43 protein-coding genes and 1 pseudogene are annotated in these 42,189 nt (G+C 62.0%); 27 read left to right on the forward strand and 17 right to left on the reverse strand.

Features of this window, described 5'->3' with window-relative positions; translation table 11 throughout:
* Window positions 1-99: 99 nt before the first annotated feature.
* From ABWQ00_RS11990 to ABWQ00_RS12000, 3 genes are read left to right on the forward strand one after another with little or no spacing between them, the layout of a single operon-like run.
* Window positions 100-1,071, forward strand: coding sequence for a sugar kinase (locus ABWQ00_RS11990; protein WP_353238910.1), 972 nt, complete (start codon window positions 100-102; stop codon window positions 1,069-1,071).
* Complete coding sequence (locus tag ABWQ00_RS11995) at window positions 1,068-1,979, forward strand: 2-dehydro-3-deoxygalactonokinase (RefSeq protein ID WP_353238911.1); 912 nt, start codon at window positions 1,068-1,070, stop codon at window positions 1,977-1,979. Before ABWQ00_RS11990 ends, ABWQ00_RS11995 begins: the two co-directional genes overlap by 4 nt.
* Window positions 1,976-2,614 (forward strand): 2-dehydro-3-deoxy-6-phosphogalactonate aldolase, encoded by a 639-nt coding sequence (locus tag ABWQ00_RS12000; protein WP_353238912.1) that lies wholly within the window; start codon window positions 1,976-1,978, stop codon window positions 2,612-2,614. The genes ABWQ00_RS11995 and ABWQ00_RS12000 overlap by 4 nt, the downstream gene beginning before the upstream one ends.
* A gap of 5 nt (window positions 2,615-2,619) precedes the next feature.
* On the opposite strand, the gene ABWQ00_RS12005 is transcribed toward ABWQ00_RS12000, so the two are convergent.
* The 4 genes from ABWQ00_RS12005 to ABWQ00_RS12020 all read right to left on the reverse strand — a co-directional run bounded on the left by ABWQ00_RS12005 (window position 2,620) and on the right by ABWQ00_RS12020 (window position 4,962).
* On the reverse strand, window positions 2,620-3,498 hold the full coding sequence (locus ABWQ00_RS12005) for a pirin family protein (RefSeq protein ID WP_353238913.1): 879 nt from the start codon (window positions 3,496-3,498) through the stop codon (window positions 2,620-2,622).
* Between the two features lie 28 nt (window positions 3,499-3,526).
* A complete protein-coding gene (locus ABWQ00_RS12010; protein WP_353238914.1) occupies window positions 3,527-3,904 on the reverse strand; it encodes a VOC family protein in 378 nt (125 codons plus the stop codon).
* Window positions 3,905-3,982: 78 nt separating this feature from the next.
* Window positions 3,983-4,711: a tRNA-uridine aminocarboxypropyltransferase gene (locus tag ABWQ00_RS12015; RefSeq protein WP_353238915.1), complete on the reverse strand. Its 729-nt coding sequence runs from the start codon at window positions 4,709-4,711 to the stop codon at window positions 3,983-3,985.
* On the reverse strand, window positions 4,711-4,962 hold the full coding sequence (locus ABWQ00_RS12020) for a hypothetical protein (protein WP_353238916.1): 252 nt from the start codon (window positions 4,960-4,962) through the stop codon (window positions 4,711-4,713). The genes ABWQ00_RS12015 and ABWQ00_RS12020 overlap by 1 nt, the downstream gene beginning before the upstream one ends.
* Before the next feature lie 134 nt (window positions 4,963-5,096).
* Here ABWQ00_RS12020 and ABWQ00_RS12025 point away from each other — a divergent pair, with 134 nt between their 5' ends.
* Genes ABWQ00_RS12025 through ABWQ00_RS12040 form a run of 4 tightly spaced genes read left to right on the forward strand, consistent with a single transcriptional unit; the run spans window position 5,097 to window position 7,592 of the window.
* Window positions 5,097-5,903, forward strand: coding sequence for an SDR family NAD(P)-dependent oxidoreductase (locus ABWQ00_RS12025; protein WP_353238917.1), 807 nt, complete (start codon window positions 5,097-5,099; stop codon window positions 5,901-5,903).
* Between the two features lie 14 nt (window positions 5,904-5,917).
* Window positions 5,918-6,490: a PaaI family thioesterase gene (locus ABWQ00_RS12030; protein WP_353238918.1), complete on the forward strand. Its 573-nt coding sequence runs from the start codon at window positions 5,918-5,920 to the stop codon at window positions 6,488-6,490.
* Window positions 6,487-6,897: a lactoylglutathione lyase gene (gene gloA, locus ABWQ00_RS12035; RefSeq protein WP_353238919.1), complete on the forward strand. Its 411-nt coding sequence runs from the start codon at window positions 6,487-6,489 to the stop codon at window positions 6,895-6,897. The genes ABWQ00_RS12030 and gloA overlap by 4 nt, the downstream gene beginning before the upstream one ends.
* 17 nt (window positions 6,898-6,914) lie before the next feature.
* A complete protein-coding gene (locus ABWQ00_RS12040; protein ID WP_353238920.1) occupies window positions 6,915-7,592 on the forward strand; it encodes an SDR family oxidoreductase in 678 nt (225 codons plus the stop codon).
* Here the strand turns inward: ABWQ00_RS12040 and eda are convergent, their stop codons facing one another.
* The 3 genes from eda to ABWQ00_RS12055 all read right to left on the reverse strand — a co-directional run bounded on the left by eda (window position 7,593) and on the right by ABWQ00_RS12055 (window position 10,497).
* Entirely contained in the window at window positions 7,593-8,240 is a 648-nt protein-coding gene (eda, locus tag ABWQ00_RS12045; RefSeq protein WP_353238921.1) for a bifunctional 4-hydroxy-2-oxoglutarate aldolase/2-dehydro-3-deoxy-phosphogluconate aldolase, read from the reverse strand. It lies immediately after the preceding gene.
* Entirely contained in the window at window positions 8,231-10,072 is a 1,842-nt protein-coding gene (gene edd / locus ABWQ00_RS12050; RefSeq protein WP_353238922.1) for a phosphogluconate dehydratase, read from the reverse strand. Before edd ends, eda begins: the two co-directional genes overlap by 10 nt.
* A gap of 167 nt (window positions 10,073-10,239) precedes the next feature.
* Window positions 10,240-10,497 (reverse strand): hypothetical protein, encoded by a 258-nt coding sequence (locus ABWQ00_RS12055; RefSeq protein ID WP_353238923.1) that lies wholly within the window; start codon window positions 10,495-10,497, stop codon window positions 10,240-10,242.
* Window positions 10,498-10,548: 51 nt separating this feature from the next.
* On the opposite strand from ABWQ00_RS12055, the gene ABWQ00_RS12060 reads away from it, so the two are divergent.
* Together ABWQ00_RS12060 and pdxH are read left to right on the forward strand one after the other, a co-directional pair.
* Entirely contained in the window at window positions 10,549-11,178 is a 630-nt protein-coding gene (locus ABWQ00_RS12060) for a gamma-glutamylcyclotransferase (protein ID WP_353238924.1), read from the forward strand.
* Window positions 11,179-11,198: 20 nt separating this feature from the next.
* Entirely contained in the window at window positions 11,199-11,831 is a 633-nt protein-coding gene (pdxH, locus tag ABWQ00_RS12065) for a pyridoxamine 5'-phosphate oxidase (protein ID WP_353238925.1), read from the forward strand.
* A 37-nt stretch (window positions 11,832-11,868) separates the two neighbouring features.
* Here the strand turns inward: pdxH and msrA are convergent, their stop codons facing one another.
* Window positions 11,869-12,399: a peptide-methionine (S)-S-oxide reductase MsrA gene (msrA, locus tag ABWQ00_RS12070; protein WP_353238926.1), complete on the reverse strand. Its 531-nt coding sequence runs from the start codon at window positions 12,397-12,399 to the stop codon at window positions 11,869-11,871.
* A gap of 28 nt (window positions 12,400-12,427) precedes the next feature.
* The gene (locus ABWQ00_RS12075; RefSeq protein WP_353238927.1) at window positions 12,428-13,318 is read right to left on the reverse strand and encodes a LysR family transcriptional regulator; all 891 of its coding nucleotides are present in this window, start codon (window positions 13,316-13,318) and stop codon (window positions 12,428-12,430) included.
* A gap of 100 nt (window positions 13,319-13,418) precedes the next feature.
* Here ABWQ00_RS12075 and ABWQ00_RS12080 point away from each other — a divergent pair, with 100 nt between their 5' ends.
* The 7 genes from ABWQ00_RS12080 to ABWQ00_RS12110 all read left to right on the forward strand — a co-directional run bounded on the left by ABWQ00_RS12080 (window position 13,419) and on the right by ABWQ00_RS12110 (window position 22,222).
* Window positions 13,419-14,606, forward strand: coding sequence for an acyl-CoA dehydrogenase (locus ABWQ00_RS12080; RefSeq protein WP_353238928.1), 1,188 nt, complete (start codon window positions 13,419-13,421; stop codon window positions 14,604-14,606).
* Between the two features lie 182 nt (window positions 14,607-14,788).
* Window positions 14,789-15,433 carry a TetR/AcrR family transcriptional regulator gene (locus ABWQ00_RS12085; RefSeq protein WP_353238929.1) on the forward strand — a complete coding sequence of 215 codons (645 nt, stop codon included), beginning with the start codon at window positions 14,789-14,791 and terminating at the stop codon, window positions 15,431-15,433.
* Window positions 15,434-15,461: 28 nt separating this feature from the next.
* On the forward strand, window positions 15,462-16,595 hold the full coding sequence (locus ABWQ00_RS12090) for an efflux RND transporter periplasmic adaptor subunit (protein WP_353238930.1): 1,134 nt from the start codon (window positions 15,462-15,464) through the stop codon (window positions 16,593-16,595).
* A 12-nt stretch (window positions 16,596-16,607) separates the two neighbouring features.
* The gene (locus ABWQ00_RS12095) at window positions 16,608-19,793 is read left to right on the forward strand and encodes an efflux RND transporter permease subunit (RefSeq protein WP_353238931.1); all 3,186 of its coding nucleotides are present in this window, start codon (window positions 16,608-16,610) and stop codon (window positions 19,791-19,793) included.
* A gap of 52 nt (window positions 19,794-19,845) precedes the next feature.
* Window positions 19,846-20,505 carry a protein-L-isoaspartate O-methyltransferase family protein gene (locus ABWQ00_RS12100; RefSeq protein ID WP_353238932.1) on the forward strand — a complete coding sequence of 220 codons (660 nt, stop codon included), beginning with the start codon at window positions 19,846-19,848 and terminating at the stop codon, window positions 20,503-20,505.
* A 7-nt stretch (window positions 20,506-20,512) separates the two neighbouring features.
* The gene (locus tag ABWQ00_RS12105; protein ID WP_353238933.1) at window positions 20,513-20,842 is read left to right on the forward strand and encodes a rhodanese-like domain-containing protein; all 330 of its coding nucleotides are present in this window, start codon (window positions 20,513-20,515) and stop codon (window positions 20,840-20,842) included.
* Between the two features lie 69 nt (window positions 20,843-20,911).
* Window positions 20,912-22,222 carry a TolC family outer membrane protein gene (locus ABWQ00_RS12110; RefSeq protein WP_353238934.1) on the forward strand — a complete coding sequence of 437 codons (1,311 nt, stop codon included), beginning with the start codon at window positions 20,912-20,914 and terminating at the stop codon, window positions 22,220-22,222.
* A gap of 14 nt (window positions 22,223-22,236) precedes the next feature.
* Here the strand turns inward: ABWQ00_RS12110 and ABWQ00_RS12115 are convergent, their stop codons facing one another.
* A complete protein-coding gene (locus tag ABWQ00_RS12115) occupies window positions 22,237-22,608 on the reverse strand; it encodes a Fur family transcriptional regulator (protein WP_353238935.1) in 372 nt (123 codons plus the stop codon).
* An 87-nt stretch (window positions 22,609-22,695) separates the two neighbouring features.
* On the opposite strand from ABWQ00_RS12115, the gene ABWQ00_RS12120 reads away from it, so the two are divergent.
* The 3 genes from ABWQ00_RS12120 to ABWQ00_RS12130 are packed head-to-tail and all read left to right on the forward strand — an operon-like array spanning window position 22,696 to window position 25,542.
* A complete protein-coding gene (locus tag ABWQ00_RS12120; RefSeq protein WP_353238936.1) occupies window positions 22,696-23,895 on the forward strand; it encodes a hypothetical protein in 1,200 nt (399 codons plus the stop codon).
* Window positions 23,876-24,784, forward strand: a complete 909-nt coding sequence (locus tag ABWQ00_RS12125) for a metal ABC transporter solute-binding protein, Zn/Mn family (protein WP_353238937.1) — start codon at window positions 23,876-23,878, stop codon at window positions 24,782-24,784. The genes ABWQ00_RS12120 and ABWQ00_RS12125 overlap by 20 nt, the downstream gene beginning before the upstream one ends.
* Window positions 24,784-25,542, forward strand: coding sequence for a metal ABC transporter permease (locus ABWQ00_RS12130; protein ID WP_353238938.1), 759 nt, complete (start codon window positions 24,784-24,786; stop codon window positions 25,540-25,542). Before ABWQ00_RS12125 ends, ABWQ00_RS12130 begins: the two co-directional genes overlap by 1 nt.
* Here the strand turns inward: ABWQ00_RS12130 and ABWQ00_RS12135 are convergent.
* From ABWQ00_RS12135 to ABWQ00_RS12145, 3 genes are all read right to left on the reverse strand, one after another.
* Window positions 25,487-26,827, reverse strand: a complete 1,341-nt coding sequence (locus ABWQ00_RS12135; RefSeq protein WP_353238939.1) for a 3-deoxy-D-manno-octulosonic acid transferase — start codon at window positions 26,825-26,827, stop codon at window positions 25,487-25,489. The two genes, ABWQ00_RS12130 and ABWQ00_RS12135, sit on opposite strands and share 56 nt — an antisense overlap.
* 87 nt (window positions 26,828-26,914) lie before the next feature.
* On the reverse strand, window positions 26,915-27,988 hold the full coding sequence (locus tag ABWQ00_RS12140) for a glycosyltransferase family 4 protein (protein ID WP_353238940.1): 1,074 nt from the start codon (window positions 27,986-27,988) through the stop codon (window positions 26,915-26,917).
* A gap of 22 nt (window positions 27,989-28,010) precedes the next feature.
* The gene (locus tag ABWQ00_RS12145) at window positions 28,011-29,414 is read right to left on the reverse strand and encodes a phosphomannomutase/phosphoglucomutase (RefSeq protein ID WP_353238941.1); all 1,404 of its coding nucleotides are present in this window, start codon (window positions 29,412-29,414) and stop codon (window positions 28,011-28,013) included.
* An 83-nt stretch (window positions 29,415-29,497) separates the two neighbouring features.
* Between ABWQ00_RS12145 and ABWQ00_RS12150 the strand changes: the two genes are divergently transcribed.
* Together ABWQ00_RS12150 and ABWQ00_RS12155 are read left to right on the forward strand one after the other, a co-directional pair.
* The gene (locus ABWQ00_RS12150; protein ID WP_353238942.1) at window positions 29,498-30,034 is read left to right on the forward strand and encodes a methylated-DNA--[protein]-cysteine S-methyltransferase; all 537 of its coding nucleotides are present in this window, start codon (window positions 29,498-29,500) and stop codon (window positions 30,032-30,034) included.
* Window positions 30,031-30,927 carry a DMT family transporter gene (locus ABWQ00_RS12155; protein ID WP_353238943.1) on the forward strand — a complete coding sequence of 299 codons (897 nt, stop codon included), beginning with the start codon at window positions 30,031-30,033 and terminating at the stop codon, window positions 30,925-30,927. Before ABWQ00_RS12150 ends, ABWQ00_RS12155 begins: the two co-directional genes overlap by 4 nt.
* Here the strand turns inward: ABWQ00_RS12155 and ABWQ00_RS12160 are convergent.
* Window positions 30,908-31,960, reverse strand: a complete 1,053-nt coding sequence (locus tag ABWQ00_RS12160; RefSeq protein WP_353238944.1) for an RNA methyltransferase — start codon at window positions 31,958-31,960, stop codon at window positions 30,908-30,910. The two genes, ABWQ00_RS12155 and ABWQ00_RS12160, sit on opposite strands and share 20 nt — an antisense overlap.
* A 5-nt stretch (window positions 31,961-31,965) precedes the next feature.
* Window positions 31,966-32,187, reverse strand: coding sequence for a SlyX family protein (locus ABWQ00_RS12165; protein ID WP_353238945.1), 222 nt, complete (start codon window positions 32,185-32,187; stop codon window positions 31,966-31,968).
* Between the two features lie 186 nt (window positions 32,188-32,373).
* Between ABWQ00_RS12165 and metK the strand changes: the two genes are divergently transcribed.
* Both metK and ABWQ00_RS12175 read left to right on the forward strand, forming a co-directional pair.
* Complete coding sequence (metK, locus tag ABWQ00_RS12170) at window positions 32,374-33,555, forward strand: methionine adenosyltransferase (RefSeq protein ID WP_353238946.1); 1,182 nt, start codon at window positions 32,374-32,376, stop codon at window positions 33,553-33,555.
* 175 nt (window positions 33,556-33,730) lie between these two features.
* Complete coding sequence (locus tag ABWQ00_RS12175; protein ID WP_353238947.1) at window positions 33,731-34,375, forward strand: phosphoribosyltransferase; 645 nt, start codon at window positions 33,731-33,733, stop codon at window positions 34,373-34,375.
* A gap of 52 nt (window positions 34,376-34,427) precedes the next feature.
* Here ABWQ00_RS12175 and ABWQ00_RS12180 read toward each other — a convergent pair whose 3' ends face one another.
* Window positions 34,428-34,862 carry a host attachment protein gene (locus tag ABWQ00_RS12180; RefSeq protein WP_353238948.1) on the reverse strand — a complete coding sequence of 145 codons (435 nt, stop codon included), beginning with the start codon at window positions 34,860-34,862 and terminating at the stop codon, window positions 34,428-34,430.
* A gap of 163 nt (window positions 34,863-35,025) precedes the next feature.
* Between ABWQ00_RS12180 and ABWQ00_RS12185 the strand changes: the two genes are divergently transcribed.
* Genes ABWQ00_RS12185 through ABWQ00_RS12195 form a run of 3 tightly spaced genes read left to right on the forward strand, consistent with a single transcriptional unit; the run spans window position 35,026 to window position 39,418 of the window.
* Window positions 35,026-35,778 carry an ABC transporter ATP-binding protein gene (locus tag ABWQ00_RS12185; protein ID WP_353238952.1) on the forward strand — a complete coding sequence of 251 codons (753 nt, stop codon included), beginning with the start codon at window positions 35,026-35,028 and terminating at the stop codon, window positions 35,776-35,778.
* Between the two features lie 5 nt (window positions 35,779-35,783).
* Entirely contained in the window at window positions 35,784-38,165 is a 2,382-nt protein-coding gene (locus tag ABWQ00_RS12190) for an ABC transporter permease (protein WP_353238949.1), read from the forward strand.
* The gene (locus ABWQ00_RS12195; RefSeq protein ID WP_353238950.1) at window positions 38,162-39,418 is read left to right on the forward strand and encodes an efflux RND transporter periplasmic adaptor subunit; all 1,257 of its coding nucleotides are present in this window, start codon (window positions 38,162-38,164) and stop codon (window positions 39,416-39,418) included. Before ABWQ00_RS12190 ends, ABWQ00_RS12195 begins: the two co-directional genes overlap by 4 nt.
* A 25-nt stretch (window positions 39,419-39,443) precedes the next feature.
* On the opposite strand, the gene ABWQ00_RS12200 is transcribed toward ABWQ00_RS12195, so the two are convergent.
* Window positions 39,444-40,922 (reverse strand): amidase, encoded by a 1,479-nt coding sequence (locus tag ABWQ00_RS12200; protein WP_353238951.1) that lies wholly within the window; start codon window positions 40,920-40,922, stop codon window positions 39,444-39,446.
* A 309-nt stretch (window positions 40,923-41,231) separates the two neighbouring features.
* On the opposite strand from ABWQ00_RS12200, the pseudogene ABWQ00_RS12205 reads away from it, so the two are divergent.
* Window positions 41,232-42,128, forward strand: a pseudogene (locus ABWQ00_RS12205) (IS256 family transposase); the annotation flags it as partial.
* Window positions 42,129-42,189 lie beyond the last annotated feature (61 nt).

Here is a 42,189-nt window from a genome sequence, read left to right on the forward strand (position 1 = left end):
TACAAAATCGTCTTTCATGTCGCTTTGCTCCATTCACCGCGTGGACCGTTTTGCGCTGATTCTCCCACCGCACACTGAGCCCCGGCTCTTTTTGTTCACATGACACAGCCCTCCAAAACCCTCGACATCGTGGCCTTGGGTGAAGCCATGGTCGAGTTCAACCAACGCCCCCCTTCAGGTGCTCACGATGCCCCGCTGTATGCGCAAGGTTTTGGTGGCGACACCAGCAACGCCGCCATTGCTGCAGCCCGAGCCGGTGCGCGGGTGGGCTACTTGACGCGTCTGGGCACCGACCGCTGGGGCGACCACCTGATGGACCTGTGGCGGCGGGAAAACGTGGACACCACCACCGTGCTGCGCGACGCGCAAGCGCCCACGGGCATGTACTTTGTGAGCCACGATGCGCAAGGCCACCACTTCAGCTATGCGCGCGCCGGATCGGCAGCCAGCCGCATGCAACCGCAAGATCTGACGCACTGGCAAGAGGCCATCGCCCGCAGCCAATGGCTGCACCTGTCGGGCATCTCTTTGGCGATTTCCGCCTCGGCCTGCGACACGGCTTTTGCAGCCATGGCGCATGCCCGCAACGTGGGCACACGGGTGGCGCTCGACTCCAACTTGCGCCTGTCGCTGTGGCCTCTGGCCCGGGCGCAGGCTTGCATCCGCCACGCGGTGAGTCTGTGCGATCTGTTTTTGCCCAGCCTAGAAGACATGACCGCGCTCACCGGCCTCACCCAAGCAGCCGACATCATCGCCTGGAGCCACGCCCAAGGCGCAGCGCAGGTGGTGCTGAAACTCGGTCCCGAGGGCGCTCTGGCCAGTGATGGTCACCACCAAAGTCAGGTGCCGGGCCATGCGGTCACGGCTGTTGACGCCACGGGCGCGGGCGATTGTTTTGCGGGCAACTTGCTGGCGCGTTTGTCGGCCGGCGACGACTTGTGGGCCGCCTCCGCTTATGCCAATGCCGCAGCCAGTTTGTCGGTGCAAGGCTTCGGCGCGGTCGGTCCCTTGCCATCACGCGAGGCCGTGCTGAAGGTTTTGAACGCCCCATCGAAAGGCACACACGCATGAGCAGCACAAGACCTTTGATCGCCATCGACTGGGGCACCTCTTCGCTGCGCGGCGCACGGCTCGGTGCCAGCGGCCAGGTGTTCGAATCCCGCGAATTTCCGCGCGGCATCCTCACTGTGCCGCCTGGGCAGTTTGAAACGGTGTTCCACGAACTCTTTGGCGACTGGATGCAAGCGCCGGGTGCCTTGTGCCTGATCTCGGGCATGGCCGGCAGCCGCCAAGGCTGGCAAGAAGCGCCCTACTGCCCCTGCCCCGCAGGCTTTGCCGAGCTGGGCCAGCACCTGCTGTGGCTGCAGCCCGATCGCATCGCCTTGGTGCCGGGCCTGAGCTGCCTGGGCCAAGACGGCCTGCACACGCCCGACGTGATGCGCGGCGAAGAAGTGCAAATCTTTGGCGCACTGCAACGGGCTGGACGCGACAGTGCCACCCTGGTGCTGCCAGGCACGCACAGCAAATGGGTGCACGTTCACAGCGGTCGCGTCATGCAGTTCCAGACCTTCATGACCGGCGAGGTGTTTGCGCTGATGAGCCAGCACTCGATTTTGGGCAAGACCCTGGACCTGAACGGGGCCTTCGACGAAGCGACATTTTTGCAAGGCGTGGACCAAAGCCAGCAGAGCGGCAGTGTGTTGCACCACCTGTTTGCGGTGCGCACCCTGGGCTTGTTTGACCGCCTGAGCGCGGCCCAATTGCCCAGTTACCTGTCGGGCCTGCTGATCGGCGAAGAGCTGCGCACCCAGACGGTCAACGCCGATTCAGGCTCCGTGATCCTGATCGGCAGCGACACCCTGACCCGGCGCTACAGTCTGGCCCTGCAACAATTGGGCATCGCCTGCCAAAGCCATGGCGCCGAAGCCACCTGGGCGGGCCTGCACGCCCTGGCCTCCAAATTGACGAGCACGCCATGAACACCTCAACCGATCCCCAACAAGCACTGGCCCAAGCCCTGGCCCAACTGCCCTTGATCGCCATCTTGCGTGGTCTCACGCCTGCCGAAGCACCTGCCATCGGCCACGCATTGGTCGGCAGCGGCTTTGCCATCATCGAGGTGCCACTCAACTCGCCCGAGCCCTTGCAAAGCATCGCTGCATTGACTGAGCAATTTCCGCAAACCCTGATCGGCGCAGGCACCGTGCTGAACGCGCAGCAGGTCAAGGACGTGCACGCTGCGGGCGGCCGCTTGGTCGTGGCCCCCAACTTCAACCCCGCCGTGGTAGCGCAGGCCTTGGCCCTGAACATGGTGGTGCTGCCCGGTGTGGCCACACCTACCGAAGCCTTTGCTGCGCTTGACGCGGGCGCGCACGGGCTCAAGCTGTTCCCCGCCGAGATGATCTCGCCTGCCACCGTCAAAGCCCTGCGCGCCGTGCTGCCCAAATCGGCTGCCCTCATGCCCGTGGGCGGCATCACGCCCGACAACATGGCGGCATACCGCACGGCAGGCGCTTCAGGTTTTGGTTTGGGATCGGCCTTGTATGCGCCGGGACGCAGTGCCGAGCAAGTGCGGTCGGCAGCGCAAAACTTTGTCAACGCCTTCAGGGGCTGAAGGCATCAAGCCCGCTCGCCCAGCCGCCCATCCCTGAAATCCGCCAGCGCCTGGTAAATCTCTTCCTTGGTGTTCATCACAAACGGGCCGTACTGCACGATCGGTTCTTTGAGCGGTTGGCCTGCGACCAGAATCAATTTCGCATCGGCACTGGCTTCGATCACCACACCGTCAGATTGCGGTGTGTTTTTCAAAATGGCCATGCGCTGCACGGGCACAGTCTGGCCTGCGATATGCACCTCGCCCCGGTACAAGTACACAAACGCGTTGTGGCCTGGAGGCAGCGTTTGCTCAAACCGTGCGCCCTGCGGCATGTGCACGTCCAGATAAATAGGCTGGGTGATCTCGCGGCTCACCGCGCCTTGCACACCATGGCTGGCCCCGGCTATCAGCGTGACGGCCACGCCTTCGGAAGTCTGGAACTGCGGCAGCTGATCGTTTTGAAAATCGCGGTACCAAGGCGCGTTCATCTTCTCGGAGCTGTGCAGGTTCAGCCAGAGCTGAAAGCCCTCCATCACGCCATCGGCTTGCTGCGGGATTTCGGAATGGATCACGCCACGGGCTGCGGTCATCCATTGCACACCGCCGTTTTGCAACAGGCCTTCGTTGCCCGCGCTGTCGCGGTGCAGCATGCGCCCGGCGATCATGTAGGTCACGGTTTCAAAACCCCGGTGCGGGTGGTCCGGAAATCCGGCGATGTAGTCGTCCGGCTTGTCGCTGCCAAAGGCGTCCAGCATCAAAAACGGGTCGAGCCGGTGCTGCAGGTCTTGCGTGAGGATGCGGCTGAGCTTGACGCCCGCGCCATCCGAGGTGGCCTGACCAGTGACCAGGCGTTCGATGGTGCGCGAGACATTCACGGCGTGGGGGTTGGCAACGTGCGGCACATCCGTTCCTTTTCAAAAAACCCAACGATCAACTGGGACGGTACAAGGCGCAGATTTTGTTGCCATCGGGGTCGCGCAGGTAGGCCAGGTAGAGCTTGCCTGCGGGGCCTTCGCGAAAGCCGGGTGGGTTTTCGCAAGTGACACCGCCGTTGGCCACACCCGCTGCGTGAAAGGCATCGCCCTGTTCAGGGGATTTGACAGCGAAGCCAATGGTGCTGCCATTGCCGTGACAAGCGGGCTCGCCGTTGATGGGGGTGGTGATGCCAAAAGTGCCCGTGGGGCTGCGGTAGAAATAACGGTTGTTGTTGGCCACGCCCGGGCCATAGCCCAAGGTGCCCAACACGGCGTCGTAAAACTTTTTAGACACTTCCAAATCTTTCACACCCACCATCACATGACTGAACATAGCGCTCTCCTGATAGACCCGTTGCCGGGCGAAAAAATTGACGGGCCATGGTAGCGGATACCCGCCAGCTTGGCCGAATCAAGACTTCTTCAAGCCCTGCCAGCGTGTGTGCGCTGGCCCTTGCAGGTTGGGCGGCAACTGGTGTTTGGCCTGCAGGTAGTGGTGGGTGTAGACGTCCAGATAAGCCTGCAGGGTCTCGGCCGCTCGCACTTCGCCCGCCAGCTCCAGACAGAGCGAAGCCACTTCGCTGGTGCAAAAGTGGTCATCGCGCTTGGAGCGGCGCAGTTGGTAGCGCGAGACCTGTTGAGGGTTCAGGCTGAGCACGGGCAATCGGTTCAGGTAGGGGCTTTTGCGGAACATCTTGCGGGCTTCGGGCCAGGTGGCGTCGAGCAGGATGAACAGCGGGCGCTGGCCTGTGGGCATGTCAGGCACGACGCTGACCAGCCGCTCGGGTTCTACAAACTCCCCCGGAAACACCACAAAGGCCTGCCACTGTGGATCGGCCAGCAGCGCCAGCAAGGCCGGGTCCACCTCGGTGCGGGCCCAGCCAAAGGCGAAAGTGTCGGGCACCACATCGGCGATCAACCAACCGGTGTTGCTGGGTTTGAGGGGTTCGATGTCGGCCATGAGCAAACACATGCCCACTGGCGTGGACACCTCCGGGCGCAATGCGCAGATGCAGTGGCTGGGAACCAGGCGGCAACCCGGGCAGCGCTCGCCCTTGATACCGCCACGGGCCATGAAGGGCTTGGCGCTGCGGGCCAGGCGCTCGGTGCGCAGGCGCGAGACAGCGTGGGGAAAGCCCATCAAAGGGCCAGCAAAGCCCAGCCTGCGTGTTGCTTGGCCTTGTTGTTTTCGTATTCCCAAGCCGCGCCGCAGCGGTCGCAGCGGTAACGGGTGAAGCTGGCCTGGCCGTTGCCGCGGTCTTCGCGGCTGTGCTTGCCTTGCACCAGTTCAGCGTGGCCAGGGGCTTTGCGCCAGTGGCGCTGAATGCCAGAGCAGGGTTCGCACAAGGCCGTAGCGGTCGGTTTTTGGGGTGCTTGAGCGTTCGTGGTCATGGCTGAGTTATTGGAAAATGCAGTGTTTAGCGATGCTGGCATTGTCGCCGTACCGGCCTGCATTCTGGCGACAGGCATTTTGGGGTCGCTGTGGCAGCATGTCGCACCCCCAACCCCAACTTGGAGAACGGACCATGACCTCCCCCCTTTTGCCCTCCCAACAGCTCTCCTTTGGCTTGCAAGGCCGTGTCGTCATCGTCACCGGCGCGGCCAACGGCATTGGTGAGGCCTGCGCACGCCGCTTTGCGGCCGAGTCGGCCCATGTCATCTTGTCTGACGTGAACAGCGAGCGCGGCGCGGCCGTGGCGGCCGAGTTGCGCAGCCAAGGCCACAGCGCCGGCTTCATGGCCTGCGACGTCTCGCGCAAGGCCGATGTGGATGCCCTGGTGGACCATGTGCTGCAGGCCTTTGGCCGCATCGACGTGCTGGTCAACAACGCGGGCATCTTCAGGGCCGCCGACTTTTTGGACGTGACCGAAGAAGAGTTTGATGCGGTGATCAACGTGAACATCAAGGGCTCCTTCCTGATGGGCCAGGCCGCAGCCCGTGCCATGAAAAGCACCGGGGGCGGCGCGATTGTCAACATGAGCTCGGTCAACGCGGTGTTGGCCATCCCCAACATCGCCAGCTACAACGTGAGCAAAGGCGGTATCAACCAACTCACGCGCGCCATGTCTTTGGCTCTGGCCGACTTTGGCATTCGGGTGAACGCCGTGGCCCCCGGCACGATTGCCACCGAACTGGCCCGCCAGGCGGTGCTGACCAGCGAGGCCGCTGAAAAGAAAATCATGATGCGCACGCCCATGAAGCGCCTGGGCGAGCCCGACGAGGTGGCCAAGGTGGTGGCGTTTTTGGCCAGCGATGCGGCCAGCTACATCACGGGCGAGATCGTCACCGTGGACGGCGGCCGCATGGCGCTCAACTACACCGTGCCGGTTTGAAAGTGTCCGTTTCGATGAGCACCACAACCTATACACGCCCCAACGATTTAGAGGCCTGGCTGACCCAGGAGCGCGATGTGCGCGCACGCCTGGATGCTGGGGTCGGCCCCGGTGTGGCCCGCTCCGAACAGGTGACTGGCAAAACCGGGCTGCAGGTCATGCAAGGTCTGCTGGCCGGCGAGCTGCCTTATGCGCACATGGCCAAGACGCTGGACTTCATGATGATCGAGGTCAGCCCGGGCCTGGCCATTTTTCAAGGCACGCCGGGTGTGCAACACTTGAACCCTCTGGGCACGGTGCATGGCGGCTGGTTTGCCAGCTTGCTCGACTCGGCGCTGGGCTGCGCGGTGCACACCATGATGCCGCCCGGGCGCGGCTACACCACAGCCGATTTGAGCGTGAAGCTGGTCAAAGCCATCACGCCCAAAGTGCAGCGTGTGCGGGCCATTGCCAAAGTGCTGCACTGCGGCCGCCAACTGGCCACCGCCGAAGCCCAGCTGGTCGGGCCCGATGGCACGCTGTATGCCCATGCCAGCACGGCCTGCCTTGTTTTTGAAATGCCTTCACCCACAGGAAATCAACCATGAGACTCCTTCATACCATGCTGCGCGTGGGCGACCTGCAACGCTCTATCGACTTCTACACCAACGTCATGGGCATGAAGCTGCTGCGCACCTCGGAAAACCCCGAGTACAAGTATTCGCTGGCCTTTGTGGGCTACGGCAACAACCCCGACCACGCCGAGTTGGAGCTGACCTACAACTGGGGCGTTGAAAGCTACGAGATGGGAACCGCCTACGGCCACATCGCCTTGGGCGTGCCCGATGCCTATGCCGCTTGCGAAAAAATCAAAGCCGCTGGCGGCAAAGTCACCCGCGAAGCCGGCCCGGTGAAAGGCGGCACAACGGTGATCGCCTTCGTGACCGACCCCGATGGCTACAAGGTCGAGCTGATCCAGCGGGCCGAATACGCTGGCGCACAAGGTTTGCGCTGAACCAACGGAGGATGAACATGATCGACCTGAGCGGACAACGCATCCTGGTCACCCAGGCCAAGGACTTCATGGGGCCGGCCCTGTGCCAGGAGCTGAGGGCTTGCGGCGCCGAAGTGATCGCTGACGATCGCGTGCTGACGGCCCCGCAAGATGCGCAGGCCATGATCGATGCGGCTGGGCCACTCAACGCTTTGGTGATCAATCTGGCGCTGCCTGCGCCGTCTACCCCCGTCACGCAGATTGACGAAGCCGAATGGCGGCAGGTGTTTGAGGTCATGGTCGACCCCCTGCCCCGCTTGGTGCGGGCGGTGGTGCCCGGCATGAAGGCACGGGGCGGCGGCAAGATCGTGGTGATGGGCAGCGCCTCGGCCTTGCGCGGCATGAAGCGGGCCGCCAGCTACAGCGCAGCGCGCGGTGCGCAGCTGGCCTATGTACAAGCCGCTGGCGTGGAACTGGCCCCCGACAACATCCAGCTCAATGCCGTGGCGCAAAACTTTGTCGACAACCCCACCTACTTTCCGCCCGAAGTGCAGGCCAACCCGCGTTTTCAGGAACGCTTGAAACGCGAAGTACCGCTGGGCCGACTGGTCAAGGCCGAAGAAGACGCCCGCTTTGTGGCCTACCTGTGCAGCCATGCGGCCAGCTGCTTTGTCGGGCAGGTGTTTCCGATGTCGGGCGGGTGGGCGGTGCGCTGATCAGCGCGGCAACTGGCTGGCTTCGCGCGCCAGCGCTTCGATGCGCGTCCAGTCACCCTTGGCCAATGCGTCGGCGGGCACCAGCCACGAACCGCCCACGCAGGCCACGTTGGGCAGGCTCAAAAAGTCGAAGGCATTGCTGGGCGTCACGCCGCCCGTGGGGCAAAACTTCACATCAAAAAACGGACCGCTCCAGGCCTTGAGCATGGCAGGGCCGCCGGCCTGCATGGCCGGGAAGAACTTGAGCTCGGTGTAGCCGTCTTCTTGCGCCATCATGATTTCGCTGCCGGTGGCGACGCCGGGCAAGAGCGACAAACCATGATCGCGGCAAGCCTGGCCCACCGCCCGGGTGTAGCCGGGGCTGACCGCAAAACGGGCACCGGCTTTGGCGGCTGCGGCCGCATCGGCGGCGCTGCGCACCGTGCCTGCACCCACCACTGCACCGGGCACCGCCTTGGCAATCGCTTCCATGCAGGCCAGCGCCTGCGGCGTGCGCAGCGTCACCTCCAGCATGCGGATGCCGCCCGCCACCAAGGCGCGGGCCATGGGCACGGCGTGCGCCACATCGTTCAAGACGATCACGGGGATCACCGGGGCGTCCTGCATGACTTGCAGGGCGGTCAAAGGGGCATTTGAATTCACAGCCATGAGCAGGCTCCTTCTTCGGCTTTGAGGGCGTGACGGCGCATGTTGGCAAACAGTTCACGGCCCATGCCCACGCCATTGGCGGCGCGCAGCTCGGTGGGCATGGGGGCCAGCGGACGGGCAGCCCATTCGGCCTCGCTCACCAGCACTTGCAGGGTGCCCGCGATGCCGTCCAGGCGTATCAAGTCGCCGTCTTGCACCTTGGCCAGCGGGCCACCGGCTGCGGCTTCGGGCGAGACGTGGATGGCGGCAGGAACTTTGCCCGACGCGCCGCTCATGCGGCCATCGGTGACCAAAGCCACCTTGAAGCCCTTGCCTTGCAGCACCGCCAGAGGCGGGGTGAGTTTGTGCAACTCGGGCATGCCATTGGCTTGTGGACCTTGCCAGCGCACCACACACACCACATCACGGTCCAGCGCGCCGGCCTTGAAGGCTTGCTGCAATTCATCTTGCGAATTGAACACGCACGCCGGCGCTTCGATCACATGCAAAGCCTCGGGCACGGCAGAGACCTTGATCACACTTCGCCCCAGATTGCCTTGCAACAGCCTGAGCCCACCAGTGGCGCTGAACGGCTGGCTGGCCGGACGCACCACGGTGTCGTCTTGGCTGGCTCCAATCTCACGCCAGACCAATTGCCCATCGGCTGTGCCGGGCTTGCGCGTGAACTCGCGCAAGCCACCGGGGCGAACGGTCAGCACATCGGCGTGCATGAAGCCCGCGTCGAGCAACTCGCGGATGACGAAGCCAGGACCGCCAGCGACCTGGAACTGGTTCACATCGGCCGTGCCATTGGGGTACACGCGGCTGAGCAGCGGCACCACGTCGGACAGGGCCGAGAAGTCGTCCCAGTCGATCACGATGCCCGCCGCACGCGCCACCGCCACCCAGTGGATCAAATGGTTGGTGGAGCCGCCCGTGGCCAACAGCGCCACCATGGCGTTGACGATGCTGCGCTCATCGACCAAGCGGCCGATGGGCGTGAAGTTTTTGTCTTTGACCAGCGCCAACACGGTGCGCGCGGCCTCACGGGTCAGGTCTTGGCGCAAGCCTTGGGCCGGGTGAATGAAGGCCGTGCCCGGCACATGCAGGCCCATGGCTTCGAGCAACATCTGGTTGCTGTTGGCTGTGCCATAAAAAGTGCAGGTGCCTTCGCCGTGGTAGGCCTTGGACTCAGCCTCCAACAATTCGGGGCGCCCCACCAAGCCCAGTGCGGCTTGCTCTCGGACCTTGGATTTGTCGGTGTTGGACAGCCCGCTGCCCATCGGGCCTGCGGGCACAAACACGGTAGGCAGATGGCCAAAATGCAAAGCACCAATCAGCAGACCCGGCACGATCTTGTCGCACACACCCAGCATCAGGGCGGCGTCAAACACATCGTGGCTCAGCGACACCGCCGTGGCCATGGCAATCACATCTCGGCTGAACAGGCTCAGCTCCATGCCGGGTGTGCCTTGTGTCACGCCATCGCACATGGCGGGCACGCCACCAGCGACCTGGGCGGTAGCGCCCTGCTTGCGGGCCTCGTCTTTGATGAGATCGGGGTAGTGCTGCAGCGGAGCATGGGCCGAGAGCAAGTCGTTGTAGGCGTTGACGATGCCAATGTTGGGCGCGCGCGGGGCCACCACTTGGATTTTGTCCAAAGCGGTGGCGCGGTCTTTGTCGCCTTGGGGCATGGCGGCAAAGGCATGGGCGACGTTGGCGCAGCCCAAGCGCTGGGCACCTGGGTCTTGGTTGGCCGCAGCGTCCAGCTGCTGCAAATAGGCCTGGCGTGTCGGACGACTGCGCTCGCTGATGCGGGCCGTGACCGCGGCCACGGTGGGGTGAAGTGCCATGTCTAGTCTCCTGGCTTTGTCTGGTAACTAAATTACATCAACGATGGTAACCGTGTTCCAGCCTTGGCATGCAATGGCCAAGTTACCAAAAGGGTACGTGCCGCGGTGGGGATCCGCAGGTGTAAAAAAACCCGCCGAAGCGGGTTCATTCGTGGGCACAAGGTGTCTCACTTGGCGGCGGGGGCAGCCGTGTTGGCTGCAGGGGCGTCCGCCGCGGCGGGGGAAGCCACTGGAGCTGGGGCTGCAGCATCGGCTGCCGCTGCCGGCGCTGGATCCGCAGGCGCGGTCACGGCGGCTGGGGCAGCAGGCGCTGCTTTTTTGCTCTTGGCGATGCCGATACCCACGGCCAGCCCAATGACCAGCACGATCACGCCGACCAAAATGGCCAAGACCACGGGTTGATTCTCATCTTCATTGTTTGACATGCTTGTTTTCTCCGAAAATAGTGGGCAGATTGTAATGGGACCCGATTGCACATGACCGACAACCCCGACAGCGCCCGGGCATTCAGCACACCCAGCCCAACGGCCGATGCGGCACGCGTGGCCTTCAGGGGGGACTTGCTGGAGCGCTTCAGAGCGCAAACCGCGGGTCAAGACCTGTGGGTGTTCGGCTATGCGTCTTTGCTTTGGCGGCCTGAATTTGAGGCACAAGAGCAGCACCCCAGCCGGGTGTGGGGCTGGCACCGCGCCCTGAAAATGTGGAGCCGTCTGAACCGAGGCACCCCAGAATGCCCGGGCTTGGTGTTTGCCTTGTTGCCTGGTGGCAGTTGCCAAGGCGTGGTGTACCGCGTGGCCCAAAGCGAAGCCGATGAGGTCTTGCAGCGGCTGTGGGCACGCGAAATGCCCATGGATGTCTACACCCCCGTTTGGCTGCCTTGCCAAACCCCCCAGGGCCTTGTCCAAGCACTCGCGTTCACTTTGCCGCGCAGCAGCCCCAGCTTCACCGGTCAGTTGGCCCCCGAGACTTACCGGCAAATTTTTCAGCAGGCCTGCGGTCGCTTTGGTACCACGCTGGACTATGCCCGCCAAACCTACGACAGCCTGCGCGCCCACGGCATCGAAGACCGGGCCTTGGCCGCCTTGCTGCGCCACGCCGCAGACTGAAGCCTGCCTATACTTGCTGCATGAACATCGCCGACCTGCGCAAGAGCTACGAAAAAGCCGAGCTCAATGAAAACGCCTCCCACGCCGACCCTTTGAAGCAATTTGAGCATTGGCTGCAAGAGGCCATCGCCGCCGAAGTGCCCGAGCCCAACGCCATGACACTGGCCACCGTGAGCAGCCAGCTGCGGCCCAGCACCCGGGTGGTGTTGATCAAAGGCTGCGACGCGCGCGGCATTGTTTGGTACACCAATTACGACAGCCAAAAGGGCCAAGAGTTGGCGGGCAACCCTTTTGCCGCCTTGCAATTCCATTGGGTGGAGCTCGAGCGTGTGGTGCGCATCGAAGGCCGGGTGGACAAGGTCAGCGCCGAGGAAAGCGACGCCTACTTTCACAGCCGCCCTCTGGACTCGCGCATCGGCGCTTGGGCCTCCCCCCAAAGCCAGGTGATCGACGGGCGCACGGTGCTGGTGACGAACGCCGCCAAATACGCCGCGCAATTCATGCTCAACCCGCCTCGGCCGCCGCACTGGGGCGGCTTTCGCTTGGTGCCCGAGCGCTGGGAGTTTTGGCAAGGCCGCAAAAGCCGTCTGCACGACCGGCTGCGTTACACGCCCGATGCCAGCGGCTGGCTGCGCGAGCGCTTGGCACCTTGAGTCCAGCGCGCCCAACCATGGCCGCCCCGGTCAGGCCTCAGCGGACCCAGTGGGCGAAAGTTTTTTTGAACTTGGCCACCTTGGGCGCCGCCACCGCCATGCAATAGCCCTGGTAGGGGTTGCGCTCAAAAAAGTCCTGGTGGTAGTCCTCGGCCGCGCTGTAGTTGGCCAGCGCCAACACCTCGGTCACGATGGGCTGGCCAAAGGCATTGGCTGATGTCAACTCGGCGATCAGCGCCCGCGCCTCTTGGGCTTGCTCAGGCGTGGTGAAGTAAATGCCGCTGCGGTACTGCGTGCCCACATCGTTGCCCTGGCGGTTCAAGGTGGTCGGGTCGTGGATGACAAAGAAAATCTCGAGCAAATCGCGGGTGCTGATCTGCGCCGGGTCGTATTCGAGCTTGACCACTTCGTTGTGTCCCGTGCGGCCGGTACAGACTTCTTCGTAGCTGGGGGCCACGGTCTGGCCGTTGCAGTAGCCCGACTCCACATCGGTCACGCCGCGCACTTTGACGAAAACCGCTTCGGTGCACCAAAAGCAACCACCGCCCAAGACCAACGTTTCAGCCATTTTGATTCCTTGTGAAAGAAGCACTCGATTATCCGTGGCCCGCAAGCCCCACCGACACGGCTTGGACAAAGTCCCCCAAGGCCGTTTGGTCTCGGTCACTGCGCCACAAGCACCGGGTGTCGTAGCGCACATCCACATCGTTCAGCGGCACAAACACCGCCCCCGCCAAGGCAGATGGCGCCAGCGCTTCGGGCACCAGCGCCACACCCAAACCTTGGGACACCAAAGACACCACGCTCAGCCAATGGCGCAGCTCGTGCACCACGGGGGGCATCCAGCCGGAATGTTCACACAGCTGCAAAATGCGTTCATGGTAATCGGGCGATACCGTGCGGGACACCACCACCAGGTCTTGCCCCACGAGCGCCGCCAAACCCAGATGGGTCTCACCTGCCAAGGGGTGGCTGGCTGGTAAACACGCCACCAAAGCTTGACTGGCCACCAAAATCTGTTCGAACCCCGGGGGCACCCGGGGCGTGTGTACAAAGCCCACATCGAGCCGGTCGCGCAGCAACTCGGACAACTGCTCGGACGAACTCAGCTCGCGCAGCACCAAGCGCAAACGCGGATGGCTGTCCTGAAAGCGGCTGAGGATCTGGGGCAAACCGCAATACAACATGGTGCCTGCAAAGCCAATTTGCAGCTGGCCCGATTGGCCCTCGGCCACATCGCGGGCCTCGCGCGCAGCTGCGCTGGCCTGCGCCAGCAAGGCCCGGGCGGCCGGCACAAAAGCCTGGCCTGCCGCCGTGAGCTGCACGCCCCGACTGTTGCGGGTGAACAGCTGTGCGCCCACCGAAGCTTCGAGCTGCTGGATGTTCAGGCTCAGCGGCGGCTGCGAGATGGACAGGCGCTGAGCGGCACGCCCAAAGTGCAGCTCTTCGGCCAGCATGAGGAAATAGCGCAGATGACGGAATTCCATGAATTAAAATTATGTATTGATGAATAGGCAATCAATATTAGACAACTATTCTTCTCGGCTTGAAAATCGGTTACAAGATTTTTTCATGGAGACACCCCACATGGCCACCACCAAAAACACCTTCAATTGGGAAGACCCCTTCAAGCTCAGCGCCCAGCTCACCGACGACGAGCGCCAGGTGCAAGAAGCCGCCCGCGCCTACTGCCAGGAACGCCTGCTGCCCCGCGTGAAAGACGCGTTCTTGAACGAGTCCACCGACGTGGCCATCTTCCGCGAGATGGGCGAGCTGGGCCTTTTGGGGGCCACCATCCCCGAGCAATACGGCGGTGCGGGCCTGAACTACGTTTGCTACGGCCTGGTCGCCCGCGAAGTCGAGCGCGTGGACTCGGGCTACCGCTCCATGATGAGCGTGCAGTCTTCTTTGGTGATGTTGCCCATCAACGACTTTGGCTCTGAAGCCCAAAAGCAGAAATACCTGCCCAAGCTGGCGCGTGGTGAGTGGATCGGCTGCTTTGGCCTGACCGAACCCAACCACGGCTCGGATCCCGGCAGCATGATCACCCGCGCCAAAAAGGTGGACGGTGGCTACAGCTTGAGCGGCGCCAAGATGTGGATCACCAACAGTCCGATCGCCGACGTGTTCGTCGTCTGGGCCAAGGACGACGGCGGCCAAATCCGTGGCTTCATTCTCGAAAAAGGCTGGAAAGGCCTCTCCGCCCCCGCCGTGCACGGCAAGGTCGGCCTGCGCGCCTCGATCACCGGCGAGATCGTCATGGACGAGGTGTTCTGCCCCGAGGAAAACGCCTTCCCTGAAGTGCGTGGTTTGAAAGGGCCCTTCACCTGCCTGAACAGCGCCCGTTACGGCATCGCTTGGGGCGCACTGGGCGCCGCCGAAGACTGCTACGCCCGCGCCCGCCAGTATGTGATGGACCGCCAGCAGTTTGGCCGACCCTTGGCCGCCAACCAGCTGATCCAGAAGAAACTCGCCGACATGCTGACCGAGATCAGCCTGGGCCTGCAAGGCTGCCTGCGCCTGGGCCGAATGAAGGACGAAGGCACTGCTTCGGTGGACCTGACCTCCATCCTCAAGCGCAACAGCTGCGGCAAGGCCTTGGACATCGCCCGCATGGCGCGCGACATGATGGGCGGCAACGGCATCAGCGCCGAATACGGCGTGGCCCGCCACCTGGTGAACTTGGAAGTGGTCAACACCTACGAAGGCACGCACGATGTGCACGCTTTGATTTTGGGCCGCGCCATCACCGGGATTCCTGCCTTTTCAAATTGAGTCTAAGCGCCCAACACGACACAGCCTGCGGCTCATCCGCATGGCCAATGGGTTGTTGGTCACCTTTGTCAAAGGGGCTTCGGCCCCTTTTTTGCGCCCTTTGTTTGCTTGTGTGCACCAACGCCTTGACGACCGAGCCGCCCAAAGCTTACATTACTAACCAGTCAGTCATTAAATAAAGCGTGAACACCGCCGAGACCCTCGCCCCCCCTAAACGCGAACGCCGCAAACAAGACCGCCCGGGCGAGCTGCTCGAAGCGGCTTTGGATTTGTTCGTGGAAAAAGGCTATGCCGCCACCCGCGTTGAAGAAGTGGCGGCGCGGGCAGGCGTGTCCAAGGGCACACTGTTTTTGTACTTTCCGAGCAAGGAAGATCTGTTCAAGGCCGTGGTGCGTGAGAACATCGTCGCGTCCGTGGCCCAAGGCGCGGCCGAGGTGGCGCAGTTTCAGGGCAGCAGCAGCGAATTGATCGAATGGATGATGCTCCAGTGGTGGCGGCGCTATGGCGCGACCAAGGCCTCCGGCATTTCCAAGCTGGTGATGAGCGAGGCCAGCAACTTTCCGGACCTGGCGGATTTTTTCCGAAACGAAGTCATCACGCCCGCCCATGCGCTGGTGCGCAGCGCCTTGCAGCGCGGCATCGACCGTCAAGAATTCCGCGCCATCCATGTCGAGCTGGCCCTGCACTCGGTCATGTCACCGCTGCTGTTCTTGGTCATGTGGAAACATTCCATGGGCCCTTGCTGCCCCAGCCACGAACAAATCGACCCCGAAGCCTTCATTTCACAACACGCCCAATTGTTGGCAAGAGGCCTGTCGCAGGCCTGAACCACGCTGAAACGCCCTTTTTGACGACATGAAAAAATCGACCCTCTGGATCCTCTCTGCCGTGGCTTTGGCCACTTTGGTCGCAGGTGCTGCCCGCTGGGCCCAACAGCGCCAAGCGGCCAAAGCGCCTGCCCCCGCCGTGACCGCCAGCGCGCCCCGCATCGAACTGGCCAGCACCGACGTGTTCACAGCCCAAGTCCAAACCCTGAACATGGGCATCGCGGTAACGGGCCCCCTCAAAGCCAGCGACAGCGCCTTCATCAAGGCGCGTGTCGCAGGCGAGTTGCAAGACATGTCGGTGCGCGAAGGCGACACGGTGCAGGTCGGCCAGGTGGTCGCCCGCATCGACCCCAGCGAATTCCAAGCCCGCGTCAGGCAAGCCCAACAACAGGCCGATGCGGCCAAAGCCCAAGTGGACATCGCACAACGCCAGTTTGACAACAACCAAGCGCTGGTGAACCAAGGCTTCATCTCGCAAACCGCTCTGCTCGCCTCGCAGGCCAGCTTGAATGGCGCCAAGGCCACCCACATGGCGGCGCTGGCGGCGCTGGATCTGGCCAACAAGTCACTGGCCGACGCCACGCTGCGCTCACCCTTGTCGGGTGTGGTGGCTCAGCGCTTGGCCCAACCCGGTGAGCGGGTGGCCATCGAAGCGCGCTTGATCGAAGTGATCAACCTCTCGCGGCTGGAACTGGAAGCGGCGCTGAGCGCCGAAGACGCCAGCCGCGTCAAGGTGGGCATGACCGCACAACTGCGCATCGAAGGCATCGCTGAAGCTGTGACCGCCAAGGTCTTGCGCATCAACCCCAGCGCCCAGATGGGCAGCCGCAGCATTGTGGTGTACCTGGGCATCCAAGGCCGTGAGGGCTTGCGCCAAGGCCTGTTTGCGCAAGGCAGTTTGGGCACACAAAGCTTGCAGGTGCTGGCCGTACCCGTCAGCAGCGTGCGCACCGACAAACCCCAGCCCTATGTGCAGGTGGTGCAAGACGGCAAGATCGCGCACATCACGGTTCAGCCTGGTGCGCGCAGCGAAGGCGGCCGCGAAAGCCTGGTGGCCGTCAGCGGCTTGAGCGCGGGTGCACAGGTCTTGGCGGGCAGTGTCGGCGCTGTGCGCGAAGGCGTTGCCGTGGTGTTCACGGCAAGTGCCAAGTCCACACCGTGAGGAATTGAACGCATGTGGTTCACCCGCGTCAGCCTGCAAAACCCTGTTTTTGCCACCATGGTCATGTTGGCCATTGTGGTCATGGGCCTGTTCTCTTACCAACGCCTGAAGGTCGATCAGTTTCCCAACATCGATTTCCCGGTGGTGGTGATCAGCACCGAGTACCCCGGCGCGTCCCCTGAGATCGTCGAGAGTGAAGTCTCCAAAAAGATCGAAGAAGGCGTCAACTCGATTGCGGGCATCAGCGCCCTGACCTCGCGCAGCTATGAAAACCAATCTTTGGTGATCATCGAGTTTCAGTTGCACATCGATGGCCGCAAAGCCGCCGAAGATGTGCGCGAAAAAGTCGCCTCGCTGCGTCCATTGCTGCGCACCGAAGTCAAAGAACCCCGGGTGCTCCGATTTGACCCGGCCAGCCGCGCGGTGTGGTCACTGGCAGTCATCCCAGAAGGCAACAAGCTCAACGCGGTAGAGCTGACCAACTGGTCCGAACAGGTGCTGAAAAAGCGCCTGGAAAACGTGCGCGGTGTGGGCTCGGTCACCATGGTGGGCGGCAGCAAACGCGAGATCAACCTTTACCTGCAACCGGCCAACATGGAGGCCCAGGGCATCACCGCCGAGCAAGTGGTGGCCGCGGTGCGCAACGAAAACCAGGACTTGCCGGTCGGCGCCATCCGATCAGTGCAGCAAGAACGTGCGGTGCAAATCAGCTCGCGCATGGCCAGGCCCGAAGACTTTGGGCGCATCATCGTGGCGCGCAAAAACGGCACACCCATTCGCCTGTCGCAAGTGGCCACCGTGCAAGATGGTGCACAAGAGCTGGAAAACTTGGCGCTGTACAACGGCCAGCGCACCCTCTTGATGTCGGTGCAAAAATCACAAGACGAGAACACCATCCAAGTGGTCGATGGCCTGGTCAAGGCCGTGGCCGACATGCAGGCCCAACTGCCGCCTGGCCTCAGGCTCGAGCCCATCACCGACAACTCACGCCCCATCCGTTTGTCGGTCAACAACGTGCGCCAAACCCTGATCGAGGGTGCGGTCCTCACGGTGTTGATTGTGTTTTTGTTCCTCAACTCTTGGCGCTCCACCGTCATCACGGGTCTGACGCTGCCGATCTCGATCATCGGCACCTTCATGTTCATGCAGATGTTTGGCTTCACCATCAACATGATCACGCTGATGGCGCTGAGTCTGTGCGTGGGCCTGCTGATCGACGATGCGATTGTGGTGCGAGAAAACATCGTGCGCCATGTGCAGATGGGCAAAAGTGCCTACCGCGCCTCGATGGACGGGACGCAAGAAATTGGCTTGGCCGTGCTGGCCACCACCTTGTCGATCGTGGCGGTTTTTTTGCCCATTGGCTTCATGGAAGGCATCATCGGCAAGTTCTTCCACGAGTTCGGCATCACCATCGTGGCGGCGGTGATGATCTCCATGTTCGTCAGCTTCACGCTGGACCCGATGCTGTCCAGCATCTGGCACGACCCGGCCATAGACACCCACGGCAAACACCACGCCCCTGCGAGCTGGTACGACAAAAGCATTGGCCGAGTGACCGGCTGGTTTGACCAAGGCACCGAGCGCCTGGCCGATGGCTACCAAGCCCTGTTGCGATGGGCCTTGGTGTACAAAAAATCCACCGTCTTTTTGGCGCTGACTATTTTTGTGGCCAGTCTGTTCATGATCCGTCTGCTGGGCACCGAGTTCGTCCCCAAAGCTGACTTTTCAGAGACCTCGCTCAAGTTTGAAACCCCGGTGGGCACATCGCTGGAAGCCACCGAAGCCAAAGCCCGGCAGGTTGAGGCCATCTTGCGCGAGTTCCCCGAGGTGGTTTACACCCTGAGCACCATCAACACTGCCAACGCCCAAGGCAAAAACAACGTCAACCTCTACATCCGCTTGGTGGAGCGCAAAAAACGAGACCGCAATGCCGACCAAATGTCTGCTCTGCTGCGCGATCGTTTGAAGCAAGTGCCCGGCGTGGCCGTGACACATGCGGGCTTGCTTGACGCAGTGGGTGGCAACAAGCAGATCGAGTTTTCCCTCAAAGGGCCCGACCAACAAGAGCTCGAACGCCTGGCTTTGTTGGCGCTGGACAAGGTGCGCGCCATTCCCGGCTTGGTCGATTTGGACTCCAGCGTGAAACCTTTCAAGCCCATGGTCAAGATTGAGATCCAACGGGACGCCGCATCCGACTTGGGTCTGGGCACAGCGCAGCTGGGAGGGCCCTTGCGCACGCTGGTGGCTGGGCAAACCGTGGGCAATTGGCGCGCCCCCGACGACCAAACCTACGACGTGAATGTGCGCCTCTCGCCCGAAGCCCGCAACAGCCCGCAAGATCTGGCGCGGCTGCCCTTTGTGGTGGGCAGCGCAGCCGATGGCAGCCCCCGCATCGTGCGCTTGGGACAGGTCGCCCAAGTCACTGAAACCACCGGCTCCAACCAGATCAACCGACGCGACATGTCGCGCGAAGTCGCCATCAATGCCAACGTGTTCGGTCGCTCGGCCGGCGAAGTGTCTGCCGACGTGCGTGCCGCCATGGACAGCCTGAACCTGCCCCCCGGCTACCACTACAGTTTTGGCGGTTCCACCAAAAACATGGCCGAGTCTTTTGGCTACGCCTTGTCGGCCCTGCTGATGGCCGTGATCTTCATTTACATGATCCTGGCCAGCCAGTTCAAGAGCTTTTTCCAGCCACTGGCCCTCATGACTTCCCTGCCCCTGACCCTGATCGGTGTGGTGTTGGCGCTGATGGTGTTCGGCTCCACCTTGTCGATGTTCTCCATCATTGGCGTGATCATGCTGATGGGCTTGGCCACCAAAAATGCGATTTTGCTGGTCGATTTCGCCATCCGCGCCCGCGCCGACCAAACCGATGACCAGGGCCACACCGTCCCTGGCCTGCTGCGCAACGAAGCCTTGCTCATGGCGGCGAAGGTGCGGCTCAGACCCATTTTGATGACCACTTTGGCCATGATTTTTGGCATGGTGCCCTTGGCCTTTGCTCTGAGCGAGGGCTCAGAGCAACGCGCACCCATGGGGCAAGCGGTCATTGGCGGGGTGATCACTTCCTCGCTGCTGACCTTGGTGGTGGTGCCCGTGGTCTACTGCTACATGGACGACTTGGCGCAATGGTTGCGGCGCCAAGCAGGCTTGGCCCCTGAGCGTCAGAGTCAAGACACCCACGCCGCTTAAAATCACTTTTTTGAACCCGATACCCGATCAAGCCCCGCAGGAGTTACCGCACATGGATCTGAACCAAGCCCGCTTCAACATGATTGAACAGCAAATCCGCCCCTGGGAGGTGTTGGACCCGAATGTGTTGGCCCTGCTGTCCACCGTTCGGCGCGAAGACTTTGCCCCCTTAGCGCACAAAGCCTTGGCCTTTGTGGACATGGAAATCCCTCTGGGCAGCGCCCCCAACCAAGTCATGCTGGCGCCGCGCGTGCAAGCCCGCCTGCTGCAAGACCTGGCCGTGCGTGCCACCGACAAAGTGCTGGACATTGGCACGGGCTCTGGCTTCATGGCCGCCTTGCTGGGCCACCAGGCCACCAGCGTGTTGAGCCTGGAAATCGACCCCGCCTTGGCCGCCCAGGCCCAGTCCAACTTGCAAAAAGCGGGCGTGACCAACGTCACCGTGCGCCAAGCCGATGGCAGCCAGGGCGCAGCCGCAGACGGCCCCTTTGACGCGATTTTGCTCAGCGGCTCGGTGGCCGAGGTGCCTGCGGTTTTGCTGCAACAACTGAGCATCGGCGGCCGTCTGGTCGCCATCGTGGGCGATGAGCCCATGATGCGCACCACCTTGATCACCCGCAGCGGCGAAAACAGCTGGAGCACCACCGAGCCTTGGGACTGCAACGCCCCACGCTTGTCGGGCTTTGCAGAGCCTTCTCGCTTCAAATTCTGAGGTCAGCATGGAACAGATCTACCCCGCCCAAGTTGCCGAATGGGCCAGCCAGCAAACCCAGCGGCCCATCCTGCTGGATGTCCGCGAAGCCTGGGAAGTGCAGACGGCCTGCGCCAAACCCGAAGCGCTGGACCTGGTTCACATGCCCATGCAGTCCATCCCGGCCCGCCTGGACGAACTCGACAAAACACGCCCGATCGCTTGTTTTTGCCACCACGGTGGCCGCAGCATGCAGGTGGCCAGCTTCTTGTTGCAACATGGCTTTCAGGTCGTGAATGTGGCGGGTGGTATCCACGCATGGTCGGCGCAAGTCGACTCCAGCATCCCGGTTTATTGAGCCCGCTGTGGGCCGTGTAACGGTCCACCCTCGACCCTTGATGGGCCGCTTTTGATGAAGATGAACGCCATGACCCTTTGCAACCTGCCCCTGACTTTGGCCCTGATGGCCGCCTTCACTGGACACGCCTCGGCCCAAAGCTTGTCCCAATTGCTCGAGGCGGCCAAAGGGCACGACGCCACGTACAAATCGGCCCGTTCGCAGTTTGACGCCAGCTTGGCCCGTGCCGAGCAAGCCAAGGCGCTGCTTCGACCTACCGCCAACTTGGGTGCTGGTTTGTCCAAGAGCGACATCAACCTCACGGGCCCGTTGCCCAGCCGTCAACAGGAATCACGCAACTTGACCTTCAGCGGCAGCCAGCCCTTGTTTCGCCCCAGCAACAAAGCCAGTTATGAGCAAGGCATGAAACAAGTGGCGCTGGGCGAGGCCCAACTCAAGATCGCCGAACAAGACCTGATCGTGCGCTTGAGCCAGGCTTACTTTGATGTATTGACGGCCCAAGAAAGCCTGAACTTTGTGAAGGCCCAAAAATCGGCGGTGTCTGAACAGCTGGCCGCGGCCAAACGCAATTTTGAAGTTGGTACCTCCACCATCACCGACACCCGCGAAGCCCAAGCCCGCTTTGACCTGGTCACCGCGCAAGAGATTGCTGCCGAAAACGATTTGCGCGTCAAACAAGGCATCTTGGCCGACACCGTGGGGCAGCCTCAGGTCAAACCCCAACCCTTGATGGCGGCCGCCAACATCGACCGCTTGCAAACCGGCACAGTGCAATCTTGGGTGGCGCAATCGAGCCAAAATAACGGCAATCTTGCAGCGGCCCAGATCGCCCTGGAGGTGGCTCGCCTGGAGATCGAGAAAGCCAAAGCGGCGGAAAAGCCCACTCTGGACCTCAATGCCAGCTATGGCATGAACCGGTTCCAAAATGTCACCTCAGTTCAATTCAACAACAACAACGCCACCATCGGCTTGGCTTTCAACATGCCGCTGTACACCGGGCAAGCCAGCCAAAACCGCATCCGCGAAACAGTGGCCTTGGAAGAAAAAGCGCGCAACGACCTGGAAGCTGCGCAGCGCAATGTGGCCCAGTCCACACGCACCGCGTTTTTTGGCGTCGAATCGGGTTTAAGCCAGATCAAAGCCCTGCAAGCCGCCGAGGCCTCCAGCCAAAGCGCTTTGGATGCCAACAAGCTGGGATACCAAGTGGGTGTGCGCATCAACATCGATGTGCTCAACAGCCAAAGCCAGTTGTTCCAGACCAAACGCGATCTGGCCAAGGCCCGGCACGATGTGCTGGTGGGCCAACTGCGCCTGCGCCAAGCGGCTGGCGTTCTCAAAGCGGACGATGTGAAGAATTTGGACGGCTTGCTGCGCCCCTGATCGGCCTCAGCGGTTCAAGCTGCGCAGCCAGCGCAGCGGCCGTAAAAAGTGAGCTCGTGGGAGGCCAAGACATAACCCTTGGGCAACAAATGGCCCAGATCGCCGGGGCAGGCATCGATGTCAAACACCTTTTGACAACTGCTGCAATGGAAATGGTGGTGGTGGTGGTGCCGGTGTGACTCATAACGGGTGGCTTCGCCCGGCAAAGCCACCACATCCACCACACCGTCTTCCACCAAACCTTTGAGGTTCCGGTACACCGTGGCCAAGCTCAGGCTGGGCACACTTTTTTGCGCCTCCAACAACAGTTCTTGGGGCAGCAGCGGTTGCCCCACAGCGGCCAGGGCTTGCGCAATCGCGGTTCGTTGACGGGTTGATCTTTCCACGCCGCGAGCTTACTGCAAAAAAATTTGATTTTGCTACTGATAAACCATTATCATTAGAGCATTGCAACTTTTGATGAGCTCCAATCCATGACCGCTAAAAACCCACTGATCGCCCTGTCAGCCCTCGCTGGGGCGCTGAGCGCTGCGCCCATGAGCACCTGGGCCCAAAACACCCCACCCACTGAGCGCTGGCAAGCCGGCGTGGTCTTGGACGCCGCCAGCACCTCACGGGGTTTGGAATTGGGCGCGCGCGACCAAGGTGTGGGCCTGGGCCACAGCGACGTGCTCTTGCGCGGTGCCTTCAATGAGCACCTGAGTGGCGAGGCGATCCTGGGCTTTCACACGGCAGACCGCAAACTGGAGCACCACCTTGAAAACGCCTGGGTGCAAACCCGCAGCCTGCCCCAAGGGCTGCAGGTCCGGGCCGGTCGGTTTGCCTCACAGATCGGTTACCTGAACGAGCTGCATCCGCACACCGATGACTTCGCCGAGCGGCCTTTGCTGTACCGGGCTTTTTTGGGAGGGCACTGGTACGACGATGGCCTGCGCATGAACTGGACTGCACCCACGCCTTTTTACTTGCGCTTGGGCGCCGAGGTGTTTGGGGGTAAAAAACTGGTGCCTCAACCAACGGCCGAGTCGGGCAACCGCGTCACCACCTTGAACCTGAAAGTCGGCAATGACATTGGTCGCAACAGCAGCTGGCAATGGGGCTTGTCACAGCTGAACAACCAACGTGTCAGCGCATTAGCCGAAGAGGGTGGTGACCATGCCGATGACCTCGGCCATGGCCACGGCCACGGCCACGCGGCCCGATTCACCGGCCAAAGAATGCAGGTCAGCGATTTGGTCTGGAAATGGTCGCCCCAAGGCAACAACCGCAACCAGCAAGTGCGCGTGAACTGGGAATACGCCCAAGTCAGCCGAATCCACCCCATGCTGGACCCATCACTCAAGCACTCTGCATCGTCCGTCGGCGCAGTGTGGCGCTTTCACCCCGCGTGGGAAGCGGGGGTGCGCACCGACTTGGCACGGGTGAACCAAGCCGAAGTTCACCACGAAGACGGTCACGGCGATGAAGCGAAAGCCTATCAGGGCCGTTTGAAAGAAAATGCCATCATGTTGGCCTACAAACCCTCGCACAAACAAACCCTGCGCCTGCAACTGACCCAGCAAAGCGCCCGAAATGGCGAAGCGGACCATGCCGTTTTTGCCAACCCGGCCAAACGCAGCATCCAGTTGCAGTATGTGGTGGCTTTCGGTGCCCATGGTGCGCACGCTTACTAAGCTGGCCCTGTCCCTGGCCATCACGCTGGCTCAGGGACATGCGCTGGCGCTCACGGTATTCGCTTGCGAACCCGAGTGGGCATCTTTGACGCAAGCGCTGTTGCCGGGTGCCAAGGTGTACAGCGCCACCCACCACCTGCAAGACCCTCACCACATCGAGGCCCGGCCCTCGCTGATCGCCCAATTGCGCAATGCCGACATGGCGGTGTGCACCGGGGCCGAACTCGAAGCGGGTTGGCTGCCCATGCTGCAGGCCAAGGCGGGCAACGCCAAGATCCAGAACGGACAACCGGGCATGTTTTATGCCGCCGACCACGTCAGCTTGGTTCATCCTTTCAAAGGCACGGTCACGCCTTTTTCGGGCGATGTGCATGTGCTGGGCAACCCGCATGTGCACGCCGATCCCCGGCGTTTGCTGTTGGTGGCGCGGGCCCTGGCCCCCAGACTCGCAGCCATCGTCCCGGCAGAAAAAGCGCGCATCGATCGGCAGCTCCAGCAATTTGAAACGACCTTGACCGACAAAATCCAAGCCTGGGAGCAATTGGCCAAACCCTTGCGGGGACGGTCTGTGGTCACGCAACACGCCAACTTTGGTTACCTGTGGCTGTGGTTGGGCCTGAACCCCGTGGCCGACCTTGAACCCAAACCCGGGGTCCCACCCACGCCCGCGCACCTGACACGAACGCTGGACCAAAGCCGAACGGCGCCGCCCATGGCCATCGTGATTGCCCAACACCACGACCCCCGGCCCGCCCAGTGGCTGAGCAGCCAGTTGGGTTCACCCCAAAAGATGGTCGTTCTACCGGCCACGGTCACCAGCGACGGCCCCGACGCCTTGTTCCGCTGGTTTGACCTGATGGTCAACCGCTTGGTGCAGGTGGCACCGTGATGGCGATGCAGGCCTGGCTCGCCCTGCCGATGCTGGCCCTGTTGGGCGGCCTGTTGGCGCTGTCGCCGCTGGGCAGCCAAGTGCTGCGCCGCGGTGTGGTGTTCATTGATTTGGCCGTGGCGCAAGCCGCTGCCGCAGCGGTGATCGGCGTCCATTTTGTGCTCGACTTGGAGTCGCTTGGGCTGGACCAACTGGCCGCCAGCGCGGGTGCACTGGGGGTGAGCCTGGCCATTGCGGGCATCACCCGGCGCTGGCCCGCCCAGCGTGAAGCGCTGATCGGCTTGCTGTATGTGGCCGGTGCGTGCCTGGCCATGTTGGGGGCGAGTGCACACCCCCATGGCAAAGAAAAACTCATGCAACTGCTGGCCGCCGATGTGCTGTGGGTCAACAGCTCTAGCGTGCTGGCCCTGATGCTGTGTGCGGTCGTCATGGCCGTGGTGCGCCAGACCCGCTGGCTGGCCAAGGACACCGCGTTTTATGTCCTGTTTGCCTTGGTGACGAGTTTGGCCGTCCCTGCACTGGGTTTGTTTTTGGTGTTCAGCTGCTTGATCGCACCGGCTTTGTGGGTGGAAAGAGGCATGCGACATGTGACCGCCGTGCTGGCGGCCTGGGCCGCCGCCTTGACGGGTTTGCTCTTGTCGTGGTGGCTCGACACCCCCAGCGGCCCCACCATCGCCCTCAGCCTGACGCTGTGGGGCGTGGTCAGTTTGTGGATGGCGCCAAAGTCCCTTCAGCAAGCTGATCCCCCAAAGCCATGATCGCCTGCGCGTAACGGTCGGCCGCACCCCGGCTTTGCGCCACCATCTGCAGGCCTCGTTGCTGGGCCTGGGCCAAATCTGCAGGATGCTTCAACCAAACCAACACCTGGTCCAATGCGGCGTCCATGTTGGCGACGCGCCGGGCAGCGCCCAAGGCTTCGGCCTCCTCGGCCGCCTGCGCAAAGTTGAAGGTGTGTGGGCCCATGATGACTGGGCACCCGAATGCGGCTGCCTCGATCAGGTTTTGCCCGCCCAAGGGTTTGAAACTGCCGCCCAGCAAAGCCATATCGGCCGCATGAAAGTACACCGGCATCTCGCCCACACTGTCGCCCAAAAAAACCTGTGCCTGCACCTGGGGATGCACCTGCGCCTGGGCAGCCGCCACAGGCCCATCGCCGTCGTCAGGCGGCAAGGCGCTTCGCCTGAACACCACCATGCTGCGCGACTGCAGGGCCGAATGCACCTCGTCAAAGCGCTGCGGGTGACGAGGCACCAAGAGCCACAGCACGCCCGCATCGCGCAAGGCTTGTTCGCGCTCGGGCTTGGCCGCCAGCGCGTCCAGCCACTCGGCTTCTTCGCCCTCGCGAGTGCTGGCCAACATGACCACCGGTCGCGGGCCTGAACCCGTGGTCCAACGCGACCGCCAAGACTGCGCCAGCGCCAGCGCTCGGGGCTGGTCTTGCACATCGAACTTGAGGTTGCCCAACACACCCTCGACCCGCGCGCCCAAAGACCTCAGGCGCTCAGCGTCGGCCTCTGTCTGCGCCCACACCGCCCGCAAACCCCGATAAGCCGGCCCGGACAGCCAAGACCCGCGCAGCGCCGAAAGCTGCGAGGCAGCGTTCAGTCGCGCATTGACCAAAAACAAAGGCACCCGAGCTTGCAGGCAAGCTTGCAACATGACCGGCCAGACCTCGGTTTCCAGAAGCACTCCGAACACGGGTTGGTGCTGTTGCAAAAACCGCCGCGTGGCCTGCCGTGTGTCCCACGGGAACCACACCTGCACATCGCCCTCTCGCAACAGGCTTTGGCCTTGCGCCCAGCCTGTGGCCGTGCTGTGCGTCAAGATCAAGCGCATGTCTGGCCAGCGCTGGCGCAAGGCCTCGATCAGCAAGCCGGCTGCGCGGGTCTCACCCAAAGACACCGCATGCACCCACACGGCACCAGGCAACACAGCAGGGGTGTCATAGCGGCCCAAGCGCTGCGGCATTTGGTGCAAATAGCCAGGCTCTTGCTGACCTCGCCGCCTTAACTTGCGCCACAAAAAAGGCTGTAACAATCGCATCAGGCCACCATACAGCCACAGCGTACAGCGCTCTACAAGGCGAAGGGGCATTGGAAAACCAAGCATTGAAAAACCAGACGCCTCAGCTCAAGGCTGGACGAACAACTGCGTGTACACGCGGCCAATTCCCTCGGCCTCTTGGGCCAAAGAAAACAGGTCCAGCACGCGCTGACGCGCTGCCTGCCCCATGCGCAGGGCTTGCTCGCGGTCAGACAAAACCCGCAACACCGCTTGCGCCAGACCGGGGGCATCGCCCGTGTCGACCATCTCGCCCGTCAAGCCCGGGATGCTGAGCTGGTCAAACGCGCCCGTGCGCGAACACACCAGCGCGCACTCGGTGGCCGCCGCCTCGAAGGGTGTGAGGCCAAAGGGTTCGTAACGCGGGCAGGCCACGCACAACAAACAGCGCTGGTACCAGAGGTGTACCTGCCCCGCAGGCACTTCGCCCAAAAAGACAATGCGCTCTGACAAGCCTGCTGCCGCAATCTTGGCCTTGAGCGCGTCTTGGTAAGTCTGGTGTTTGGGCTGGGCCAAACCGGCAATCACCGCCGTGGCCCCGGGCAGTTGGGGCAAGGCTTCGATCATCGCGTCCACAAACACATCGCTGCCTCTGTCGGGCCGGACCCGGCCAAACACCCCAATGCCGTACTCGCCCGGCAAACCGGATGCTTTCCAGGCCGTGCGCTTGTCGGGCGGCGGTGAAAACCGCGACAAATCAATGCCGTGCGGCACCACCGCCGTGGTGTTGGGAACAAAAGAAGCGGCCAATGGCGTGGTCGAGATGACCGCGTCCATTTTGGAAATCAACCAACGTGGAAACGCGCCGTGCAAATGCTGTGCGGCAGAGGTGAACACCAGTTTGATGGGCAAGCGCAGCACATCACGCGCAAAAATCGCGGCCATCATTTCCGGGTCGCGACGCACATGCCAGATCCGAAATGCACGGCCCTCGGGCGGCTTGCACGACAGGCGAATGGCCTCGCGCAAACCCATGCCATCGATGCCGTTGGACATGCGCATGCCGCAAAACCCCAAGCGCCACTGGTGCGCCTGTAAGGGCACCAAGGCGTTGATGGTGGCCGACACCCCGGTGTAACGCTCTTTGAGGTTGAAGACGATGACCTCTGGGTCTGGGCTGAGCACAGCGTTGGCGGGATTCATGTCGGGCTTTCGCTGCAAGCGTTCAATGCGCAGAGGCTTGAATCTGCGCATCGGGCTTGACCGAGCGCAGCAGCGCCAACATGTCGCCTTCGATGCGGTGCAGTGCCTCGGGGGTCTGCCCCTCAAAGCGCAGCACCAGAACTGGCGTGGTGTTGGACGCGCGGATCAGGCCAAAACCATCGGGCCAGTCCACACGCAGGCCGTCGATGTCGCACACCTGGGCCGGCGCACTGAAGGCGCTGGCGGCCCGGGCTTGCAAGGCGCGGGTCACGCTGTGCGGCTCGCCTTCGGCGCAGGCCACGTTCAGCTCGGGCGTGCTGAAGCTGGTGGGCAAGGCATTGAGCACCGCGTTGGCATCGGGTGCTTTGCTCACAATCTCCAGCAAACGGCAACCGGCGTAGGTGCCGTCGTCAAAACCGTACCAGCGCTCCTTGAAGAAGATGTGCCCGCTCATCTCGCCGCCCAAAGGCGCTTGACCGCCTGCGGCCTCAATCGCCCGCATTTGGGCCTTGATGAGCGAGTGGCCGGTTTTGTACATCAGGGCTTTGCCGCCAGCCGCTTCGATGGCCGGGGCCAGTCGCTGCGAGCACTTCACATCAAACAAGATGGTGCCGCCGGGCACGCGGCTGAGCACGTCTTGCGCAAACAACTGCATCTGGCGGTCGGGGTAAATGTTGTGGCCGTCTTTCGTAACGATGCCCAAACGATCGCCGTCGCCGTCAAAGGCCAGGCCCAACTCGGCACCTGAAGTTTTCAGAGCCTTGATCAAGTCTTGCAGGTTTTCCGGTTTGCTCGGGTCAGGGTGGTGGTTGGGGAAGTTGCCATCCACTTCGCTGAACAGCTCGATCACCTCGCAACCCAAGGCACGGAAGATGCCTGGCGCCGAAGCGCCCGCGATGCCGTTGCCCGAATCGATCACGATCTTCATGGGACGAGACAAACGGATGTCCCCCACGATGCGCTGGGTGTAGTCGGTCAGCACCTCTTGGTGCTTCACGCCTCCGCCGCCCTTCAGCTGCCAGGTTTCGGCTTCCATCATTTGGCGCAGCAGCTGAATTTCGTCGCCATAAATGGCGCGACCGCCCAGCACCATCTTGAAGCCGTTGTAGTCCTTGGGGTTGTGGCTGCCCGTGACCTGGATGCCGCTTTGGCACAAAGTGCTGGCCGCAAAATACAGCATGGGCGTGGTGGCCAAGCCGATGTCGATCACTTGGATGCCTGCGGCCACCAAACCGCGAATCAGCGCCGCCGACAAAGAAGGGCCGCTCAGGCGGCCATCGCGCCCCACAGCCACTGTGGCTTGGCCTTGGGCCAAGGCGTGCGTGCCAAAAGCCTTGCCCAAGCCCTCTGCCACAGCTTCGTTCAAGGTGGAGGGCACCACGCCACGGATGTCATAGGCTTTGAAAATGGTGGGGGTGATTTGCATGCGTTGTGCCTCACTGAGAGCCGCTGTGGCCCGTTTGATTCGCTAAGATGAGATTGTAGGCGGACCACGCTAACATCCACCCCATGAAGCCCTTGAGCACACTGCACACACTGCGCACAGACAGCCCCTTGGGGCCGATCACTTTGGCAGCCAGCGCCACAGGTTTATGCGGCCTCTGGTTTGACGACCAAAAACACGGCCCTACCGAGGACCAACGCCAGCCCTGGCGCCCAGATAAAGACCACCCAGTGCTCCAAAGCGCCGCTGTCCATTTGCAGGCTTTTTGGGCAGGACAGGCCCTGCCATGGTCAGGTCCACTCGATTTGTCGGTCGGCACGGCCTTCCAACAATCGGTCTGGCGGGCATTGCTGCGCATTCCCGCTGGAGAAAGCCAAAGCTACGGCGAATTGGCGCGACAACTGGACAAGCCCCTGGCGGTCAGGGCGGTCGGGGCGGCTGTGGGGCGCAACCCGGTGAGCATTTTGGTGCCCTGCCATCGTGTCTTGGGTGCTGGAGGTCAACTCACGGGCTATGCGGGTGGACTGTTGCGTAAGCAGGCTCTTTTGAAGCTCGAAGGCCATCCCATTGGTCAACTTACACCAGCCCTGTTTTCTGAATGAACACCACGCCACAGCGCGGCTGGCTGCCCGACTTCTTGATGCTGGCCGCCATCTGGGGGGCTTCTTTCATGTTCATGCGCTTGGCCGCGCTGGAACTGGGCGCCCTGCCCACGGCCGCCATGCGCGTGGCCATTGCCACCTTGTTTTTGCTGCCCCTGTTGGTGGCCAAAGGCCATTGGCATGTGTTGCGTCACCATTGGCGGCCCGTGTTTTTGGTGGGACTGTTCAACAGCGCCATTCCATTTGCCTTGTTTGCCTTTGCGGTCATGCACATCAGCACCGGGCTGTCGGCCATCTTGAACGCCACGGTGCCGCTGTTTGGCGCGCTGGTGGCTTGGCTCTGGTTGCATGACAGGCCGGGTTTGTCCCGCACGGTGGGACTGGCGATTGGTTTTGGCGGGGTGGTTTTGCTGGTCGGTGAGCAAGCCAGCTTCAAGCCCAATGCATCAGGCGTGGCCCCAGTGTGGGCCGTACTGGCGTGTTTGGCGGCCACCACCTGCTATGCCTTGTCGGCCAGTTTCACCAAAAAACACCTGCCCAGCATGCCGCCCTTGGTGGCGGCCACCGGCAGCCAAATCGGGGCTACGCTTGCGCTGGCTGGGCCCGCGCTGTGGTTTCTGCCTGAGCACATGCCCTCGGCCCCAGCTTGGGGTGCCTTGCTGGTCTTGGGTGTGGTGTGCACCGGTATCGCCTACGTGGTTTATTTTCGGCTGATCGAACGCGCCGGTCCCGCACGCGCTTTGACGGTGACTTTTTTGATCCCGGTGTTCGCCCTGGTTTACGGCGTGATCTTGTTGGGTGAACACATCACCCCATGGATGCTCGGCTGCGGCGCCGTGGTTTTATTGGGCACCGCCCTGTCGAGTGGCTTGCTCAAGCTGCCGGAGCGTTGATGCGGCGGTGGATGTGCACGCGTTGGTCCCGCTGCAACACATCCCTGGCCCTCAGTTGCCCACAGCCCCCGTCCACATCTTGGCCCGCTGACTGGCGCAATTTGGTCAGCACACCGCGCTGGTGCAGCGTGCGGGCAATGGCCGCCGCCTTCTCCCAAGTGGGGCGAGCAAAGGGCAAGTCGGGCACCGCGTTGTAAGGGATCATGTTCATCAGCGCGTATTTGCCCTTGAGCAGACGCACGATGCCGTCGATTTCTTCTGCGCTGTCGTTGACGCCTTCTATCAAGGTCCACTGGTACTGGATCGGATAACCCGTGGCACGGGCATACACCTCACCCGCCTCCACCAGATCGTGTGGGTCAAAGCGTGGCGCACGCGGCAGCAGTTGCGCCCGTAAGTCGGCCCGGGTGCTGTGCAGCGACAAGGCCAGCGCAGGCTTGACGCGACCTTGCGGCAAACGCTCAAACACCCGCGCATCGCCCACAGTAGAAAACACCAAATTCTTGTGACCGATATTGCCCACGGTGCCCAGCAGGTCCATCGCCTCCATCACCGCGTCGAGGTTGTGCGAAGGCTCGCCCATGCCCATGAACACCACCTTTTTCACCGGCCTGAGCGTGCGGGCCAGCGCCACTTGCGCCACGATCTCGGCGCTGCCCACCTGCCGGATCAGGCCTTCGCGTCCGGTCATGCAAAACACACAGCCGACTGCGCAGCCCACCTGGCTAGAGACACACAGGCCATCGCGTGGCAGCAGCACGCTCTCCAACGTCTGGCCGTCTTGCAGCCCGACCAACAAGCGGGCCGAGCCGTCTTGCCCCGGGTGCTGCTCGCGCAAAGTAGCCAAGCCGGCCAGCGTTTGGCTGAGCGCAGGCAAAGCCTCGCGCACCGCAGTGGGCATGAAGCTGTGCAGTGGCCTGCGTCCGCTGTCTTGGGCTTTGGCTTGGGCCCACAAACGCAGCACCCGCTGCTCATGCAGCGCATGGGCACCCAAGGCGCGCAAGTGGTTGCGGACGTCCTGAACGCTGTGCATGGGGCTCAGTAATGGGGCGGGATCTCGTCACGCGGGTTGCGCGTCTCGGCGCCGCCGCCCGATTCAGGCAAGCGCTCACGCAACTGGCGCAGCTCTTGAATGAGTGCGTCGATGTGTTGCTGTTGGCGGTACACCTGGGCGTTGAGCTGATCCAGAAGGTCTTCGGCAAAGCCGGCCTTGATCTCCAGCTCGACCAAACGGTTTTCAATGGGGGTTGGGATATCCATGATGCTTATTGGACATGATTATTGGTCGTGATTTCAAAGGGGTTTGATCATCTTTTATAATTCACCGTCGCCGAGTTATCTGAACTACTTGCAGGGCGACTCATAAATTCTGCTAAAGCGTTCGCCAGGCTCCAAAGTTAAAGGGTCGGCAACGCCGAAATCCACTTTAACCAAGGAGCTTTTTTCATGTCTCAGAACTTCCTCTTCACCTCGGAATCCGTCTCTGAAGGCCACCCCGACAAGGTCGCCGACCAGATCTCTGACGCGATCCTCGACGCTATTTTTGCGCAAGACCCCCGCAGCCGCGTGGCCGCCGAGACCCTGACCAACACCGGCTTGGTCGTGCTGGCCGGTGAAATCACCACCAACGCCCACGTCGACTACATCCAGGTGGCCCGCGACACCATCAAGCGCATCGGCTACGACAACACCGACTACGGCATCGACTACAAAGGCTGCGCCGTCATGGTGTGCTACGACAAGCAGTCCAACGACATCGCCCAAGGCGTGGACCACGCGTCTGACGACCACCTCAACATCGGCGCTGGCGACCAAGGCCTGATGTTCGGCTACGCCTGCTCGGAAACCCCTGAGCTGATGCCTGCCCCTATTTATTACGCCCACCGCCTGGTCGAGCGCCAAGCCCAGTTGCGCAAAGACGGCCGCCTTCCCTTCTTGCGCCCCGACGCCAAGAGCCAGGTCACCATGCGCTATGTGGACGGCAAGCCCCACAGCATCGACACCGTGGTGCTGTCCACCCAGCACAGCCCTGACCAGTCCGAAACCTCGACCAAGATGAAGGCCAGCTTCACCGAAGCCATCATCGAAGAGATCATCAAGCCTGTGCTGCCCAAAGAATGGCTGCAAGACACCAAGTACCTGATCAACCCCACAGGCCGTTTCGTCATTGGCGGCCCCCAGGGTGATTGCGGTTTGACTGGCCGCAAGATCATCGTCGACACCTACGGCGGCGCTTGCCCCCACGGCGGTGGCGCCTTCTCGGGCAAAGACCCCTCCAAGGTTGACCGCTCGGCCGCTTACGCCGCACGCTATGTAGCCAAAAACATCGTGGCTGCAGGCTTGGCCACGAAGTGCCAAATTCAAGTGGCTTACGCCATCGGCGTGGCACGCCCGATGAACATCACGGTGAACACCGAAGGCACAGGCGTGATCTCAGACGACAAGTTGGCCGCTTTGGTGGCCGAGCACTTTGACCTGCGCCCCAAAGGCATCATCCAGATGCTGGACCTGCTGCGCCCCATCTACAGCAAGACCGCAGCGTATGGCCACTTTGGCCGCGATGAGCCCGACTTCACCTGGGAGCGCACCGACCGCGCGGCCGCACTGAAAGCGGCTGCAGGCCTTTAATCCAGCGCCCAGTCCAAACCCCACAAGGCTTGCTTCGGCAAGCCTTTTTTATTCCGCGCTGAAACACAAAGCCATCGCCCAAAGGGGAGGCTCCTACACATGTGTGGCCCCTGACACAGACCCGGGCAGGGCTTTATTTTGACAATGCAAGCCCACTCCTCTGTCAAAAACCGCCATGTTCCAGGACCGCCTCGACGCTGCTCGCCAACTGAGCCAAGCCCTGCGCCAGTACAGGGGCCAAAACCCCTTGGTGCTGGCCATACCCCGGGGTGCAGTGCCCATGGGCGAGGTGATGGCCAAAGCTTTGAATGGGCAACTCGATGTGGTGCTGGTGCACAAACTGCGCGCACCGTTTCAACCCGAAGTGGCCATCGGCGCGGTGGATGAAGCGGGTCGGACCAGCCTGTCAACCCACGCAGCGTCCATGGACCTTAACCCTGTCCATGTGAACGAAGAAATCAGTTTGCAACTCAAGACCCTGAAAACCAGACGCCAGCAATACAACGACATTCAGGCACCCATTCCAGTTCAGGGCCGCGTGGTGATTGTGGTGGACGATGGACTGGCCACAGGGGCCACCATGGTGTCGGCCCTCCAAGCCTTGCGCCAGCAACAACCGGCGCGGCTGGTTTGCGCGATACCCGTGGCCAGCGCCGATGCACTGCTGAAGGTCCAGACTTTGGCCGATGACACTGTTTGCCTGTCAAGCCCAAAAGATTTCTTGGCCGTAGCCCAGTTTTACCGCGATTTTCCGCAGGTCAGCGATATGCAGGTCTTGGCGATTTTGCGGGAACAAGCGGATACCGTCCCCCGTCACTGAATCCCCCGTCAAGCGGGTGAGTAGACCGATAGCCGCAGGCCTGCATGACCCTTCACAAACGGAAATAGGTCCGCAAACGCTGGTCCAGATCGGTCAGTCTCAAAGACGTCAGATCGAGCGAATGCTTGACACAAACAGCTTTTTGCACCGACGCATCCAGGTGCCTGAGCAGCTCACCCATGAAAGGCTTGGACACAATCAGCGCCAGCGATTTCAGACGAAGGCCCATGACGGCCTCGCGCAAATCATGGGCCAGTTCCTCCGCAAACGCGCTGCGGTGTGCATGTTTGAGGTCAAGCCGAGGGGCCAAACCGGCACGCCCCGCCAGCGACTGCCCCAGCGGGGCTCGTTCGGTATCGCGAGCGGGCATGCGGCTGGCTGGGTGGACCCAATCGGCCAACTGCAGCAAGGGCTCGGAGAATGATGAGCGCTCGAACAAACGTGCCTGCGAGGCGTTGGCCACCAAAATTCCATGCTGCTGTGTCATGTCTGTCCTTGAACGGTTGCATCTTGGCGTTGATTTTTTGGCAAGAGCCCCTACCGGTCAATTCACCCAAAGACATAGATCGATCGACCAAGGCTTGCAACCGTCAGCGTGAGGCTTGATGCGCATCAAGCTGTTCGCACGGCCCCTGTGCGTCAATGACCGCATGACCACCCACGCCACGACTTCACCGCCCGAGGCTGAGCCTTGCGTTTTTCGAGCTCAAGGTCTGAGCAAGGTTTATGGCGAAGGCCCTGCCGCTGTGCATGCGCTGCGCGGGGTGGACCTTTGCATCGTTCCAGGCGAGTTTGTGGTGTTGCTGGGGGCGTCGGGCAGCGGCAAATCGACCTTGCTGAACATTCTGGGAGGACTGGACAGCGCCACATCGGGCACTGCGCAATGGACACACCAGGGCCGCACGCACGAGTTGACCGGAGCCAGCGATGCCGAGCTCACGCGCTACCGGCGCGAGCATGTGGGTTTTGTGTTCCAGTTTTACAACCTGATCCCCAGCCTCACGGCCCGCGAAAACGTCAGCTTGGTCACTGACCTGGCCCATGAGCCGATGACACCCGAGGTCTCACTGGCTCTGGTGGGGCTGGCCGACCGCATGGATCACTTTGCGGCGCAGCTGTCAGGCGGCGAACAACAACGTGTAGCGATTGCCCGTGCAATTGCCAAACGCCCGCAGGTCTTGCTGTGCGATGAACCCACAGGGGCCCTGGACTGTGCCACCGGCATCGTGGTGCTGCAGGCCATCGAAAAAGTCAACCGCGAGCTGGGTACCACCACCTTGGTCATCACGCACAACGCACCCATTGCCGACATGGCCGACCGGGTCATGCGCATGGCCGATGGCCGCATCGTGGAGACCCGTGTGAATGCACACAAAGTGGCAGCAGCCACTTTGCACTGGTAAGCCCCATGAAGGCACTGGACACCAAGCTTTGGCGAGATCTGCAAAGCCTGTGGGCGCAGGTGCTCACCATTGCATTGGTCGTGGGCATTGGGGTGGCAGGTTTTGTGGGCATGTTTTCGGTGCACGAGTCGCTCAAAAATGCGCGCGACAACTTCTATCGAGACAAGCGCATGGCCGATGTGTACATCCGCATCCAGCGCGCGCCCCTACCACTGCAAGCGCGCTTGCTGGCCTTGCCGGGCGTGGCCGACATCCAGCTGAATGTGGTGCACGATGCGCAATTGGCCCTGCCCCATGCCCAAGCCCCGGTGACAGGTCGCTTTGTCGGTTTGGATCTGTCGCGCTTGCAGACACCAAGGCAAGGCATCAACACCCTGACGCTGCGCAGCGGTCGCTGGCCCGAGCCTGGCCGGACCCTTGAGGCGGTTGTCAATGAGCGCTTTGCCCAAGTGCGTCATTTGAAACCGGGCGACCAGGTCCAGGCCATCTTGAACGGGCAGCTGCAGACCGTGAAGCTGGTGGGCACGGTCATCACACCGGAGTATGTCTTTGCCTCACGCGGGGGGGAACCTGACGACAAAAGTTTTGGCGTTTTGTGGATCGATCAGCATCGCATGGCCGAAGTGTTTGACATGCAAGGCGCCTTCAATCAGGCTGCATTCCGGGTGTACGACAGCACCGACAAAAAGCAAGTCACGGCGCAGCTCATCACACAAGTTGACGCCTTGCTCGCACCCTACGGCACGCGCGGCGCCATGGGTCAAGACCAGCAAATATCTGCACGCATCGTGAACGATGAACTCTCGCAAATGCAAGTCATGGGCACGGTGCTGCCAGCCATTTTTCTGACCGTGTCCGTGTTCATCCTGAACGGGGTCATCGGTCGGCAAGTGGCCACTCAGCGCCAGCAAATGGCATCCCTCAAGGCGCTGGGCTACCCGGATCGGCGCATCGCGGGTCACTACATGGGCCTGGCCCTAGGCATCGCCGGTCTTGGCTTGCTGACAGGCTTACTGCTGAGCCAGTGGATCGGGCGCACCATGCTGGGTCTGTACGGCGAGGTCTTTCGCCTAGAGCACCTGGACTACGCCACCACGCCCTGGCTGGTGGCCACCGCTGTGGGCTTGGTGCTGGCAGCAGCCATGGCAGGCACCTGGCGCGCCATCCGGGCGGTGGTCCGCCTGCGCCCTGCGGTGGCCATGCAAGCGCCCGCGCCCTATCGGTATCGGCTCAGCCTGATCGAACGCGTAGGGCTGGGCCGGCATGTGGACGCCTCGGCCCTGATGGCCATCCGGCATGTCGAGCGCCGCCCCTGGCGAGCCCTGTTCACGGTCACGGGCATCGCGATGGCGGTGGCCTTACAAATTTCAGGGGCCTTCTGGCTGGACGCCATCGACCACATCGTGGACGTGCAGTACCGCCAGGTGTTGCGGGGCGATGTGGTGGTGAATTTTCAACAAGCGCTGGCCCCCTCGGTGCAGCAAGACCTGCTGCGCTTGCCTGGTGTGATGCATGCCGAAGTCCAGCGCAGCGAAGCTGTGCGCTTTCACGCAGGCTCCCGCAACGAAGAAGGCATGCTGCTCGGGCTGGCCCAGGGCGCAAGCTTGACACGCGTGATCGATGCCGAACAAGGGCCTGTGACCCTGCCAACGCACGGGCTGGTGTTATCGGCCCTGTTGGCGCATCAACTGGGGGTACAACAGGGTGAGCAGGTCGAGGTGGAATTTTTGATGGGTCGACAACACCGAGCCCGGATCCAGGTCATGGCCATCGTGCACACCATGATCGGCAAACAGGCCTTCATGGACCTGGAGGCCTTGCACCGCCTGACCCGCGAAGGTGCAGGCGTGACCGCGGCCAGCTTGCAGGTGGACCCCATGGCCATGCCGGCCTTTTGGCAAGCGGTCAAACAGGCCCCAGCCATCGTGTCGGTGCTCGACAAGGCTTCATCGCTGGCCGGGTTTCAGGAAACCACCTCGCGCAACATGGGCGTCTTCAGCACCGTGCTGACTTTGTTTGCCGTAGCCATGGCCGTGGGCATTGTGTACAACGCGGCGCGCATCAGTCTGTCAGAGCACGCCTGGGAACTGGCCAGTTTGCGTGTACTGGGCATGACGCGGGCCGAGGTGTCGGTTCTGCTGCTGGCCCCCTTGACTGCCGAGTTGCTGCTGGCGCTGCCGCTGGGCGCGGTATGCGGTTGGGTTCTGGCCGCGTGGCTGATGCACCTGATGTCTTCCGACAACATCGATTTTCCAGTGGTCATCGCACCCGACACCTATGGCTGGGCTGCCTTGATCGTGTTGACCGCAGGCTTGGTGAGCGCATTGCTGGTGCGCCGAGAGATTGACCGGCTCGATCTGGTCGCCGTTTTGAAGGTCAGAGAATGAACCGCATCGACGACACCTCCACCTTGAACGTCAAGCCTCCAGGGCGTTGGCACCCGTGGCGCTGGCTGGCATGGAGCGCTGCGGGCTTGCTGGGTCTTGGCGCGCTGGGGTGGTCATTTGCACCTCGCCCGCTGGTTGTGGAGGTGGCTTCGGTCACGCAAGGGCCTTTTGAACAAAGCATTGAAGAAGATGGTCAGCTGCGCCTGAAAGCGCGCTTCGGGGTCGCCGCCCCCATGGCCGGGCAACTGCTAAGGCCCAGTCTGCAAGTGGGTGACCGGGTGGAAAAAAACCAGGTGTTGGCCTGGCTGGCCCCCATGGCCTCGCCTCTGATCGACCCGCGCAACCAAAACGTATTGCGTCAACGTGTGGGTCGAGATGAAGCCACACAACAGGCCGCCCGCGCCCGCGTGGCGCAACTGCAAGCTGCGCTGGAGCAAGCCCGCCTGCAAACCAGACGAGCCGAACAACTCGCGCAACAAGACTTCATCGCCATCGCCGCACTGGACCAGGCCTTGAACGCCGAAAGCACCGCAGCGCAAGCGCTGGAGGCCGGGCACGCCGAGTGGCGTGCGGCCCAATTCAGCCTGGCCGAATCGCAAGCCGCATTGGGCCATACCATGACAACGGCAACCGCAGCTGCTGCCCCGCAAGGGCTGGTGCCCATCTCAAGCCCCATCAGTGGTCAAGTCGTCAAGCTGCACCTGAACAGCGCCGGGCCGGTGACAGCGGGACAAGCCTTGATCGACATCGGTGACGTCGCTGCACTGGAAGCAGTGATCGACGTGTTGTCTTCGGATGCCCGCCACATTCCTGTGGGTGCACCAGTGACCTTGTTACTCGATGGACGCCAAGACCGGCTGGATGGAAGGGTCAGGCGCGTTGAACCCAGCGCCTTCACCCGGGTGTCTGCTCTGGGCATCGAGGAGCAACGTGTGAACGTGCTGGTGGACCTGTTGCCCGTCACCCCAGCAGATGCGCAGGGCCTGGGCGATGGTTTTCGGGTCGAGGCACGCATCGTCCTGTCCCGCGTTGACCAAGCCCTGCGTGTCCCCAGCGCCGCCTTGGTGCGCAGCGGCGAGGACTGGCGTGTGTGGATCATGCGAAAGGAACGCGTGCAATCACGCAAGGTGCTGGTGAAAGACCGCAATGCCGAATTCGGCGCCATCGAGCCCGGCCCACTACAAGCTGGAGACCTGGTTGTCCTGTACCCAGCTGCACTGCGTGAAGGTCAGCGCGTCAAGGCCATGCCATAAAAGCGCAGGGCCCGCCCACCTTGGATCAGGCATCGTGGCTGACATGCACCTGGGGCACACGCCCCGCATGCCACTGACCACCCAAGGCGCGTTCGATTTGCGCGGCCAGTTGCAACAACAAGCCATCGTTGGCTTGGCGTGCCTGCGCATGAATGCCCAAGGGTAAGCCGTTTTCTTGCCAAGCCATGGGCAGTGAGATGCCCGGCATCCCGCACAGATTGGTCAAGGGGGTATAGGCAAAGTTGCACCACAGGTGCCCGAACCAATCGAGCACACTGGGGTTGTCACTGGTGGTCAGGTATTCAGTGGTGCCCAACTTGGGCGTGGGCAAAGCGGTGATCGGCGTGAGGATGATGTCCCAATCTTCAAAGAATTGAGCAAACGCACGCGAAGTGGTGTTGAACACCGCCTGCATGCGGGCCCGCTCGGTGAAACTGGTGTTCAGGCCCATCTCCCAAATCTTGATGTTGATCGGTTCCACCAGATCGGGCGAGGGCCTGTCCCAATCGCTGGGGGTCAACAAATTGGAGATGGTCTGCGCAAAATTGCTGATGTAGCACGTGGTTTGCGCATCGAACGCCGCCCGAAAATCCACTTGGGGCAAAGCCCAATCCACCCGATGACCCAGATTCTCCAAAAAGCGTCCTACCCGCTCCAACTCGGCCACAAAATGCGGCACGGCCCGAAAGTCGCCCCACTCGTGCGACAAGGCAATTCGAAGGCGTCCCGGATCTCGCCCGATCAGCTGGCTGTAGGGCTCGGGCGGCATCCAGTAGGGCATGAATTCGCCTGGCGCACCACCCCGGCAATGGTCCACAAATGCGGCCGTGTCGCGCACCGTGCGGCTTTGGCAGCCCTGGGTCGAGACCAAACCGGTCAAATCTGAGGCTGCAGGCGCAATTGAAAAAACACCCCGCGAAGGCTTGAGGCCGATGTTGCCGTTGCTGCCTGCCGGGATGCGGATCGAGCCACCGCCATCGGTGGCGTGCGACAGCGGCAGCACGCCCGCGGCCAGCGCCACCGCTGTGCCCGCTGAAGAGCCATAACTGGTGTACTCGGGGTTCCAGGGGTTGCGCGTGACATACACCGCCGGGTTTTCGGCCGAGCTGCACACGCCAAACTCAGGCGTGGTGGTGCGGCCCATGAGGTTCAGGCCCGCCTGGCGCATCTTGCCCGTGAGGAAAGTGTCAGCACTGGCCCTGTGGCCGCGCATCATCAAAGACCCCATCTCTTGCAAGCGCCCCTTCATCGTGGGCCCCAAGTCTTTCATGAAAAACGGCACGCCTGCAAACGGGCCGTCCAGGTTCAAGCCGTCCTTGAGCGGATCGGCCACCACGTCGTCAAACACCTCGACCACCGCGTGCACCGCCGGGTTGATTTTGGTCACCCCCGCCGCGGCCTGAGCGGCCAATTCAGCGGGCGTCACATCGCCACGACGCACCCGCGCGGCTAAAGCCACCGCATCGTGCTGCACCCACTCTTGCCAAGTCATTGCCAAAGTCATCGCTGTGCTCCATGTTTGATGGGCCTATTTGGCCAAAAAAAAAGCCAACCCATGAAGGTTGGCTTTTTAGCGGTTTGGTGGTGCAGAGGCGACTAGTTTCGAACCAACTCTCTCAACACCTGGGTACTGCTGAGGATCAGTGAGTATCGTTTGGGATGATTGTCCACTTTTCAGCAGCGCCGCGCATGCGGACTTGGGGTAGTGTGCAGACCTATGTGCAAAAGTCTTCTGCCTGAAACAAGGGGAAGGGTGGTCATGGTAAGAGGTTGATTGTCGAGATCGACCTTGAACCCCTGAGGAGGGCAAACCATGACCACGAGGAAGAGTAAAACGAAGTTGCCGGCGGTGGAAGCGTTGGTAGCGAGTGACCGCGACCTGATGAAGTCTTTGATGAAAGAAGCGCTGCAGGAAGTTCTGGAGAGCGAGATGACCGAGCATCTGGGCGCGGCGCCGGGCGAGCGAACAGAAGGACGAAATGGCTACCGATCAGGCTACTACAGCCGAGGACTGGTGACGCGCATCGGCAAACTGGAACTGCGGGTACCGAGGGATCGGAACGGCGAATTTTCCACCGCCCTGTTCGAGCGCTATGCGCGAAGCGAGAAAGCACTCGTTGCGGCCTTGGCCGAAATGTACGTGCAAGGCGTCTCGACGCGGAAGGTCAATGCGATCACCGAAGAGTTGTGCGGACACGGCTTCTCGGCCAGCAGCATCAGCCAGATCAACAAGAGCCTGGATGCCACCTTGGCCAAATTCGCCGGTCGGCGGCTGACAGAACCCTATCCCTACCTGATCCTCGATGCCCGTTACGAGAAAGTACGCGACGCCGGCGTAATCGAATCGCGTGCCGTACAGATCGCCATCGGCATCAACTGGGAAGGTCAGCGACAAGTCCTGGCCGTTGAATTGGCAAATCGGGAATCCGAGACCAGCTGGAAAGACTTTCTCGCCAAGCTCAAGGCCAGAGGCCTCTCGGGAGTGGAGTTCGTCGTATCCGACGACCACGCCGGGCTCAAGAAAGCGATCCGGGAAGCGCTGACGGATGCCGCATGGCAGCGCTGCTACGTGCATTTTCTGCGCAACGCCCTGGACTACCTGCCGAGGAAGGCCGACGACGATTGTCTGCAGGAACTGCGCTGGATCTACGACCGGCGGGACATTCAGGAAGCCAATCGGGATCTGGCGGCCTGGATCGGCAAATGGGCGGGCAAATAGTCGCCCCTGCAAAATTCATTTCAAGCCAGCGCCCAGCGTTGATCTGAGTTTT

This window comes from Limnohabitans sp. (genome assembly GCF_040400975.1).
In the GTDB taxonomy this organism is placed as follows: domain Bacteria; phylum Pseudomonadota; class Gammaproteobacteria; order Burkholderiales; family Burkholderiaceae_C; genus Limnohabitans_A.

Bases quoted from the DNA above. Each gene is read 5' to 3' on its own strand.
- ABWQ00_RS11990 (WP_353238910.1), top strand. From the start codon at position 100: ATGACACAGCCCTCCAAAACCCTCGACATCGTGGCCTTGGGTGAAGCC.
- ABWQ00_RS11995 (WP_353238911.1), top strand. From the start codon at position 1,068: ATGAGCAGCACAAGACCTTTGATCGCCATCGACTGGGGCACCTCTTCG.
- ABWQ00_RS12000 (WP_353238912.1), top strand. From the start codon at position 1,976: ATGAACACCTCAACCGATCCCCAACAAGCACTGGCCCAAGCCCTGGCC.
- ABWQ00_RS12010 (WP_353238914.1), bottom strand. From the start codon at position 3,904: ATGTTCAGTCATGTGATGGTGGGTGTGAAAGATTTGGAAGTGTCTAAA.
- ABWQ00_RS12015 (WP_353238915.1), bottom strand. From the start codon at position 4,711: ATGGGCTTTCCCCACGCTGTCTCGCGCCTGCGCACCGAGCGCCTGGCC.
- ABWQ00_RS12020 (WP_353238916.1), bottom strand. From the start codon at position 4,962: ATGACCACGAACGCTCAAGCACCCCAAAAACCGACCGCTACGGCCTTG.
- ABWQ00_RS12025 (WP_353238917.1), top strand. From the start codon at position 5,097: ATGACCTCCCCCCTTTTGCCCTCCCAACAGCTCTCCTTTGGCTTGCAA.
- ABWQ00_RS12030 (WP_353238918.1), top strand. From the start codon at position 5,918: ATGAGCACCACAACCTATACACGCCCCAACGATTTAGAGGCCTGGCTG.
- gloA (WP_353238919.1), top strand. From the start codon at position 6,487: ATGAGACTCCTTCATACCATGCTGCGCGTGGGCGACCTGCAACGCTCT.
- ABWQ00_RS12040 (WP_353238920.1), top strand. From the start codon at position 6,915: ATGATCGACCTGAGCGGACAACGCATCCTGGTCACCCAGGCCAAGGAC.
- eda (WP_353238921.1), bottom strand. From the start codon at position 8,240: ATGGCTGTGAATTCAAATGCCCCTTTGACCGCCCTGCAAGTCATGCAG.
- edd (WP_353238922.1), bottom strand. From the start codon at position 10,072: ATGGCACTTCACCCCACCGTGGCCGCGGTCACGGCCCGCATCAGCGAG.
- ABWQ00_RS12055 (WP_353238923.1), bottom strand. From the start codon at position 10,497: ATGTCAAACAATGAAGATGAGAATCAACCCGTGGTCTTGGCCATTTTG.
- ABWQ00_RS12060 (WP_353238924.1), top strand. From the start codon at position 10,549: ATGACCGACAACCCCGACAGCGCCCGGGCATTCAGCACACCCAGCCCA.
- pdxH (WP_353238925.1), top strand. From the start codon at position 11,199: ATGAACATCGCCGACCTGCGCAAGAGCTACGAAAAAGCCGAGCTCAAT.
- msrA (WP_353238926.1), bottom strand. From the start codon at position 12,399: ATGGCTGAAACGTTGGTCTTGGGCGGTGGTTGCTTTTGGTGCACCGAA.
- ABWQ00_RS12075 (WP_353238927.1), bottom strand. From the start codon at position 13,318: ATGGAATTCCGTCATCTGCGCTATTTCCTCATGCTGGCCGAAGAGCTG.
- ABWQ00_RS12080 (WP_353238928.1), top strand. From the start codon at position 13,419: ATGGCCACCACCAAAAACACCTTCAATTGGGAAGACCCCTTCAAGCTC.
- ABWQ00_RS12090 (WP_353238930.1), top strand. From the start codon at position 15,462: ATGAAAAAATCGACCCTCTGGATCCTCTCTGCCGTGGCTTTGGCCACT.
- ABWQ00_RS12095 (WP_353238931.1), top strand. From the start codon at position 16,608: ATGTGGTTCACCCGCGTCAGCCTGCAAAACCCTGTTTTTGCCACCATG.
- ABWQ00_RS12100 (WP_353238932.1), top strand. From the start codon at position 19,846: ATGGATCTGAACCAAGCCCGCTTCAACATGATTGAACAGCAAATCCGC.
- ABWQ00_RS12105 (WP_353238933.1), top strand. From the start codon at position 20,513: ATGGAACAGATCTACCCCGCCCAAGTTGCCGAATGGGCCAGCCAGCAA.
- ABWQ00_RS12110 (WP_353238934.1), top strand. From the start codon at position 20,912: ATGACCCTTTGCAACCTGCCCCTGACTTTGGCCCTGATGGCCGCCTTC.
- ABWQ00_RS12120 (WP_353238936.1), top strand. From the start codon at position 22,696: ATGACCGCTAAAAACCCACTGATCGCCCTGTCAGCCCTCGCTGGGGCG.
- ABWQ00_RS12125 (WP_353238937.1), top strand. From the start codon at position 23,876: ATGGTGCGCACGCTTACTAAGCTGGCCCTGTCCCTGGCCATCACGCTG.
- ABWQ00_RS12130 (WP_353238938.1), top strand. From the start codon at position 24,784: ATGGCGATGCAGGCCTGGCTCGCCCTGCCGATGCTGGCCCTGTTGGGC.
- ABWQ00_RS12135 (WP_353238939.1), bottom strand. From the start codon at position 26,827: ATGCGATTGTTACAGCCTTTTTTGTGGCGCAAGTTAAGGCGGCGAGGT.
- ABWQ00_RS12140 (WP_353238940.1), bottom strand. From the start codon at position 27,988: ATGAATCCCGCCAACGCTGTGCTCAGCCCAGACCCAGAGGTCATCGTC.
- ABWQ00_RS12145 (WP_353238941.1), bottom strand. From the start codon at position 29,414: ATGCAAATCACCCCCACCATTTTCAAAGCCTATGACATCCGTGGCGTG.
- ABWQ00_RS12150 (WP_353238942.1), top strand. From the start codon at position 29,498: ATGAAGCCCTTGAGCACACTGCACACACTGCGCACAGACAGCCCCTTG.
- ABWQ00_RS12155 (WP_353238943.1), top strand. From the start codon at position 30,031: ATGAACACCACGCCACAGCGCGGCTGGCTGCCCGACTTCTTGATGCTG.
- ABWQ00_RS12160 (WP_353238944.1), bottom strand. From the start codon at position 31,960: ATGCACAGCGTTCAGGACGTCCGCAACCACTTGCGCGCCTTGGGTGCC.
- ABWQ00_RS12165 (WP_353238945.1), bottom strand. From the start codon at position 32,187: ATGGATATCCCAACCCCCATTGAAAACCGTTTGGTCGAGCTGGAGATC.
- metK (WP_353238946.1), top strand. From the start codon at position 32,374: ATGTCTCAGAACTTCCTCTTCACCTCGGAATCCGTCTCTGAAGGCCAC.
- ABWQ00_RS12175 (WP_353238947.1), top strand. From the start codon at position 33,731: ATGTTCCAGGACCGCCTCGACGCTGCTCGCCAACTGAGCCAAGCCCTG.
- ABWQ00_RS12180 (WP_353238948.1), bottom strand. From the start codon at position 34,862: ATGACACAGCAGCATGGAATTTTGGTGGCCAACGCCTCGCAGGCACGT.
- ABWQ00_RS12185 (WP_353238952.1), top strand. From the start codon at position 35,026: ATGACCACCCACGCCACGACTTCACCGCCCGAGGCTGAGCCTTGCGTT.
- ABWQ00_RS12190 (WP_353238949.1), top strand. From the start codon at position 35,784: ATGAAGGCACTGGACACCAAGCTTTGGCGAGATCTGCAAAGCCTGTGG.
- ABWQ00_RS12195 (WP_353238950.1), top strand. From the start codon at position 38,162: ATGAACCGCATCGACGACACCTCCACCTTGAACGTCAAGCCTCCAGGG.
- ABWQ00_RS12200 (WP_353238951.1), bottom strand. From the start codon at position 40,922: ATGACTTTGGCAATGACTTGGCAAGAGTGGGTGCAGCACGATGCGGTG.